41 protein-coding genes and 2 pseudogenes (2 of these 43 only partly in view) are annotated in these 57,671 nt (G+C 39.4%); 25 read left to right on the forward strand and 18 right to left on the reverse strand.

The window, feature by feature from the left end; translation table 11 throughout:
* Window positions 1-740 carry the 5' portion of a hypothetical protein gene (locus tag HCZ11_RS05100; RefSeq protein WP_167657823.1) on the reverse strand. The gene continues 451 nt to the left of window position 1, outside the view, so only the first 740 of its 1,191 coding nucleotides appear in the window; the start codon lies at window positions 738-740; its stop codon lies beyond the left edge, outside the window.
* Between the two features lie 30 nt (window positions 741-770).
* Window positions 771-926 (reverse strand): annotated as a pseudogene (locus HCZ11_RS19590) (S24 family peptidase); the annotation flags it as partial.
* Window positions 927-1,203: 277 nt separating this feature from the next.
* On the opposite strand from HCZ11_RS19590, the gene HCZ11_RS05105 reads away from it, so the two are divergent.
* The 3 genes from HCZ11_RS05105 to HCZ11_RS05115 all read left to right on the forward strand — a co-directional run bounded on the left by HCZ11_RS05105 (window position 1,204) and on the right by HCZ11_RS05115 (window position 2,417).
* Complete coding sequence (locus tag HCZ11_RS05105; protein WP_167657824.1) at window positions 1,204-1,386, forward strand: hypothetical protein; 183 nt, start codon at window positions 1,204-1,206, stop codon at window positions 1,384-1,386.
* 73 nt (window positions 1,387-1,459) lie between these two features.
* Entirely contained in the window at window positions 1,460-2,044 is a 585-nt protein-coding gene (locus tag HCZ11_RS05110) for a hypothetical protein (protein WP_167657825.1), read from the forward strand.
* Entirely contained in the window at window positions 2,037-2,417 is a 381-nt protein-coding gene (locus HCZ11_RS05115; RefSeq protein ID WP_130051313.1) for a hypothetical protein, read from the forward strand. Before HCZ11_RS05110 ends, HCZ11_RS05115 begins: the two co-directional genes overlap by 8 nt.
* A gap of 13 nt (window positions 2,418-2,430) precedes the next feature.
* On the opposite strand, the gene HCZ11_RS05120 is transcribed toward HCZ11_RS05115, so the two are convergent.
* Together HCZ11_RS05120 and HCZ11_RS05125 are read right to left on the reverse strand one after the other, a co-directional pair.
* Window positions 2,431-2,850 carry a hypothetical protein gene (locus tag HCZ11_RS05120; RefSeq protein ID WP_167657826.1) on the reverse strand — a complete coding sequence of 140 codons (420 nt, stop codon included), beginning with the start codon at window positions 2,848-2,850 and terminating at the stop codon, window positions 2,431-2,433.
* Window positions 2,851-2,933: 83 nt separating this feature from the next.
* Window positions 2,934-3,875 carry a sodium-dependent bicarbonate transport family permease gene (locus HCZ11_RS05125; protein WP_167657827.1) on the reverse strand — a complete coding sequence of 314 codons (942 nt, stop codon included), beginning with the start codon at window positions 3,873-3,875 and terminating at the stop codon, window positions 2,934-2,936.
* Window positions 3,876-3,984: 109 nt separating this feature from the next.
* On the opposite strand from HCZ11_RS05125, the gene HCZ11_RS05130 reads away from it, so the two are divergent.
* On the forward strand, window positions 3,985-4,959 hold the full coding sequence (locus tag HCZ11_RS05130; protein WP_167657828.1) for a LysR family transcriptional regulator: 975 nt from the start codon (window positions 3,985-3,987) through the stop codon (window positions 4,957-4,959).
* Here HCZ11_RS05130 and HCZ11_RS05135 read toward each other — a convergent pair.
* From HCZ11_RS05135 to HCZ11_RS05145, 3 genes are all read right to left on the reverse strand, one after another.
* A complete protein-coding gene (locus tag HCZ11_RS05135) occupies window positions 4,956-6,098 on the reverse strand; it encodes a GGDEF domain-containing protein (protein WP_167657829.1) in 1,143 nt (380 codons plus the stop codon). The genes HCZ11_RS05130 and HCZ11_RS05135 overlap by 4 nt on opposite strands.
* A gap of 81 nt (window positions 6,099-6,179) precedes the next feature.
* Complete coding sequence (locus HCZ11_RS05140; protein WP_167657830.1) at window positions 6,180-7,073, reverse strand: TIGR01777 family oxidoreductase; 894 nt, start codon at window positions 7,071-7,073, stop codon at window positions 6,180-6,182.
* 88 nt (window positions 7,074-7,161) lie between these two features.
* Window positions 7,162-8,460, reverse strand: coding sequence for a diguanylate cyclase (locus tag HCZ11_RS05145; protein WP_167657831.1), 1,299 nt, complete (start codon window positions 8,458-8,460; stop codon window positions 7,162-7,164).
* 213 nt (window positions 8,461-8,673) lie between these two features.
* Between HCZ11_RS05145 and HCZ11_RS05150 the strand changes: the two genes are divergently transcribed.
* The 3 genes from HCZ11_RS05150 (at window position 8,674) to HCZ11_RS05160 (ending at window position 14,367) form a co-directional block, all read left to right on the forward strand.
* Window positions 8,674-10,692: an ATP-binding protein gene (locus tag HCZ11_RS05150; protein WP_167657832.1), complete on the forward strand. Its 2,019-nt coding sequence runs from the start codon at window positions 8,674-8,676 to the stop codon at window positions 10,690-10,692.
* Between the two features lie 114 nt (window positions 10,693-10,806).
* Window positions 10,807-12,075 carry a PotD/PotF family extracellular solute-binding protein gene (locus tag HCZ11_RS05155; RefSeq protein WP_167657833.1) on the forward strand — a complete coding sequence of 423 codons (1,269 nt, stop codon included), beginning with the start codon at window positions 10,807-10,809 and terminating at the stop codon, window positions 12,073-12,075.
* 9 nt (window positions 12,076-12,084) lie between these two features.
* On the forward strand, window positions 12,085-14,367 hold the full coding sequence (locus HCZ11_RS05160) for an ATP-binding protein (protein ID WP_167657834.1): 2,283 nt from the start codon (window positions 12,085-12,087) through the stop codon (window positions 14,365-14,367).
* Between the two features lie 119 nt (window positions 14,368-14,486).
* Here HCZ11_RS05160 and HCZ11_RS05165 read toward each other — a convergent pair whose 3' ends face one another.
* Entirely contained in the window at window positions 14,487-16,709 is a 2,223-nt protein-coding gene (locus HCZ11_RS05165) for an NADP-dependent isocitrate dehydrogenase (protein WP_167657835.1), read from the reverse strand.
* A 439-nt stretch (window positions 16,710-17,148) separates the two neighbouring features.
* Complete coding sequence (cspD, locus tag HCZ11_RS05170) at window positions 17,149-17,364, reverse strand: cold shock domain-containing protein CspD (protein ID WP_036968098.1); 216 nt, start codon at window positions 17,362-17,364, stop codon at window positions 17,149-17,151.
* A gap of 209 nt (window positions 17,365-17,573) precedes the next feature.
* Here cspD and clpS point away from each other — a divergent pair, with 209 nt between their 5' ends.
* Window positions 17,574-17,882, forward strand: coding sequence for an ATP-dependent Clp protease adapter ClpS (gene clpS / locus HCZ11_RS05175; protein WP_175580379.1), 309 nt, complete (start codon window positions 17,574-17,576; stop codon window positions 17,880-17,882).
* Between the two features lie 69 nt (window positions 17,883-17,951).
* The gene (gene clpA, locus HCZ11_RS05180) at window positions 17,952-20,216 is read left to right on the forward strand and encodes an ATP-dependent Clp protease ATP-binding subunit ClpA (RefSeq protein ID WP_130051325.1); all 2,265 of its coding nucleotides are present in this window, start codon (window positions 17,952-17,954) and stop codon (window positions 20,214-20,216) included.
* Between the two features lie 176 nt (window positions 20,217-20,392).
* On the opposite strand, the gene infA is transcribed toward clpA, so the two are convergent.
* The 4 genes from infA to trxB all read right to left on the reverse strand — a co-directional run bounded on the left by infA (window position 20,393) and on the right by trxB (window position 23,172).
* On the reverse strand, window positions 20,393-20,611 hold the full coding sequence (infA, locus tag HCZ11_RS05185; RefSeq protein WP_002962494.1) for a translation initiation factor IF-1: 219 nt from the start codon (window positions 20,609-20,611) through the stop codon (window positions 20,393-20,395).
* Between the two features lie 90 nt (window positions 20,612-20,701).
* Complete coding sequence (locus tag HCZ11_RS05190; RefSeq protein ID WP_167657836.1) at window positions 20,702-21,406, reverse strand: arginyltransferase; 705 nt, start codon at window positions 21,404-21,406, stop codon at window positions 20,702-20,704.
* A complete protein-coding gene (gene aat, locus HCZ11_RS05195; RefSeq protein ID WP_167657837.1) occupies window positions 21,399-22,115 on the reverse strand; it encodes a leucyl/phenylalanyl-tRNA--protein transferase in 717 nt (238 codons plus the stop codon). Before aat ends, HCZ11_RS05190 begins: the two co-directional genes overlap by 8 nt.
* Before the next feature lie 106 nt (window positions 22,116-22,221).
* On the reverse strand, window positions 22,222-23,172 hold the full coding sequence (trxB, locus tag HCZ11_RS05200) for a thioredoxin-disulfide reductase (protein WP_054551466.1): 951 nt from the start codon (window positions 23,170-23,172) through the stop codon (window positions 22,222-22,224).
* Between the two features lie 288 nt (window positions 23,173-23,460).
* On the opposite strand from trxB, the gene pssA reads away from it, so the two are divergent.
* Entirely contained in the window at window positions 23,461-24,786 is a 1,326-nt protein-coding gene (pssA, locus tag HCZ11_RS05205; RefSeq protein WP_167657838.1) for a CDP-diacylglycerol--serine O-phosphatidyltransferase, read from the forward strand.
* A gap of 205 nt (window positions 24,787-24,991) precedes the next feature.
* Here pssA and HCZ11_RS05210 read toward each other — a convergent pair whose 3' ends face one another.
* A complete protein-coding gene (locus HCZ11_RS05210; protein WP_167657869.1) occupies window positions 24,992-25,735 on the reverse strand; it encodes a YciK family oxidoreductase in 744 nt (247 codons plus the stop codon).
* Window positions 25,736-25,963: 228 nt separating this feature from the next.
* Here HCZ11_RS05210 and HCZ11_RS05215 point away from each other — a divergent pair, with 228 nt between their 5' ends.
* Both HCZ11_RS05215 and sohB read left to right on the forward strand, forming a co-directional pair.
* Window positions 25,964-28,396, forward strand: coding sequence for a VolA/Pla-1 family phospholipase (locus tag HCZ11_RS05215; protein ID WP_167657839.1), 2,433 nt, complete (start codon window positions 25,964-25,966; stop codon window positions 28,394-28,396).
* 115 nt (window positions 28,397-28,511) lie between these two features.
* Entirely contained in the window at window positions 28,512-29,528 is a 1,017-nt protein-coding gene (gene sohB, locus HCZ11_RS05220) for a protease SohB (RefSeq protein WP_130051330.1), read from the forward strand.
* 77 nt (window positions 29,529-29,605) lie between these two features.
* On the opposite strand, the gene HCZ11_RS05225 is transcribed toward sohB, so the two are convergent.
* Window positions 29,606-30,937 carry a dicarboxylate/amino acid:cation symporter gene (locus tag HCZ11_RS05225; RefSeq protein WP_167657840.1) on the reverse strand — a complete coding sequence of 444 codons (1,332 nt, stop codon included), beginning with the start codon at window positions 30,935-30,937 and terminating at the stop codon, window positions 29,606-29,608.
* A 192-nt stretch (window positions 30,938-31,129) separates the two neighbouring features.
* Between HCZ11_RS05225 and HCZ11_RS05230 the strand changes: the two genes are divergently transcribed.
* The 4 genes from HCZ11_RS05230 (at window position 31,130) to HCZ11_RS05245 (ending at window position 38,328) form a co-directional block, all read left to right on the forward strand.
* Entirely contained in the window at window positions 31,130-34,564 is a 3,435-nt protein-coding gene (locus HCZ11_RS05230; RefSeq protein ID WP_167657841.1) for a hypothetical protein, read from the forward strand.
* A gap of 308 nt (window positions 34,565-34,872) precedes the next feature.
* Complete coding sequence (gene topA, locus HCZ11_RS05235) at window positions 34,873-37,530, forward strand: type I DNA topoisomerase (RefSeq protein WP_130051333.1); 2,658 nt, start codon at window positions 34,873-34,875, stop codon at window positions 37,528-37,530.
* A gap of 147 nt (window positions 37,531-37,677) precedes the next feature.
* Window positions 37,678-38,133, forward strand: coding sequence for a carboxymuconolactone decarboxylase family protein (locus tag HCZ11_RS05240; protein ID WP_130051334.1), 456 nt, complete (start codon window positions 37,678-37,680; stop codon window positions 38,131-38,133).
* A 9-nt stretch (window positions 38,134-38,142) separates the two neighbouring features.
* The gene (locus HCZ11_RS05245) at window positions 38,143-38,328 is read left to right on the forward strand and encodes a YrhK family protein (protein ID WP_130051335.1); all 186 of its coding nucleotides are present in this window, start codon (window positions 38,143-38,145) and stop codon (window positions 38,326-38,328) included.
* 66 nt (window positions 38,329-38,394) lie between these two features.
* Here HCZ11_RS05245 and HCZ11_RS05250 read toward each other — a convergent pair whose 3' ends face one another.
* Window positions 38,395-38,637 carry a hypothetical protein gene (locus HCZ11_RS05250; RefSeq protein WP_054551458.1) on the reverse strand — a complete coding sequence of 81 codons (243 nt, stop codon included), beginning with the start codon at window positions 38,635-38,637 and terminating at the stop codon, window positions 38,395-38,397.
* A gap of 240 nt (window positions 38,638-38,877) precedes the next feature.
* Between HCZ11_RS05250 and HCZ11_RS05255 the strand changes: the two genes are divergently transcribed.
* A complete protein-coding gene (locus HCZ11_RS05255) occupies window positions 38,878-39,426 on the forward strand; it encodes a TIGR00645 family protein (RefSeq protein ID WP_130051336.1) in 549 nt (182 codons plus the stop codon).
* A 59-nt stretch (window positions 39,427-39,485) separates the two neighbouring features.
* Here HCZ11_RS05255 and HCZ11_RS05260 read toward each other — a convergent pair whose 3' ends face one another.
* Entirely contained in the window at window positions 39,486-41,111 is a 1,626-nt protein-coding gene (locus HCZ11_RS05260; protein ID WP_167657842.1) for an alpha-glucosidase family protein, read from the reverse strand.
* A gap of 683 nt (window positions 41,112-41,794) precedes the next feature.
* Here HCZ11_RS05260 and HCZ11_RS05265 point away from each other — a divergent pair.
* The 8 genes and pseudogenes from HCZ11_RS05265 to HCZ11_RS05300 all read left to right on the forward strand — a co-directional run bounded on the left by HCZ11_RS05265 (window position 41,795) and on the right by HCZ11_RS05300 (window position 55,483).
* Entirely contained in the window at window positions 41,795-44,584 is a 2,790-nt protein-coding gene (locus HCZ11_RS05265; protein ID WP_130051338.1) for a TonB-dependent receptor, read from the forward strand.
* Between the two features lie 105 nt (window positions 44,585-44,689).
* Complete coding sequence (locus tag HCZ11_RS05270; RefSeq protein WP_167657843.1) at window positions 44,690-46,186, forward strand: tryptophan halogenase family protein; 1,497 nt, start codon at window positions 44,690-44,692, stop codon at window positions 46,184-46,186.
* A 2-nt stretch (window positions 46,187-46,188) separates the two neighbouring features.
* On the forward strand, window positions 46,189-48,039 hold the full coding sequence (locus HCZ11_RS05275; protein ID WP_167657844.1) for a glycoside hydrolase family 13 protein: 1,851 nt from the start codon (window positions 46,189-46,191) through the stop codon (window positions 48,037-48,039).
* A 91-nt stretch (window positions 48,040-48,130) separates the two neighbouring features.
* The gene (locus HCZ11_RS05280) at window positions 48,131-50,008 is read left to right on the forward strand and encodes an alpha-amylase family glycosyl hydrolase (protein ID WP_167657845.1); all 1,878 of its coding nucleotides are present in this window, start codon (window positions 48,131-48,133) and stop codon (window positions 50,006-50,008) included.
* Complete coding sequence (locus tag HCZ11_RS05285; RefSeq protein ID WP_167657846.1) at window positions 50,001-51,485, forward strand: MFS transporter; 1,485 nt, start codon at window positions 50,001-50,003, stop codon at window positions 51,483-51,485. Before HCZ11_RS05280 ends, HCZ11_RS05285 begins: the two co-directional genes overlap by 8 nt.
* Before the next feature lie 12 nt (window positions 51,486-51,497).
* The gene (locus HCZ11_RS05290) at window positions 51,498-53,897 is read left to right on the forward strand and encodes a glucan 1,4-alpha-glucosidase (RefSeq protein WP_167657847.1); all 2,400 of its coding nucleotides are present in this window, start codon (window positions 51,498-51,500) and stop codon (window positions 53,895-53,897) included.
* Window positions 53,898-53,992: 95 nt separating this feature from the next.
* A pseudogene (locus tag HCZ11_RS19595) lies at window positions 53,993-54,355 on the forward strand (DUF1287 domain-containing protein); the annotation flags it as partial.
* Between the two features lie 207 nt (window positions 54,356-54,562).
* Window positions 54,563-55,483 carry a hypothetical protein gene (locus HCZ11_RS05300; RefSeq protein ID WP_167657848.1) on the forward strand — a complete coding sequence of 307 codons (921 nt, stop codon included), beginning with the start codon at window positions 54,563-54,565 and terminating at the stop codon, window positions 55,481-55,483.
* Between the two features lie 70 nt (window positions 55,484-55,553).
* Here the strand turns inward: HCZ11_RS05300 and HCZ11_RS05305 are convergent, their stop codons facing one another.
* On the reverse strand, window positions 55,554-57,671 hold the 3' portion of the coding sequence (locus HCZ11_RS05305) for an OsmC domain/YcaO domain-containing protein (RefSeq protein ID WP_167657849.1). The gene runs 69 nt beyond the window's last position; only the last 2,118 of its 2,187 coding nucleotides appear in the window; the start codon falls outside the window, past its right edge; its stop codon occupies window positions 55,554-55,556.

The raw sequence follows: 57,671 nt of genomic DNA on the forward strand, positions 1-57,671 counted from the left end.
TTATAAAGACCTACAAAGTTAAATGCAGTTTCCTGATTTTTTAAAGTCCTTTCAAGCTCTTTAACTTTTTCAACTTTCTCATCAATATTAGCTTCATGTTCAAGTTTTAATTTATTCAATCTTTCTTCAATATCGGCAGATTGTACATCTAATTCCTTTATTTTATTTGTTGAATCTTCGAATGACTTTATTGCTTGAACTTCCTTGCTGAAGTAAAGGTTTTTCATCAATTCAACTGGAATCATGTATTTAGTTTCAATGATTTCAGCCTTAAATTTTGAATCTAATAATTCAGCGCTTGCATAATCATCTATATTCTTTTTTACGAGAATGATTTTTTCATTGTTAGCTAATTGATCGCTATTTAAGTCAGATGGAGAAAAGAACTGTCGTTCAATTAAAAAGCTCAAACAGATGAGGTATAGCTTCTTTATGTCTGAAATTTGAAATCCATTGTTGAGACCTAATTCATTTGATAAATACTTAAAGTCTCTCAAGTAAGTAATAAAATCATCACCATACTTTTTTATACTTATCTCACAATACGAATCCCATGGTCCTGGTGATGCATAAATATCCTGTATTATTATTAAAATATCTCTAAATAGGTTGTTGCAAACTTTTATATTTTCAGAAGACTCTTCATTTGTAATCCTTCTTTTAAATGCCATATCTGATAAGTTATGGTTCAACAAAAAGGCATTCATTAAATCATAATTTATGCTGTCTTGGAAAAACATGTATTAGTCCTTTAATTTTATATTTCTAAGTTACAGAGACTTACCTGTAAAAATCACTTTTCCTACCAATGTACAATTACCATTGATGGGGATGAGTTGTTCTGGCCAGTTGGGGTTGGCGGCTTTGAGGAACTTTTGGTTGCCTTCGATGAACAGTTGTTTGAAAGTGGCTTGGTTGCTGTTGTTCTGGATATGCCATGCATTAAACCTCGCTAAGCGTCGGGCCGCTTTGACTTTTTTTTTGAATTAACAGAATTATGGCATAGAGGCTTGTTAGATTATAGGGCTAAAGGTGTCGAGGCTGTTCAGTGTATGTTTTAAATACATGGTTAGTATAAAAAATGGCCTAAAAGCCTAATTTTATGCTTATATAGAGCCTAGTCGTTAGTTTTTACCTTATTTGTATTTTAGTGGCTCGGTATTTGCTAACGAAAACTATCTTTAACAATGAAGGAACAAAAAAATGACTTTATCAGCTTTATTACTATCTACTTTAGCATTCGACGCAGCACCAGCTTCAACTGACTCAGTTGAGCAAATTAAAAATTCAGGTGGAATCATAATTCTTAACCCTAAGAAAAAAGAAGAAAATTTGAACAACTCAGGTGGAATCATCATTCTAAATCCTAAAAAGAAAGAAAACTAATATATAAAACCAGCCTAGAGCTGGTTTTTTTTCATCTAACATTCTAATATGAAAGAAAAAAGAGTTTTCGCCTGTGGAGTTTCTGCAAGAGCTTTATAATAAGTGGCTCGTTATTAAGCCATATACGGATACATTTTCTTTCCAAGCAGTAATCGCAACTAGTTACTTGATAGCTTTAGTTAATTCATTACGAAAAGCTCTAAAGGAAAAAGAATTTTTTAGTAACTTCATCACTATTGCAAATGTTTGCGCTAACTATTTGTTCACAGCTTTAATGATGGAATATGCTTTAGAGTATGTGAAAAATCATAATTCAGCAGCAAGCGCACAAAATGTCTATTTGGGATTTGTAATTGCAAATTTAGTCATGCTTTTTATGATGTATAAACTTCATACAATTTTTAGTTATAAATTTAATGATTTATTTTTCAAGATTTCAAAGCTTTTCTTTATTCTTACACTGTCTCACTTTATTATTTGGGTGAAATTTGTTGTTCTGGATTTGCAGCAAGAATTTGCCCAGATACATTATGTTTACAGCTTTATTGTGTTGTATATCAGCCTTGTACTATCATTTATAATGCTTTTTCCTGATGTATTACGGACCAAGTTTGGGTGTATAGTAACATTTAGTTTACCGAGGGATCGTAATGCTTGAACTAATTTATATAGCCATTGCTGTTTTAGCCATCTTGCTGATTGCAAGTACATGGTTGATTGCGCGCAAGAATATCTTTGAAGATCAAATCAGGTCAAAGTCTGTTGAGGTGGTTTGGTGCACGTTGCAAGCCGAGCACGAAACAGATATTAGCAAAGCAATTAAACTATTTAATAAAGCTGAAGAATTAAAAAATGAGGTTGCGGCTTTAATTGAAAATTCACCAACAGCAGCTCATTTTAAATTGGTAGAGCCAATGGGTTTTGATAGTGAAAGCCTAAAGGAGTTATCGCTTGGAGAGTTACAGCGATACTATGATGAGAAAAACAATATTTCCGACATTTACGACAAAATGTATAAAGGTAAGAATTAATTAAAAAGCCAGGTTATTTAACCTGGCTTTGTATTTTTAGCTCTTTTTCTATTTGTTCAAGCTGAATTTCTGCAAGTTGACTAAGTGCTTCTTGAGTTTGATTATCACCCTTAATTAACCCCGCTATAGATAGCTTTTTTATGCTCTTGATAATACCGCTACTAACTGCTTCTAATAGTGGTCCATCGAGCGCGAGCGTTTTATGTTCGTAACCATTAAGTAATGAATCAAAGCTAACTTGCGTAGCTTTAGCCACTTTATCAATCAATTGATAAGGCACTGAAGCAAGTTCGATACTTTGCACACAAAAACCAGGCGTTAACGATAAATGTTGCTCTAACTCAGCATTGTTTTGCACCTCATAAAGCTTACATAAGCGCATAAAAATATCACTTACATGCTGTTGCTCGGCGCTGAGCGTTTGATTGAACATAGCATGTCCTTGCACTGCTTTTTTATTTATATTAAACGACTTTTAAAAAAATCTCATGCATAAAGTGATTGTGAGTTAAATTTTTAACTCATGAATAATGCTATTTGATGATACAAACCAATTCCAAGTAATACATTGAAAGGAAAGGTGATCCCTAAGGAACATAACATGGCTAAACCTATGTCTGCATCTGGAATAGCTGCTTTAATAGCCGCAGGAGCTGCAATATAAGAAGCGCTTGCAACAAGGCTTGCCAATATCACTACAGAGCCTAATTCCAGTTGTAGAGCTGTACCAACACAGACGCCAATGGCTCCTAATAGGTTAGGTGTTATAAGTGCGAATAATGCTAAACGCCAGTGATGCCATGGAATAGGGCGCAGTGTTTGCGCAGCCATTAAACCCATTTCCAGTAGGAATAATGCCAGAACAACTTTAAAACTGTTTGTTAAAAGGCTTGTTACTTGGCTACCTTGCTGTGTACCGTACATCATGCCGATAATTACACCACCAACAAGGAGTATCACGCTTTTGTTCGTCAGTGTTTCATGCCAAAGCGCTTTGAGCGAGAGGTTTTGCCCAGAGCCATTCCCAAGGCGACGGTATAGTAATAAGCCAACGATGATCGCTGGTAATTCAAGCATTACTAAATAAAGAGTGACTTCCGCACCAACATTTAACGAGTTAGATTCGGCATAAGCTAAAGCGACCGCAAATGTACCTGCACTTACTGAACCATAATGTGCTGCGATACTTGCACTATTAGCAACAGATAAATTAAGCAGTTTGTTTAAAACAGGGTAAAGCATTAGTGGGATCAAACCACCAAGTAGTAAAACGGCACCCATTTCAGGTAAAAGTTGCCAATGCAAATTGCCATGCAGCACCATACCACCTTTTAAACCAATGGTGAGCATTAACAATAGGCTAAGGGTTTCATAGGTCGCTTGCGGAATCTTTAGGTCAGAGCGAAGTAATCCAGCTGTGAGTCCTAAAACAAAAAACATTACAACAATATCAGGCACTTTGTTCTCCTCTTGGTTAAAAGCGACGCTATTCTAATTAAAAATTCACATAGTAAATAATTAAATAAATGATAATATCCTATAGGTAATTATCTATAGGTGTTTATTAATGGACTTGAGACATATTTCTTTTCGTTTACTTGAAGTGTTTATGTGCGTAGTAAAAACACGCTCAATTAGTGAGACAGCAAGGCAATTACATTTAACTCAACCGACTGTATCGCAACAAATTAAGCGCCTACAAGAAACCGTTAATGAACCTTTAGTGATGGTTAACCAGCAGCGTCTTCATGTTACTGAAGCTGGCTTCGCGTTATTTCAAACTTGTCAGCAGGTGTTTGGCCATTTTGATGATTATCAAGATTACTTAGCTGAGCTCAGAGGTGGTGAGCGCGGTCGCTGTAAAATTGCAATTGTGAATACTGCACAATATATTTTGCCGAAATTATTAGGTCCTTATAGTAACTTACACCCTCATGTTGAGCTGCCGCTTGAAATTGGTAATCGTGCTGAGGTGCTTGCTCGATTTGAAAGAGGCGAAGATGATATCTATGTATTTAGTCATCCCCCCTCATTAGAGCACGCCAAGGCTGGCCGGTTTTTACAAAATCCATTGGTATTTATTGCGCCAACTAATCACCCGCTTGTAAGTAAAAACTACGTTACATTGCACGATTTAATATCAGAACGATTTTTACTTCGAGAGCAGGGCTCTGCCACGCGAATGCTGTTTGAAAGCGAGCTACAAAGTCGGGGGGTTGTATTAAGTAATACAGTGCAAATGGCAAGTAATGAAGCTATTCGTGTTGCTGTCGGCTCTGGCATGGGTCTGGGAGTCGTGTCTCGTCATGTCTTACCACCACACGATAGCAGCTTTTGTATGCTAAATGTGCAAGATGTGAACTTAGCGAGTCATTGGTATTTTGTGGTGCGAACCGATCGCCATTTGTCGCATGCTGCGCGAAATTTTTTAAAATTTGCCGAGTTAAATTTAGAGCAATGCTTAGACAAAGAGTGGGTAAATAATGAGCTGAGTCAGCTAAATGCGAGCATTAATGTTCAGCTAGAAAAAAGGCACCATTAAAATGCCATTGTCACAACTTGGTTTCGGCCATTTAATTTAGCTTTGTATAAACCTTTATCGGCCTTTGCAAGTAGTTCATTTACATTATTAGTACCCGACTTGTGGGTGATTATACCAATGCTAATAGACAGATTAATTTCTTGGTTGTTATGGTGAAAGCTATCGTTGTGGATGGCTAAGCGAATTCTTTCAGATAGAATTTCACCCTTAACTTGACTGGTATTGGGTAGTATTACTGCAAACTCTTCACCACCTATTCTTGCAACTAAGTCGTGTTCACGAAGCTGGCTTTTAATCTTGTTCGCAACCCATTTGAGTGCTTCATCACCTGTTTCGTGACCATGTAGGTCATTTACTCTTTTAAAGAAGTCGATATCAATCATCAAAGCACAGAGTTCTGTAAGGCTGCTATTTGCTTTTTCTAAATAATTGTTACTAATAGTTATAAATGACCGGCGGTTTAATAAATCAGTTAATGGATCGCGATTAGCAAGGTCACTCAATGTTTGCTCAGATTCTAGAAACATTATTAGTGGCCAAATCATGGCTGTTAGGGTAGTGATAATGATATGACTTATCAGAATAACAGCTATTATTTGGTTTAAGTCTATGTTTAATAAACCTAGATAATCAGAAAGTAGCAGCAAAAACTGTATAGCCATGATTAAAGAATGAATTACAAAGCATACCTTGAGTAATGCTAAATGCATAATGCGCTTCACATGTAGCTCTTTAAGCGCGTAAGCAGCATAACCAAAGCATACGGCAATGATGGCCGTTGTGAGCAACTGACTTATTGGCAGATTATAAAGAGGAAGTAATATGGCAGAAGATGAAACTAGCACGAATGCACATGCACTTTGGTATTTTTTGTCAGACTGGCAATAAGCATGAATTCCTAATATTGCTGATAATGGTGCTGCAATAATTAGTAAATCGGCCAGATAGTGCGTAATTAAAGGAAAGTCAATAATAGCTCGTAGAGAGGCTGTAATTTGTGCGCATACAAAAATTAGACACGAGCTTCCCCAGTATAAATAGCTTGATTGTTGCCTTAGAAAGTATAAAGACAGTAAGAAAGCCCCAATAATCACATTCAATAAAATTGAAATGCTGATTATGGTGGGTAATTGCATCATGATTTTCCCTGAATAATCACTCGACTAATATCAGGTTAATTATTATGTATTAGTTACTCCTAATCAACCTAGACATAGTAATTATATTTTTAGACTTTCTAATGCTGGCTTTAATGTCGGGTAGTGGAATCGATAATTATGGCTTAGTAGCTTATTAGGGAGCACAAATTGACCGTAAAGGAGTAGGTCAGACATTTCACCCATCATCATTTTTAACACCCAACTAGGCATACGCAACATAGCCGGACGCGAAATGACATTAGCTAATGTCTGGCTAAATTCATTATTATCAACAGGGTTAGGTGCAGTCGCGTTTATTGGCCCATGGATATTTTGATGTGAGAGAACAAAAAGGATTAGTTGGATCATGTCATCAATATGAATCCATGACATTCCTTGCCTTCCATGGCCTAATGGCCCACCTAAGCCAAACTTAAAGGCAGGAAGCATTTTACCAAGTGCGCCACCTTGCTTAGCTAACACGATACCAGTACGAAGTAAGCACACCCGGGTTTTATCAGAATGTGCTTTCGTAGCTGCATGCTCCCAGTCTCGACAAAGAACGTGACTAAATTCAGGGTAAATATCATTGAAGCTCTCATCAATCGGCTGATTATCTTGTCGTCCATAAAAACCAATAGCACTGCCTGAGATAAATGTATGGGGTGGAGATTCACATCGGCTAATTGCTTTAGAGATCTGTAAAGTAAGATTAATTCGACTATTAAGTAAAGTTTGCTTTTGAGACTCGCTCCAACGTTTATTAACGATAGGTTCACCAGCTAAGTTGATGATGGCATCAATTTCTTCAAAATTAACTTCATCTAGTGACTTCACAGTATGCACTTGATGAGTCAGGATTACGGCTGCTTGAATTGGGTTGCGAGTAAGTACAGTGACTTTATGATGGTTTAATAAGAAAGGGCACAAATGTCTACCAATAAGGCCTGTTCCACCGGTTAAAAAAATATGCATTGTGCTACCTTAATGAAAGTGCTGTGTATTTTTTATACATTCTGATGGGTGTTTTTGCAAATTTATACGGATAAAGCAGTAATTTAGATTACTCTTTTTTTTCACCTTCTTGATAAATGTGATAACTCTTTTTAGGGCGTCTTTTAGATTTGTACATCGCCAGGTCAGCGAGTTCGAGTAGTTGCTTATACTCTGTACTGTGATCTGGGGCTAAGGCTACTCCAATACTAATTGAAATATTTATTGTGTGTTGTTCCAGCATAAAAGGATGATTGAAGCACTCCAATAGATGATCAATCATTGCATCAATAAATCTGCTTTTGGCTATATTATGCGTAACAATAACAAATTCATCTCCTCCATAGCGATATACATCATCATCGGCTCTAACAGATGAAGTAATGCGTTTTGCGGTTTCTATTAGTATTTGATCCCCGATTAAATGACCATATTCATCATTAAGTTGTTTAAACTTATCTATATCAATGAATATAACCGCAAGCTTATTTTTTTCGGAGCAAAGGTGGATAGCATGCTTTAATGCTGGTTTTAATTCTGTACGGTTTAAAACTCCTGTTAGGTGATCGTGACTTGCCTGAAAGTTTAATTTTCTCGTTCGTTCATAAACAATGTCACTCATGCGTACAAAGCGTTTTATCAAGTAGCCTATTTCATCGTGGATATCAATTGTTAAAGCTTTCGGCTTTTCGCCTTTTTCAACCTGTTTGGTAATGTGTATTAATAGTTTGAGGGGTTTTAAAAGCTTAGAATTTATATAAAAGGCGCAAAACAATAATAAGATAATGGCTAGTGGAATTTGCATAGTGACGAAACGCGTAATAAAAATTTTGGATTCTTGGTATTCAGCATCTTGTTGTTCTAGTTTTGCTCGTGCCGTATCTTGAAATAGTTCAATCTGCGTGCGGATTTGATCCATAAACTGCTTACCTTTATTAGTTAACACAACGACTTTTGCTCTCTCAAGCGCAGAGGGTGTGCCCTGCAAAACAAGTTCAACGGTTAATGCCAACTCAGCTAGCTTTTTACTTATTAGTTCATCAATTAATGCAAGTGTATTCTTTTGCTCTGGGTTGTTTATGGTTAGCTTATTGATGTTTAGAAAATGTTCTTTTACTTGATCAAGAGCAGAGTAATAGGGCGTTAAATAACTGATGTCTTGTGTTAATAAATAGCCTCGTTGACCTGTTTCAGCGTTTATGAGTTGCTTGTAAAGCTTTTCTGACTCATCAAGTACATCATGAGTGCGGATCACTGTTTCAAGCTTAGCCTGACCCTCTTTATCTAATAAATAGATGATAAAGGTATTAGCTACTATCACTAATAAAACAGTTGACAGTAAAAGGGTGAATTTGGCTCTAAGTGACATTGAAATGGTAAGTGCCTACAATTACTAACTTTAATAATAAAGTATTGACTAAGCATAGAGTTTTGCCAGTTTATCAATAAAAATAGTCATTTTAATGATATTTTATAACGTATTTGGCAAGTTTAGGCTGTTTACCTCTTTTTAAGTGAACACTCAATAAATTATTGATATGCTGTTTTGACAATATGTAGTTTTAAGTAACAAGGAGTGACTGTGAACTTTCTGCGCCAATTTCACGATATAGTATCCAACCAAGAAATTGATTTTTCAAACAAAGTAACCAAGCTGTTAAAGTTTGGTTTAGACGTTTTTAATCTTGAGTTTGCTATTGTGAGTCGGGTAGATGGTCAGGTTTATACGGTCATTCATGCTCTTACTCCTGATAATGCGATTGCTGTTGGTACGCAATTTGATGTCTCGGGAACTTATTGTGCTCATACCCTTGAAGCCAATAAGGCGCTCTCATTTCATCACGCTTCAAAAAGCCCTATTGCAGAGCACCCTTGTTATGTCAATTTTCAACTCGAATCATACATTGGCGCCCCTATTTTTGTTGGCAAAAAAGTATTTGGTACCGTTAATTTCTCAGCACCTAATGTATCAAAACCGTTCAATGAAGAATCACATGATTATGTTGAGCTATTTGCTCAGTGGCTAGGCAATGAACTGGCACGTAATGCATCGTCTGAACGGTTATTAAAAAAGAACTATATGTTAGCGCAAGTTGAAGAAGTTGCTCGTATTGGTTCTTGGGAGTTCGACCTGCTAGAAAATAAGCTGTACTGGAGTAAACAAACTAAAGCCATCCATGAGGTTCCTGCTGATTATGCACCTAACCTCGAAACTGCTATTAAGTTTTATAAAGAAGGCGAAAGTCGTAATGCAATACAACAAGTTGTTAAAGAAGCGGTTGAGCTAGGAAAGGATTGGAATCTTGAAATTGAATTGGTTACGGCTAAAGGTAATATTGTTTGGGTGTCAACCTATGGTGAAGCAGAATTTGAGAACAACCAGTGCGTTCGATTAATCGGGACATTTCAGGATATTACTAAAGAAGTATTGCTGCGCGAAGAGCTCAAAAAGCAAAAAGCTGATGCACTGCGAACACTTGAAGAGCGCAGCATCTTGCTGGCCAAAATTAGTCATGAATTGCGCACGCCGCTCAATGGTATTGTAGGCATGCTTACGACACTTCTATATGAAAAGTCAGAGCAAAAACGTGAAGAAAAACTCAAAGTTGCACTGCGAAGTGCTGATATTTTGTTAAACATCATTAACGAAGTACTCGACTTTTCTAAGATAAATCATGGTGAACTCAAATTAGAGCCTAGTCACTTTTTATTAAAAACAATTTTTGTTGATTTAGCGTCGTTATATTTACCTTTATATCAAGAAAAGAATCTTAATTTTGAGGTCGATATTGATATTAGAGATGAATGTTGGACTTATTGCGATAATACTCGTATCACTCAAATTTTGTCTAACTTACTTAGCAATGCATTAAAGTTTACTGAGCAAGGTACTATTAAACTAAACGTATCGGCTAAACCGCAAAATGGCGATGTGATCTTAAATATGCGAGTCAGCGATACAGGCATTGGTATGACTGAAACCTTTATGAAATCACTGTTTTCGCCTTTTACCCAAGAGCAAGATAAAGATCGTAATAAAGGCGGAACAGGCCTAGGTCTTGCTATTGTAAAAGAGCTCATTGACTACATGGGTGGCACGATAAAGGTCAGCAGCGAATATCTAAAAGGTAGTTGCTTTGATATTCAATTACCTCTAAAGCTTGGGCAGCCACAATCACATGATACGCTACATGCCAGTGATATCGACTTTTCAACCTTGCCTTTATCGATATTAGTTGTTGATGACAACCAAATTAATCGCTTCGTGTTGAAAGCTCATTTAGAGAAGTTGGGCTTGACTGCTGATTATGCTTGCGATGGAATTGATGCGGTAAATAAGTGCAAACAAAATAACTACAACTTGATTTTTATGGATTGTGTTATGCCTGAAATGGACGGTATTGAAGCAACACGGGTTTTGAGAAATGAAAAAATATGCCCGACAGATAAAACTTTTATCATTGCTTTGACTGCAAATACCTCTGCGGATGATAAAGCTGCCTGTAAAGAAGCAGGAATGGATTTATTTGTTTCTAAGCCAGTTAAAAACACGGCCATTGAACAAGCAATTGCGAGTGCAAAAGAACATTTTTTAATCTAGCTAACTGTGGTTGGCTTATGATTCAACCGCATTGAGTATTTTCTTATACTTACTTTAGGTAATTTCCAAATTTAACCTATACTTTTAACGGGTTTAACATATTGGGAATGCTAAATGGACCACTCTGATAACCGCCGAGATTTTCTTAAAACGTTAGGGGTTGGTGCTGTTGCATCAACACTTGCTTTCAAAGTCCCCTATGTATTCGCTAAAAGCACTCCTACTATTAGAGTGATGGGCACCCATGTTACGTTACAAGAAGAACTTAGGCAAAAAGCCATGCTTGAGCTGGGTATTAATATTGAGTTTACGCCAATGGGCAGTGCAGCTGTGTTGCAAAAAGCGGCTGCAGATCCAAGTAGTTTTGATTTATACGAGCAATGGTCAGATTCAATTAACATTTTATGGCAAGCTGGCGCTATTCAACCTATAGAAACTGAGCGGTTAAGGTATTGGCATGAAATTAACCCTCTTTCTAAAACAGGAAAAATTGCTCCTGACGCTAAATTAGGTGCTGGTGATTCACCTAATAAACTGCTTTATGTACAAGCAGATGGCACGCTTTCAACTACACCAACTAATGCAATTAGTTTCATGCCTTATGTGCATAACGTTGATTCCTTTGGTTACAACACACAGTTCATAGAAAAGGGTACCCCATACGATACAGAGTCATGGTCTTGGTTACTCGACGAAAAGAATAAAGGCAAAGTAGCGCTAGTAAATGCACCAACTATTGGTATTTTTGATGCGGCATTGGCTGCCCAAGCGCAAGGCCTGATGACGTTTAAAGATATGGGAAATATGAGCATTAGTGAGATTGATCAGTTGTTCGCTATCTTGCAACATAAGAAACGAGAAGGTCACTTTGCTGGGTTTTGGACTTCGGTGCCGCAATCTGTCGACTTCATGAAAATGAAACGAGTCACTATTCAAAGCATGTTTTCGCCAGGTGTTAGTGCATGTAAAGGCCAAGGTATTCCAGTTGTTTATGCTTCCCCCAAAGAAGGCTATCGTGCATGGCATGGGGTAATGTGTTTATCTGCCAATACCCAAGGGTATGTTAAAGATGCTGCCTATGAGTACATGAATTGGTGGCTGTCGGGCTATCCGGGAGCGTTTATCGCAAGGCAAGGGTATTACATTTCTAACCCTGAGCGCAGCAAGCCACTGATGTCAAAGCCTGAATGGCAATATTGGTACGAAGGACAAGAAGCATCCACTGATTTACGAGGAACAGACGGAAAAATTTCGGTTCAAGCTGGTCAGGTACGTGATGGAGGTAGCTACATTAAGCGCTTTTCGAACATAGCAGTATGGAATACGGTTATGCCTAATTATGATTACAGTTTAGATAAATGGTATGAATTACTAAATTCATAAGGAAATACTTTGCTGACATTTATTTCTCGGTCATTAGCGGCCAAGGTGTTATTAGCGTTGACGCTAGTTTTACTTGCAATGGGAGCGAGTTACATTGTTCTGAGTAAACGGCTACAAAGCATTGAAGCTTCTATTAACGATATAAGCCGTATTAGTAACTATGCAGTTGGGATTTTGCGCATCAACAAGGATATTGTTGAAATGCAGCGAGATATCTCGGTTTATGGGGTTTCAGGAAGCAAAACAGTATTCAGTAAAATAATAGAAAACTTTAAAAGTATAAAAGTACGCTTAGAGAGTGTCGATTTAAAAAGTGACGAACTTGAAAACCAAGTTTACCTAGACTCGATGACACAGCTTATAACCAGGTATGGCGATAATTTGAGTGTGCTTGCTAAACGTTATGAGATAAAAAAAGAGCTTACTGACGACAAACTTCCTAATATTTATTTCCAAGCCATTAATTATCTAAACACCCTTAAATTAAACACTGCTTCAAGCGAAGAAAAGTTAGCTATCTCAGAGCAGCTGAACGTTTGGCATGAGTTACATCGAGATGCCTCATTGTTTCTTGCGAAAAAAGATTACTCAAAAAGAGCGGCGGTTAATAAAGCGCTTACTATCTTATCAAATAATAGACTATCAAATACTAAATACATTAAAAGTAGTGAACTGGCTACAGCGTATCAAGAAGTATTTTCCAAGGGAGTACAAGCTAATAGAAATTACTTGAGTTTAGTAAATGTTGTTATGGCTGGAGATGCAATTGAATTCAGTACGCTCGCAGATAAGTTGCGCGAGCAATCATTGACTCGATTACAAAAAATAAAAAGAGAAGCGCAAGATATAGTAATAAAGGCAGATCAAACACTTCGTTTTCTTTCTATAGGTATACTGATTTATATCATCGGGCTAGCTGCATTTTTCCACCTACAAATAACTCACTCAATAAAGCGTTTAACGATTAGCTTTCAACACTTTTTAGGAGGTGACTTATCTGCTCCTATTTATGATTTAAATCGTAAAGACGAAATTGGTGTGCTTGCAACTGCCGCTGATAGATTCCGTATATTGAGCCAAGACCTTACAGAGGCAAAAACAACAGCAGAGCATACAACGAAAGTAAAATCAGAATTCCTTGCGAACATGAGTCATGAAATTCGCACTCCTATGAATGGTATTCTCGGGATGGCACGTCAATTGAGGCGCACGACGTTAACACCTGAGCAAGTGAAGATGCTAAATATCATTCAATCCTCAGGGTCTGGTTTATTAGTGATCATCAATGATATTTTAGATATTAGTAAGATTGAAGCTTCTAAGATTGAGCTAGAATCGATACCAGTGCATTTAAACTCTATGCTAGATGAGCTTATGCACTTATTTAAAGAGCAAGCTCAAAATAAACATATCAACTTCAATATCTCTATTGCCGAAGCACAGCAAGATTGTATTTTCTTTGCCGATGAAACCCGTTTAAAACAAGTGCTAATAAATCTATTAGGGAATGCGATTAAATTTACCGAAAAAGGAAGTGTTTCGCTTGATATAAGAATTAATCGAGGTCAGAGCGACAATCTAAAGATCAAATTCTCTGTGGTTGATACGGGAATTGGCATCGCGAAAGAAAATCTCAGCAAGCTTTTTGAAGCGTTTTCGCAAGCTGATACGTCAATTACACGGCGTTTCGGTGGCACAGGGCTTGGATTGGCTATATCAAGTAAATTACTAAATTTGATGGATGCTCCTTTGCATGTAGAAAGTGATTTAGGGCAGGGCTCTCACTTTTATTTTGAGTTAAAAACAACACAGGTTTTTGAGCAGTCTGAGTTTGAAGCCGCAAATATACAAGAAACCGAAGAGGAACAGGCAGACTTTTCATCACTTAATGTACTTGTAGTCGAAGACAATGATATTAACCAGGTCGTTATCGAAGCCATGTTGAATGAGTTCGGGATAAGAACTATAAAAATAGCAGGGGATGGTGAGCAGGCCGTAGCGCTATGTAAGGAAAATAGTCAGCAAAACAACTTTGATATTATTTTTATGGATATGCAGATGCCTGTACTTGATGGCCCTCAAGCTACCGTATTGATTAGAAAAATCCCCGCTTATGAAGATACGCCCATTATTGCATTAACAGCCAATGTGCTTGAGGCGGATAAGCAGCGATGTTTTGCAGCGGGAATGAGTGATTTTATTGCTAAACCAATAGACTACCAATGTGTGAAAACAGTTTTATTCAAGTGGTGTTTTAATGAGAATGACCGCTCTGAAAAGCAATCAAATTAGTGAAAACCTAACAGGTTCGTTAGTCACGAGAGCAAAAAAAAGAGTTATCTCTTTCGCGAATAAGCGCTTTGAGATAACTCTCTTGTAGCTAGTTAACTAGATAAATAAGATTTAAATAATTAAACAAGCTTAGCTAGAATGTCATTGAATGTTGAACTTGGACGCATTGCTTTAAATGCTAGCTCATCATTAGGTTGGTAATAACCACCTACACTCATAGCTGGACCTTGTGCATCGTTTAATTCATTAACGATTTGGTCTTTTTGAGACTCAAGATCAGCAGCAATTTGTGTGAACTGTGCTTTTAATTCCGCATCATCATTTTGTGCAGCAAGTTCTTGTGCCCAGAATAATGAAAGGAAGAAGTGCGAACCACGGTTATCAATCTCTTTCACTTTACGTGAAGGTGATTTGTTTTCAGCTAAGAACGTGCCTGTTGCTTTATCAAGTGTGTCAGCAAGCACTTGTGCTTTCTTGTTATCTGTATTAACCGCTAAATGCTCTAAAGAAGCAGCAAGGGCTAAGAACTCACCTAAAGAATCCCAACGTAAGTGATTTTCTTTTTCGAATTGTTGAACGTGCTTAGGCGCTGAACCACCTGCACCAGTTTCGAATAAACCGCCACCATTCATAAGTGGTACGATTGAAAGCATTTTAGCACTTGTACCAAGTTCAAGAATTGGGAATAAGTCAGTTAGGTAGTCTCGTAAAACGTTACCAGTTACTGAAATAGTATCTTTACCTTCTTTGATACGATCTAAAGAGAATTTAGTCGCTTCAACCGGCGCTAAGATATGGATCTCAAGACCATCAGTATCATGTTGAGGTAGATACGTGTTTACTTTTTTGATTAACTCAGCATCGTGTGCACGATTTTCGTCTAACCAGAAAACTGCCGGTGTGTTAGTTGCGCGAGCGCGGTTAACAGCAAGCTTAACCCAATCTTGGATTGGTGCGTCTTTTACCTGACACATACGCCAGATATCGCCTTGCTCAACAGCATGCTCTAGTAACGTTGTTCCAGCAGTATCAACAACACGGATAGTACCTGCAGCAGCTACTTCAAACGTTTTGTCATGTGAACCGTATTCTTCAGCTTTTTGTGCCATAAGACCAACGTTAGGTACGCTACCCATTGTTGTTGGATCGAATGCACCGTTTTCCTTACAGAAATCGATAGTTGCTTGGTAAACACCAGCGTAACAACGATCTGGAATTACAAAGCTTGTGTCTTGTAATTTACCTTCGCTATTCCACATTTGACCGCTAGAGCGAATTGCAGCAGGCATTGATGCATCGATGATCACATCACTTGGCACGTGAAGGTTAGTAATACCACGATCAGAATCAACCATAGCGATAGCTGGGTTGTTTTCATAAACCGCTTGGATATCTGCTTCAATTTCAGCTTTTTTAGCTGCATCTAGGCTTTCGATTTTTGAGAATACATCGCCGAAGCCGTTGTTTACGTCAACATCTAGCTCTTTGAAAAGATCAGCGTGTTTTGTGAATACGTCTTTGAAGAAAACTTTTACAGCGTGACCGAAGATGATTGGGTCAGACACTTTCATCATAGTTGCTTTCATGTGTAATGAGAACAACACGCCTTTGTCTTTTGCTGTTTGAATTTCTTTAGCAAGGAAAGCTTGAAGCTTAGCTGCGCTCATGCATGAAGCATCAATTACTTCACCCGCTAGTAATGGTGTACTTGCTTTAAGCACTGTGATGTCACCATTTTGTGCAACATGCTCGATACGTACGTCAGTAGCTTCTGCAACAGTGATTGATTTCTCAGAACCGAAGAAGTCACCTTCTTCCATGCTTGCAACGTAAGATTGAGAATCTTTGCTCCATGCACCCATTGAATGTGGGTTGTTACGAGCATACTCTTTAACTGAACTAGGTGCACGACGGTCAGAGTTACCTTCACGAAGTACAGGGTTTACAGCAGAGCCTTTGATTTTGTCGTAAGTTGCTTTAACTTTCTTTTCTTCATCAGTTTTTGGCTCTGATGGGTAGTCTGGTAACGCGTAACCTTTTTCTTGTAACTCTTTGATTACTGCACGTAGCTGAGGGATAGAAGCACTGATATTAGGTAGTTTGATAATGTTAGCTTCAGGTGTTTTTGCCATTTCACCTAATTCAGCAAGTGCATCATCAATACGTTGATCTTCAGTTAAGTACTCAGGGAAGTTTGCAATTACACGACCCGCTAATGAAATATCGCGAGTTTCAACTTCAACACCAGCAGCGTTAGTGTACGCTTGGATGATTGGTAACAATGAATACGTCGCAAGAGCTGGCGCTTCATCTGTTTTAGTATAGATAATTTTTGATGTCATCATCATTCCTAGATAGTTGGCGTAATGTTTGGTAATGACTGCTAACAGTAACCCTTAATTAGCCATATTCAACAATGCAATAGATAGCTTTGAAATACCAAGCTTAAAATTAAGTGCCTTGATAAAACAACAGCAAGCAGTCTGTTAGCTGTTGCAACTCAATACAAAGTATTAAAATAACCACAGCTGACAGACTGTAAAATTCTTATAGCTTAAATAAGCAAATTATGAAATTAGCCAAAAGCCTTACGTCAAAATGACGAAAAAGCTAAATTTAAGCAACAAGAGTGTAACAAGCTTGGCTCTAAAGGGCTAATAACAATTAAACAATTGGGGTTAAGAAATGTAATTTCAAGAGAAGTGTAAGGATATATTTAGAGCAGAAGAGTAAGCGAGGAACTTAACAAGGTCTCTCGCTTGATACTCGAATAGGTTTTACCTAGGAGATTTCATCGTTAGGCGCAATATTCGTTGCGTGTAACCCTTTTGGACCTTGTTGCAATTCGAATGTTACATCTTGACCAGCTTTAAGTGTTTTATAACCGTCCATTACAATCGTTGAGTAATGAGCGAATATATCAGTCTCGCTGCCGTCTTCTACGATGAAGCCAAAACCTTTGGCATTATTGAACCATTTGACTTTTCCACAAGCCATACTTCTACATCCTTCTATAAGTTGACTAATTTAGTTATTCTAAACCGTGTAATTTGCTAGACTGACTAATGATTAATCAATCTATATTTGACTGTAGTTTATTTAGCCAGTCAGTCAAGTGTTTTAGACTATTTTTTAACAATTTATTTATTTTTTTATTCAAGTTTGCTTGAGTTCTAAAGACAAGACTATATTTAATTATGAGTGGCATGAAAGATTCTGGTGTTATTGAAACAGTTCGCGATAGTGAAAAGCAAAAATTGCAACCACCGCGAAAATATAAAGTCATTTTAAATAATGACGATTACACGCCTATGGACTTTGTGATAGAAGTACTAATGACGTTTTTTAATATGGATAGCGATAGAGCAACAGATGTGATGCTTCAAGTTCATCATAATGGTAAAGCGATATGCGGTGTGTACAGCGCTGATGTAGCTCATACCAAAGTTGAACAAGTCAATCGTTACGCACGAGACAACGAGCATCCACTGCTTTGTAGTTGTGAGCAGGAATAAATACCAAGGTGGGTGATCAATTAGCCCGTCACAACGGTATATAAATATTATCTCAGTAAGGGGTTGCCAATGCTAAACAAAGACTTAGAACTAACCTTGAATGCGGCGTTTCGCGAAGCGAGAACACGTCGTCATGAATTTATGACCGTCGAGCATCTTTTACTTGCACTGCTCGATAACCCTTCTGCTGGAGAAGCGTTAAACGCCTGTGGCGTTGATATGAGCGCATTAAAAGTTGAGTTATCAGATTTTATTGATGAAACAACACCGGTGATTCCTGATCTTGAAGAAGACAGAGAAACACAACCGACGTTAGGTTTTCAGCGTGTATTACAACGCGCTGTATTTCACGTGCAATCATCAGGGAAAAACGAAGTAACAGGTGTTAACGTGCTGGTTGCAATTTTTTCCGAGCAGGAAAGCCAAGCAGTTTATTTACTCAAAAAATCAGACATTAATCGTTTAGATATTGTTAACTTTATTTCACATGGTATTTCTAAAGCAGATGATGATATCGGTGGTGAAGACCATGATGATATTCATGATGAAGTACAAGAAGTACAAGGTGAAGAACCGACTAAGCTTGAAAACTTTACCACTAACCTGAATCAGCAAGCTATTGATGGCAATATTGATCCTTTAGTGGGTCGTGACAACGAAGTTGAACGTACGGTGCAAGTTTTATGTCGCCGTAAGAAAAATAATCCACTATTGGTTGGTGAAGCTGGGGTGGGTAAAACAGCGATTGCTGAAGGCCTTGCTTATCGTATTGTGAACAAGGAAGTACCTGAAGTGATTGCTGATGCAGTAGTTTACTCACTGGACATGGGGGCATTATTAGCGGGGACCAAATATCGTGGTGATTTTGAAAAACGCTTTAAATCACTATTAAAAGAGTTACAAGCTAAACCAGGTTCAATTTTATTCATTGATGAAATTCATACCATTATTGGTGCCGGTGCGGCATCGGGTGGCGTAATGGATGCATCAAACTTAATCAAGCCACTACTTTCAAGTGGTAAGCTACGCTGCATGGGGTCGACAACTTACAACGAGTTTAAGAACATCTTTGAAAAAGACCGTGCTTTAGTTCGTCGATTCCAAAAAATTGATGTGCTTGAACCAAGTGTTGCTGATACCACTAAAATTCTTAACGGCTTAAAAGAGCGTTATGAAGAACATCACGGTATTCGTTATACACAAAAAGCTTTAAAAGCCGCAGCAGAACTGAGTGCTAAATACATTAATGAACGTCACCTACCTGATAAGGCAATTGATGTCATCGATGAAGCAGGAGCTAATCAGCGTCTACAGCCTGTATCGAAGCGTAAGAAAACCATTGGTGTGGCTGATATTGAACTAATTGTGTCAAAAATGGCTCGTATTCCACAACAAAGCGTTTCTTCAAGTGATAAAGAAACACTGAAAAACCTTGACCGCAACCTGAAGATGCTGGTGTTTGGTCAAGATCAGTCAATCGATGCGCTCACTTCGGCAATACGTTTATCGCGTTCTGGTCTTGCAAACGAAGATAAACCGGTTGGTTCATTCTTGTTCGCTGGCCCAACAGGGGTTGGTAAAACAGAAGTTACTAAACAGCTTGCTAAGTGTATGGGTGTTGAGTTTATTCGCTTTGATATGTCTGAATATGTTGAAAGGCATGCGGTAAGTCGACTAATCGGCGCACCTCCAGGTTATGTTGGTTTTGAACAAGGTGGTTTACTTACTGAAGCTGTGATCAAAAACCCACATGCAGTTGTACTATTGGATGAGATAGAAAAAGCGCACTCAGATATTTATAATATTCTGTTGCAAGTAATGGATCATGGAACACTGACAGACAATAATGGCCGTAAAGCCGATTTCAGAAATGTGGTTGTAGTGATGACAACCAATGCAGGTGTTCAGGAAACAGTCCGTAAGTCGATTGGTTTCACTGAGCAAGATCACTCTCACGATGCAATGACTGAAATCAATAAAGTGTTTTCACCTGAATTTAGAAACCGTTTAGATAACATTATTTGGTTTAATCACCTTGAAAAAGAAGTTATTTTGCAAGTGGTTGATAAGTTTATTGTCGAATTGCAAGCACAACTTGATAAGAAATCAGTTAATCTTGAGCTAACTTCAAAAGCAAGAGAGTGGTTGGCTGACAAAGGCTATGATAAAGCTATGGGCGCGCGTCCAATGGCCCGTGTTATTCAAGATGAGCTTAAAAAGCCTCTAGCAAATGCAATTTTGTTTGGTGAGCTAGCTGATGGTGGTTCGGTTAAGGTATCGGTCAAAGATAAAAAAATTCATTTTGATTTTGAGACCAACCTAGAAACTGCTTAGCCTAATAAGTTAAGTACAAACAAAAAGCCCAGCTAATGCTGGGCTTTTTGTTTATTAAATGGAATTAAAACTAAGTTAGTTTTAACACCATTTAACAAACGCTTTTAGCTCTTTGTAATAAACACACCTGCTCATTCAAAGCAGCAAAAAGCTAAATCTCTCGTTAACGCACTAACTTAGCGAGCACGGAATACGATGCGACCTTTCGATAAATCGTAAGGAGTCATTTCTACGGTTACTTTGTCGCCAGTTAAGATGCGGATGTAGTTTTTTCGCATTTTACCAGAGATATGAGCCACAACAACGTGACCATTTTCTAGCTCAACTCGGAACATTGTATTTGGTAAAGTATCAAGGACCGTACCTTGCATTTCGATTACGTCTTCTTTCGCCATGTTTAGCGTAACACCTCTTTAATAGTTAAACGCTGCAGATTTTGCCGAAAATACTGCAATAAGTAAAGCTACAGGGCTCATTTTTGTAAATTAAATCGCCAACCACTGATCGCCAATGTGCTTTTGTGCAGGCAAAAATTGGGTTTTATATTTCATTTTATTGCATTCGTCGACTTGGTAACCCAAATAGACGAATTGTTTTGCTTGTTGTTTTGCAAATTTAATTTGCTCCATGATCATGATGCTACCAATACTGTACTGCTCATAATCAGGATCAAAAAATGTATAAATCGCAGAGACTGAGTTGCTCATACAGTCGGTTACAGCAACGGCAACTAACTTATCATCATCCCGTAACTCTATAAAAATTACAGGTAGCCATTGGCAAAACAAAAAGCTTTCGTACTGATTTTGATCAGGTGGAAACATAGAACCATCTTGGTGTCTTTGCGTGATATACTTGCAATATAACGGGTAGTACTCAGCCCGTTCGTAATCACTGTAGCTTACAGTAAATATATTTTTTGCTTTGTTTAGTTTACGTTTTTGAGATTTAGATGGAGTAAATTGCTGGGCTAATACGCGTACTGAGTTGCAAGCCTTACAAACAGGGCAATGAGGACGGTATATTTGGTCACCACTGCGCCTAAATCCCAATGCTAATAATTGCTCAAATTTATCAGGGCAATAACAACTTGGGTCAAGAATAACAAGTAGTTGCTCCTGACGGTCTGGTAAATAGCTGCAATCAAATTGCTGGCTTAAACCAAGCCTAGCGGGTAAGTGCTCAGTCATAAATATTAATCAACTCTTGTGGTTGCCACATATGTCTTTTAGGCACAAAACTGTGCGCTAATTTAAGTCTAGTTAAAAATTCCCTGCGTGGGATAACTTTTGCACCTAAAGTGATTAAATAAGGGTTTTCTAATTGGCAATCAATAAAATGAGCTTGGTGTTTCTTAAGCCAATTAACTAATGCCCACATTGCCAGTTTCGAACCATTACTGACTTCATGAAACATTGATTCACCACAAAATATACCGTTTTGCATGATGCCATACAGGCCAGCAACTAATTTATCTTCATGCCAAATTTCAAGGCTATGAGCGATACCTTGATGGTGTGCTTCGATATAGGCATGCATCATTTGCTCAGTGATCCAAGTTCCTTCTGCATCGATACGCTGTTCACGACAAGCATTGATAACGTGCGCAAATGCGTGATTAACAGTGACACGCACAGGAAAACGCTTTAAATACTTTTTTAAACTGCGGCTAACATGAAATTCATCGAGCTCAAGAATACCGCGCATACTAGGCGACCACCACATAATGGGTTCATAATCACTAAACCAAGGGAAAACACCTGTATTGTAGGCTCTTTGGATACGCTCGACTGATAGGTCACCCCCAATCGCCAACAGGCCATCAGGCTCATCAAGGGCTAATTCTGGATCTGGAAAATCAACTGTCTCGGGCGAGAGTTGGTAAAGTTGCTTGATCATATCAGCGTTATCGTTGTTATTTGTTCTAATTTTAACAAAAATTTAGTTATAAAAAAGGGGCTGTTTTTGCAACAGCCCCAGTAATTAGTGTTTTAGATCAACTAATTTATAGGTTATCTAAGAAACGTTCAGCATCAAGCGCAGCCATACAGCCAGTACCTGCTGATGTGATTGCTTGACGGTAAATGTGATCTGACACGTCACCTGCAGCAAATACACCTGGTACGCTTGTTTGCGTTGCGTTGCCGTTTAAGCCCGACTGAACTACTAAATAGCCGTCTTTCATTTCTAGCTGACCTTCAAACATGTCAGTATTTGGCTTATGGCCAATTGCAATGAATACACCCGCAAGATCTAGATTTTCTGTTTCTTCAGAATCAGTTGCTTTAATACGAATGCCAGTTACGCCCATTTCATCACCAAGCACTTCATCTAAAGTGCGGTTGTAATGTAAAACAACGTTACCGTTTTCTGCTTTTTCTTTTAAACGATCAGCTAAGATCTTTTCACTGCGGAAGCTATCACGACGGTGAATAACGTGAACCTCATCAGCAATGTTTGATAAATAAAGCGCTTCTTCAACAGCTGTGTTACCACCACCTACAACCGCTACTTTTTGACCGCGGTAGAAGAAACCATCACAGGTTGCACAAGCAGAAACACCACGACCTTGGAAGTTAGTTTCTGATTCTAAACCTAAGTATTTAGCAGATGCGCCTGTCGCGATAATTAATGCATCACAAGTATATGTGCCAGAGTCACCAGTTAAAGTGAAAGGGCGTTTTGATACATCAACTTTGTTGATATGATCAAAGACAATCTCAGTTTCGAAACGTTCAGCATGCTCTTTCATACGATCCATTAATGCAGGACCCGTTAAGCCGTGTGCATCGCCTGGCCAGTTTTCAACTTCAGTCGTCGTAGTCAACTGACCACCTTGTTGAATACCAGTGATAAGGACAGGGTTTAGGTTAGCTCGTGCTGCGTATACCGCTGCTGTGTAGCCCGCAGGGCCAGAACCTAAGATTAATAGTTTACAGTGTTTTGCGTCACTCATGTTTTTTCCTAAAAACGTTTCAATACGATGTCTATGCGCCCGATTCTAAGAAAAACAAGGCGGATGTAAACAAAAGCCCTGATTATTTTTTTAGTCAAATCGCTAAGCTGTCAAATAATCCTTACTTATTATAATTTAAATAGCTCTTTTTGCTCACAAAATGGTCTAATTGCCAATTGTTATGCCTTCAAAGTACGGTAATTCATGACCAAGCAATAATTTTTTGATATGTTTTAGCTAATTTTGATATTAGCTCGTGCTATGAGCTAACTAAACGAACAGGCAATTATGGTATTTTGGCAGGAAAAGCCCGCTTTTGGGCTGACTACACAAGACGTACAAGTCTTAACCAATGCAAAAGAGTATCGCACTGAACTATTGCGTTTAATTGGTTCAGCAAAAAACAGGATTTATATTACCGCATTGTATCTTCAAGACGATGAAGCGGGGCGCGAAATATTAACTGCGTTACATCAGGCATCACTTACTAATCCTGATTTAGAAGTAAAAGTGTTGGTTGATTTCCATCGTGCCCAACGTGGTTTGATTGGAGCAGCTAAATCTGATGGCAATGCCAGCATGTATTGTGATTTTCAAGAGCAGTATCAGTCAAATGTGGAAGTATATGGTGTACCTGTAAAGGCAAAAGAGCTTTTCGGGGTTCTGCATTTAAAAGGCTTTGTAATTGACGATACATTATTATACAGCGGTGCAAGCTTAAATAATGTGTACCTTCAGCAAGATGAGCGTTATCGTTTAGATCGCTATTTTTTAGTTCATCAAGCTGGATTATGCAATTCGGTCATCGAATTTATTGAAACTCATCTTTTAAGTTCTGTTGCGGTACCACGCATTGATATGCGCCCACTCGTAAAATTTAACGATATTAAAGTCGCGCAGAAGCAATTGATGCGCGACCTTAAATCGGCAAGTTACGCAAGCGCCGCAGAAGCAAGTGCTGGTGAGCTTGGTGTCCGATTGTTCTTAGGTTTAGGGCGCCGTAGCAATAAGCTGAATCGTTTAATCAAATCGTTATTTGATACCACAGAACAAGAGCTTGTTCTCTATACCCCTTACTTTAACTTTCCTGCACCTTTAATGCGGTCATTACGACGTTTATTAAAACAAGGCAAGCAAGTGACTATTGTCGTAGGTGATAAAACCGCGAATGATTTTTATCTGCCACCAAGTGAGCCGTTTAGTAAAATTGGTGCATTACCATATTTATACGAAACGATTTTATATAAGTTTTTAAAGTCTCAGAAACGACATATCAGTAACGGCAATTTGAATGTCTATCTTTGGAAGCATGAAAGTAACTCTTTCCACTTAAAAGGAATTTGTTCTGATAAACGTTTACACTTGCTTAGTGGGCATAATTTAAACCCACGTGCATGGGGCTTAGATATTGAAAATGGTATTTTAATCGACGACCCTAAACAGCATATCCTTAAGCAAATAGAGAATGAAAAACAAGCTATTTTGAAACATTGCCGCCGCTTAACAGGTCCGCAAGATTTAGAAACGATGGATGATTACCCAGCACCGGTTAAAAAACTATTAGGTCAGGCAAAACGTGTAAAAGTTGATTTTATTATCAAGCGTTTTATTTAGGGCGTGTTGACCTTTGTAGATTAAAATTTGTTCTCTCTAGGGGCGATTTAATCGCCTTTAGGAAGACCCCGGACGGCAGAGCGCGTTTGACATTGATACTGCGTTATCGCCTATTTTTGTGGAACGATCACACTATATGAGTTCTGTCTTGCCTAAATATAAAAAAAGCAGCGAAATGCTGCTTTTTTTATATTTAGTTATTAGCTTACTTTTGTTGGGCATCTAAAGATTTACCGTTAACCTCTTTTGAGTCATCGCTCATCAAGTATAGGTAAGTTGGCATTAAATCTTCAGGTGTTGCTAATTTATCTCTATCTTCACCAGGGTAAGCAGAAGCACGCATTGATGTACGGGTAGCACCTGGATTAATACAGTTAACACGAATATTGGTTTTACCTACTTCACAAGCCCAAGTTTGCATCATACCTTCAACAGCAAATTTTGATATAGCATAAGCACCCCAATGTTCACGGCCTTGGCGGCCTACACCTGACGAAGTAAAAATAACAGATGCACTTGGTGATTTGCGAAGCAGTGGGAACATAAATTTAGTGATCATAGCTTGCGCAGTTACGTTAACCTTCATAATATTTTCGAAGGTTGAAACGCAGAAGTGCTCAAGCGGACCTAATGATCCTAAAATACCTGCGTTATTTAATAAGCCATCTAACTTACCGAACTGCATTTCAATGGTTGCCGCTAAGTCTCGGTAGTTTTGTTTAGTCGCACCTTTTAAATCCATCGGTACGATAGCAGGTTGTGGATATCCTGCATTTACGATCTCATCATATACACATTCTAGTTTATTTGTTGTTTTCCCGAGTAAAATAACAGTGGCACCATGCTTAGCATAAGTTAATGCGGCAACACGGCCAATGCCATCACCGGCACCTGTTATTAAAATTACTTTGTCTTTTAGCGCATTCTCTGCGGCTTTGTAAGTATGCATAAACGTACCATTGATTAGATTTTTCGCCATTTTACCATAGCAAAAAGCCAAGTTATCGAATTTATTGCAAATTAAGGTGGCGAAAATCGAAACTTTACGTTAACTTTAACTGGTCTAATGTCTTATTAATATTCCAATTACATTAAATTAACTTAGAATAATGGTAGTAGAATAACTACTTTTTACCTTGAACACACAATAACAATAAGATTTGCGCGGAGCGAAATTATGAAAAAACTGCTACTTTCACTAGCCATTGCGTCAGCCATTACTGGCTGTGGTGGAGGGGAAACATTAGAAGATGTAAAAAATGATAATCCACCTGTTCTCCCAACCGCGACAGTAAAATTTGACCCAGCAAATAGTGTGATCTCAGTACCAAATGATTTATTAATGAGTGGTACTCTTGATGGCACTTTAAACATGCCAGGTGAATTAGATGACAACAATGTTAGTGTTGAACGTGCAGCGTATGCTGATCCACAACTTGCACTTGGCGCACTTGATGGTTGGTCAACACAAACTCCGTTTAAAATCGATTTAACTTTTCCTGCGGGTATCTCACTTGATACGGCATCTGCTGCTTCTCCTGGTGCAGTACGTATATTTGAAGTAATTATGGGCGCAAGCCAAACAGATGAAGCTTGTTCGCAAGTGCCTGCGGGTATTGCCTGTAAATTGGTGTCTGAATTAACCTTTGGTGTTGATTTTATTACTCAAGGTTCTGGCGATGCTGTGGCTGTGGTCCCACTTAAACCGTTCAAAGCTGGTAGTACCTATATTAACGTTTTAACAACGTCATTAATGGACTCTGTAGGACGTTCAATTGAGCCTTCTTCAACTTACGCGTTAGTGAGCGAAGAGACAGCACTTATCACTGATTCACAGAAGTCACTTCAAGCGGTTATCAATAGCTATGAAGATGCAGTGACATCAGGTGGTGCAATCACAAAAGATGAAATTATCTATTCAGCAGCGATGACAATGCAGTCAGCAGGTCAAGTCCTTGGTACAGTTAAGCAACTCCTAGCAGCGAGTCTTTCACAACCAGCCTTGCCGACACCTATGGTTCAAATTCCTGAGCAACCGGTTATTACAGTCGAGCAAGTATTTGCATCGCAAGGTATTACAGGTGTTTCACCCGTTTTTGGTGGGGTGCAATATCAAAAAGGTAGCGTGATGTTACCTATGTATTTAGCAACTCCTACAGGTAAAACGGTTGATGATTTATCTGCGACTTATTGGCAAGGGCTTTGTGACAGTGGTGTTGCTGTTTTAGGCTATGCAGCTGCAGCGGGTGATTCATTCCCAACCGATCCTATTAGCGAAACTGATGGCCTTTGTATGGCGTTAAGTGGAGGCAAGTTACGTGATTTAGGCTTAGATCAAACAAAACACTTAACTAAGTACAACACAATTCCAAAAACACAAAGCATTGCTAATGTGCCAGTACAAATTACTAAACCAATTTTACCTGTTATTAATGCAGTGCGAGCTCAGCTTGGCTTAGACGCATTGAGCATGCCTGAGACAGGCTGGCCTGTTGTTATTCTTCAGCACGGCATTACTTCTAAAAAAGAAGATATGCTAGCAATTACAGCGCAATTAACAATGCAAGGTTTTGCAACGGCTGCAATCGATCACCCAATGCATGGTGAGCGTGGCGTAGATGTAGACGGTGACGGTACTGACGACTTTAATGCCTCTACAGGTTCTGTACTAAGTTACATGAATTTACAGTCTTTATTGGTAGCTCGTGATAGTTTACGTCAGTCTGTAGCTGATTTGCTTGGTTTGCGTTTAGGCTTGAACTTTACTGGTGCTGCTGATTTAAATGCGCAAGATGTATCATTCTTAGGACATTCATTAGGCTCTGTTGTTGCACCAGCTTTTGTTGCTGTGACTAATGCACCTTTAGCAGCTCAAGTTGACCCAATGTTCAACGTTAAAAGTGTAGCTCTTGCCAGTGGTGGCGGTGGTATTGCAAACTTCTTGATTGAATCAAATACATTTGGTCCTTTTGTACAAGGTTCTGTATTACTTGCGGCTGGTACTGCAGAGTCAGCAGAGTTTGGCGCTTATACTCAAAATGAAGCATTATCTAACTGTGGTTCACTTGCTTCAAATCAAACAGCTTATGTTACATGTGCTTATAAAGAGTACATAGGTTCGTTAACAGTAGCTGGTGAAACCGAAAAATTAGCTAACATTCAAAGTGTGGTAACTCAGTTTGCATTTGCAGCTCAAACAGCGCTTGATAGTGGCGACCCTTCTAACTATGCAGCATCAGTTGCAGCTCTTGGCACACCAGTTTACATGAGTGTAGTTGTCGGTGATGGTGCGAACAATAATGCTGATATGGTTATTCCACCAATGGTAGCGAGTAATCCAATTGCAGGTAGTTTACCTCTTGCTAATCTAATGGGTTTAACAACAGTTGCACAAACACAAGGCCCAACAGCGGACGCAATGAGCTATGTTGTTAAATTTACCAAAGGTCACCACAGCTCAGTCTTAACACCTGTTGCTACACCTGACTCAGGCGCAACGGCCGAAGAAAGTGCTGCAGCAACGGCTGAAATGCAATTGCAAATCGCGACTTTCTTAGCAAGCCGTGGTCAGTATCTTCAGGTTACAAACTCAGATGTTGTCACTGAATAAACGAAACCTTGTTAATTAAGTAATAACCAATTAAGTAAAAAGCCACTTCATGTGGCTTTTTTTTGCTTTAAAGCGTGGTAAATTGTGGCGAATCATTAATAAATGGAGAGTTTGATTGGAATTTTTATACGAATATGGGTTATTTTTTGCCAAGACCCTCACATTTGTCATCGCAATTGCAGTGATTGTTGCCATTATTATGGGCGCTGCAGTGAAACCCAAAGCTAAAAAAGGTGAGATAACAATTGATGACTTAAGTGAACAACTTGACGATTTAAAGCAAAGTTTTATTGAAAACACCCTTTCAAAGAAAGAGCTTAAAGCACACCACAAGCAGCAAAAACTCGAGGCAAAAAAACAGCAAGGCGACGAGCCAAAAGCGCGCTTATATGTCATAGATTTTAACGGCAGTGTTGATGCTCATGAAGTAGAAAGCCTAAGAGAAGAAATTACGGCTATTTTAACTATTGCTGATAAAGAAAAAGATCGCGTGCTTATTCGTCTAGAAAGTGGTGGTGGTGTGGTTCACGGTTATGGTCTAGCAGCATCACAGTTACAGCGCTTACGTAATGCCGAAATTCATTTAACTGTTGCCATAGATAAAGTGGCAGCCAGTGGAGGGTATATGATGGCGTGTGTTGCCAATGAGATTGTCGCAGCACCATTTGCAATTGTAGGCTCAATCGGTGTTATTGCGCAAATTCCTAACTTTAATAAAATCTTGAAAAAGAATGATGTGGATTTTGAGCAAATCACAGCGGGTGAGTACAAACGTACTTTAACTATCTTTGGTGAAAATACCGATAAAGGTCGTGAAAAATTCAAAGAAGAAATTGAACAAACTCACGGTTTATTTAAAACCTTTGTTAGTAAGCAGCGTCCATCTCTTGATATTGATACTGTTGCTACAGGTGAGCACTGGTTTGCAACCCAAGCGTTTGATAAAGGCTTAGTTGACAAGATTGATACCAGTGATGATATTTTATTGAGCCAAGCTAAAGAGCGCCAAATCTTTAAAGTGAAATACCGTATTAAGAAAAATTTAAGTGACAAATTAGCTATTGGTTTAAGTTCGGGTGTAAGTAAAGCGGGTGTGAGTTTAATGTCTCGCTTAAAAGGCTTAAACCCTTAGGTTGTGCTAAATATAAAATTAAAATAAAAAACCCGCTGTTCAAGCGGGTTTTTTACTTATAAATAGCCAGTAAATAATTACTTAATCGATTTATGATAGTCTTCTAAATCTTTAGCGGCATTTGGGTCGTTAAATACGTCTTCATCAAATTCCCCTTCAGATTTCGCAACTACACAAGTCACCATACAGTCACCAGTAACGTTGACAGCAGTACGTGTCATATCAAGTAAACGGTCTACACCAATAATGATAGCAATACCTTCTACAGGCAAGCCTACTTGGTTTAACACCATCGCTAACATAATAAGACCAACACCAGGCACACCAGCAGTACCTACAGATGCAAGTGTTGCGGTTAAAATAACCATTAAGTAATCTGAAATTGTTAAATCAACAGCAAATACTTGTGCAATGAATACGGTAGCAACACCTTGCATAATTGCTGTGCCGTCCATGTTAATGGTTGCACCTAAAGGCACGGTAAATGAGGCAACTGAATTATGTGCGCCTAATTTTTTGCTAGCAGTTTCTAGGGTAATAGGCATGGTTGCACTTGAGCTTGATGTGCTAAATGCAAATAGGCAGGCATTTTTCATTTTCTTTAAAAACGTAATAGGGTTAAGACCTGTAAACATTTTTAACAACACACTGTAGTTAACAATACCGTGGAAGAGTAGGGCAAAAACAACTACACCAAAGTACAATGCAAGGCTCTTTATTAGTTTTAAATCTATAGTAGTAAATAGTTTTGCCATTAAAAAGAAAACACCATAGGGTGCAATATTCATAAGCAAAGTAACTAGTTTTAGAATAACGGTATTTAAGTCTTCAAATACATTTGCTACTCGTTGACCTGCTTTACCACTAAGCGCCATCGCTACGCCAAATAATAATGCAAAAACAATAACCTGTAGCATATTACCGCTTGCCATTGCATCAATAGGGTTTGTCGGGAACATACTAATGATAACTTGTGCGAGAGTTGGCGCTTCTTTTGCACTGTAATTAGCATCTGAAGGTAGATTGATACCTTCTCCTGGATTTACCAATAACGCTAAGGTAATAGCAACGGTAATAGCGATTGCAGTAGTCGCTAAATAAAGCAAAATTGATTTACCACCTAAACGTCCTAATTTCTTGGGGTCGCTTAAGCTGCAAGTACCACAGACTAATGATACAAAAACCAGTGGTACCACAAGCATTTTCAAGCTTGCGATAAATATTTGACCACCAACATGGAAAATTCCATCAACGAAAAATGCTTTAATTGGTAAAGAGAATAACCCTAGTGGAATAAGGAAATCGTCTTCACCCGCTAAAATGGCTTGAAAGATAAAACCAACGATTACACCCAGTACCATACCTACCATGATACGAGATGTAAGGCTTAAAGATCGTACTTTTGACATACACCCAGTCTATTTTTTTATAAATTTTGCCATAGACTACCAGCATGAAGATTTTTATACAGAAAAATTCGATAAATAGTTAAAGAATTTCGTTGCCTTTAAAGGAAAAAAATTATGATCTTCGTTTAATTTTTAGGTTAATATTAGGTAAATATATAAATAATTTTAAAATAGCTAACTAGGGAGAGGTCAATGCCTTTATTGCGATGGCTAAGTATTATAGTTTTCAGCTCATTGTTAGTTGCCTGTGGCGGCGGTGGGTCATTAGAGAATGATAGTGGTTCACTTGGTGGTGGGGATGATGGTACAACCGATAACCCAAGTTTTGTCGTTGCTGTTCAAGGTTTCGTAAAGGACACAGATCAAGAATCGAGCTCAGTAACATCTGATACACCATTAACTATATTAGCTTCTCTGACCAGTAATGGTGATGCGGTTTCAAGTGAAGTTATAAGCTTTAGTTTAGATGGTGACATTGGCTTGCTTGATCCTGTTTCTGGAACTGCTCTGACTAATGCTGGTGGTGTCGCGTCAATTACACTAACTGCGGGTGATACTGCGGGTGCAGGGATTATTACTGCTACTTATGTTGTTGGTGATGAAACATTCAGTGATACCTTTGGCTTTACATCAGATGGCTCTGAAACAGATGACTCAAGTGTTAGTGGCAGTATTACTCTTGATGTGTCAATTTTAGACAGCACAGGCTCGCCATTTACAGTTGAAAACCCTGTTAGCAAAGATAATAAAGGGACAGTTACTGCAACCTTATTAGAAGAAGAACAGCCTTTACAGGGGCAGCTAATTTCTTTTACAACAAATTATACAGGCAAAATCACTCCTGTATTAGGCACTGCATTAACTAATGCAAATGGTGAAGCTTCAGTAACGTTAAGTAGTGGTGATTCTAAAGGGGCTGGTCAAGTAGTTGCTACATACACGGATGAAAGCGGTAACACAATCACTAAAATTGCAGGCTTTATTTCAAATGGTGATGATGCCCCTGTTGAAAGTGCCGAAGCGGAACTTGATATCAAGCTGTTACAAGGGTGCGCAACTAACTGGGAGGCTAATCGTAATACAACATCACTTGAAACAACTTACCTAGCTTCAGGGTGTAGCGTCGTAAATCAGTTTTCATCTGACGAACTCATCGACGTTATGGTAAAAGTGACTGATACAAGTTCGGGTGATGGTATCGACGGTATTATCGCTGAGCTTTCGACTGATCTTGGCGCTTTATTACCAGAATCAGGAAAAGCGCTTACTGACAACTTTGGTTTTGCAATTTTAAAACTACAACCTGGCGCAAATAGTGGTGCAGGTGAAGTATCTGTAACTGCTAAATCGGTGACTGCATCGAAAGCATTCGAAATTGCAACTGCTGAGTTAAGTGTAGAAATTTCAAATGGCTTATATAACAAGGTAGATGACGCCGGTAATGTAATTGATGACGAATTTGTGCCACTTGCAGCGGGTGCAACAACGGTTATTACAGTTAGTATTTATGATGCTGACGGTGAGCTGTTTGTAACGCCATTAGATGTTGAGTTTACATCTGGTTGCGTTGAATCTGACCTCGCTGTTATGGATGACACCGCAACGAGTATTAGCGGTATTGCAACTGCAACATATAGAAGTAACGGCTGTAACACAACACAAGGTGATACGGTCACAGCAACAGTCCTTACCGGGGGAACACCAAAAGTTGTTTCAGTGAATGTGCCAGTATCGGCCGCAGCTGTAAGTTCGATTGAGTTTGTTGAAGCTACCGAGAATGTAATTGCACTAAAAGGGACTGGTGGTGTATCTCGCAAAGAAATTAGTCAACTTACATTTAAGTTAACTGACGAAATTGGTAATACGGCAAAACAAAAGCGATTAGATTTTCGTTTGAGCTCGACTAATGGTGGCATTTCACTTTCTGAAGTAACTGATGCGACAGGTTATTCGCATGCAAGTGTCTCTACAGATTCAGAGGGCTTAGCAAGAATTCAAGTTAATTCAGGCTTTGTACCTCAAGCTGTTCGCGTACAAGCGTGCTACATACCAGATGAACTGATTCCTGAAAACCAAAACGATAATGTAACTTGTTGGAAAGAGCTTTATGACGAATGCCTTCTTGATGAATCTGAGCGAGATAACAATGTTTCATGTCCAACAGGTCAGCTTTCTTTAGTTTCATTAGATGAGCAAGTAACAACCGTATCTGATCTTGTTTCAATTAGTTCAGGTTTACCTGATGGTAATAGTTTTACGGCTGCCCCAACAAACTTTAATGTCGAAGCATTAAATTATAACGGTGATCTTGAGGAAATTAACGTTTATCTTGCAGATCATTTTAATAATCCTGTACCTGATGGCACATCTGTATATTTAACAACAGAAGGCGGAGCTATAGGAACAATTGATGGCACAGAGTTTAACCCTCAGCTTGAGTGTAATACAGTTGATGGACAATGTGTTGCCCAGTGGCGTTCACAAAATCCAAAACCATTTACAGAAGCTAAATGGGGTAACAGAATCAACAGCATTAATCCAAAAACTGATGCAATTAACTGTGACCTTTACTTTGGAGCCGCAGCGCCTTGTATGGCAGGTATTTTAAATGCGGCGTTTGATGAGGATGGTGTGCCATTAGGTGGCCGTGCCACAGTTCTTGTAACTGCAAAAGGTCAAGAGTCATTCATCGACATTAATGGTAACGGCCGTTTTGACACCAACGAATATTACAGTGGCTATGACCTGACAGAAGCATTTATCGATCATAATGAAAATGGTTTTTATGATGGTTTAGCAGCAATTTACGACCCAGTTACTGCATCAGTGACAAAGGCTGCTGAAAATTGTCAAGAAGGTGCTACTGATGATCCGTGTAGTCCAGAAAATACGAATGCCGGACACTTCGAAGAAAGCTGGGATATTGACCTTAATGGCATGCATACACTAGCGGATGGAAAATATAATGGTTTAGTATGTAAGTCAGAGGCAACAACGCCAACAGATGGTGATACTTTTGAAAGCCTATGTACTAAAGAATTAGTTGATATTCGAGATTCTTTTGAAATTATTATGTCTGGTAGTACTGCGTACAGTCGATTTGTAGTTACAAAAAATGAGCTGCGTAGCCGATTTGCAGATGCTCTTGCTGAAACAACTGAAGATGATCCTACAGTTTTCACAGATAATGCAATGCAACTAGCGCAAGATATCGAAGAATGTAATAACATTTACCGCCAAGCTGATACACAATCTGGGGCAATTATTCTAAGTTTAGAGCCAACAGATAATACAGATTACTGTGATGTTGGTTCGATTAACATAACTACTGCAGATTCAGGTAATCAATTAGCCGCATTAACTTTTGCAGTTTATTACTCTGATATTTTTAATAATCCAATGCCTGCAGGGACCAGTGTTTCAGTAACTGCAGATAATGGAGAATACAGCGGCACTGATGGCTTTGAGCTTCGAAATTCAGCTGCGACAGCAGCGTTTGGAGAAGTTTTATCAATAAGTCGAGAGTCAGAAGGAAATGATAAAACTGAAGGCTTTTTAACTGTTGAATTTACAACTGGAAAAGGCAACATTTCAACTGCTCGAATTGCAATTACTGATGATGGCTAATAAGTAGTTATTTGTTTAAATTTAAAAAAATGCCAACCAGAAGGTTGGCATTTTTGTTGCTGTTCTATATATTCCCCTTGAAATTACCGCAAAACGCCACATTGACTAAATTAGCAACAAAAATTGTTTAATTATTCAGTCAATGAAGAAAAGTTTCGATTAAAAGCTTGTAACAATTGGTGTTTGTAGATATACCTATAAATATTCGTGCTCCAATGTTAAAAAATCATACTTATTTGTTTAATGTGATGGATATACATTTATAAGGGCAAAAAACTTTTAAAATATTCGGTCAGAAATAGGCAGCTATGGGCAAATCACTTGTAATTGTAGAGTCTCCAGCAAAGGCAAAAACAATTAATAAATACTTAGGTAACGATTTCATCGTAAAGTCCAGTGTTGGGCATGTACGTGATCTACCAACTTCAGGTTCAGGCAAAACGAAAACTGCAGCGACGAAAACGCCTGCTGAAGTTCGAAAAATGTCACCAGAAGAAAAAGCTGCCTACAAAAAGCAACGCGATTATAAAAATCTTGTTGCCCGCATGGGTATTGATCCTGAAAAAGGCTGGGAGCCACATTACGAAGTCTTACCCGGCAAAGAGAAAGTTGTTCAAGAATTAAAAAAACTTGCTGAAAATGCAGATAAAATCTATCTCGCAACCGATTTGGATAGAGAAGGGGAAGCCATTGCATGGCACCTCGAACAGATTATTGGTGGCGAGCCTGAAAAATATAAGCGAGTTGTTTTTAACGAAATTACGAAAAATGCTATTCAACAGGCATTCGAAACACCGGGCGAACTAAACACTGATATGGTGTATGCGCAGCAAGCACGTCGTTTCCTTGACCGTGTTGTAGGTTTTATGGTGTCGCCGCTATTATGGGCAAAAGTTGCTCGTGGCTTATCAGCAGGTCGTGTTCAATCTGTCGCGGTGCGTCTACTCGTTGAACGCGAACGTGAGATTAAAGCATTCATTCCTGAAGAGTTTTGGGATGTCCACGCTGATGTAAAAAATACTGAAGCAGCTTTAAGGTTAGAAGTTACCAAACACGCTGACAAGCCTTTTAAGCCAGTTAATGAAGAGCAGGCGATGTCTGCCGTTAGTCAACTTGAAAAAGCTGACTACAAGGTCATTAGTGTTGAAGAAAAGCCAAGCAAGAGTAAACCGAGTGCACCATTTATTACTTCAACCATGCAACAGGCAGCAAGTACGCGCCTAGGTTATGGTGTTAAGAAGACGATGATGTTGGCTCAACGCTTGTATGAAGCTGGCCATATTACTTACATGCGTACCGACTCAACTAACTTATCGAAAGATGCCGTTGAAATGTGTCGTGATTACGTGACTGAGCAATTTGGTGAAAAGTATTTACCTAAAGCACCTATCAGCTACAGTTCTAAAGGCAATGCACAAGAGGCGCACGAAGCGATTCGTCCTTCAAGTGTCACTGTGTTATCTGGTCATTTAGATGGTGTTGAGGCCGATGCTAAAAAGTTATATGAACTAATTTGGCGTCAGTTTGTTGCTTGCCAAATGGTCCCTGCAGAATACGATTTAACAACTTTAACGGTTGGCGCGGGTGATTATCAATTAAAAGCAAAAGGCCGTGTGCTTCGCTTTGACGGTTGGACAAAAGTTCAGCCAGCTGTTCGTAAGAAAAACGAAGAAGATCAGTCACTGCCTGCAGTTAAAGAAGGTGATGTACTCACGCTTGTAGAGTTAGACCCTAAACAACATTTTACAAAGCCACCAGCACGCTTTAGTGAAGCAAGCTTAGTTAAAGAATTAGAAAAGCGTGGTATCGGTCGTCCTTCTACGTATGCATCTATCATCTCAACAATTCAAGACCGTGGTTATGTGCGTGTTGAGAACCGTCGTTTCTTCGCTGAAAAAATGGGTGAGATTGTTACGGACCGGTTAGTTGAAAACTTCGAAGATCTAATGAACTTTGATTTTACCGCTAAGATGGAAGGTCGTCTGGATGATATCGCAGAAGGTGAACGTGTCTGGACACAAGTACTAGATAAGTTTTATGCGGATTTTTCAACCCAGCTTGAAGTTGCCTCAGGTGATGAAGAGCACGGCGGTATGCGCCAAAATCAAATGGTTGAAACCGATATCGATTGTCCAACCTGTGGTCGCAAGATGGGTATCCGAACTGCATCAACCGGTGTGTTCTTAGGCTGTACGGGTTACAACCTGCCACCAAAAGAGCGTTGCACAACAACTATGAACTTGGTACCAGGCGATGAAGCAATTGCTGCAGATGTTGAAGACGTCGAAACAGAATCACTGATGCAAATGAAGCGTTGTCCAATCTGTGAAACGGCAATGGATTCATACTTAATCGATGAAACACGCAAATTACATGTATGTGGTAACAACCCTGCGTGTAAAGGATATATCGTTGAGCAAGGTACCTTTAAAATTAAAGGTTACGACGGCCCCATTATCGAATGTGATAAATGTGGTTCAGATATGCAGTTAAAATCAGGTCGTTTTGGTAAGTACTTTGGCTGTAGTAATGAAGAGTGTAAAAATACTCGTAAATTACTTAAAAATGGTGAAGCTGCACCGCCGAAGGAAGATCCGGTTCATTTACCAGAGCTAGAGTGTGAAAAATCAGAAGCTTACTTTGTACTGCGTGATGGTGCATCGGGTATTTTCTTAGCTGCAAATACCTTCCCTAAATCACGTGAAACGCGTGCGCCTAAAGTTGAAGAGTTAAAACGCTTCAGAGACCGAATTTCTGAAAAGTTTTACTATCTTGCCGATGCGCCGGCACAAGACCCTGATGGCAATCCTTCAATTGTACGTTACAGCCGTAAAAATAAAGAGCAGTATGTAATGAGTGAAGTAGATGGCAAAGCCACAGGCTGGACTGCTCACTACCAAAATGGAAAATGGGTAGAAGAGAGTAAAAAGAAAGCGCCTAAGAAAAAAGCGGCGACTAAAAAGTAAGTTTACATCTATTTAGATCATAAAAAGGGATTGCTGTTGCAATCCTTTTTTTTGTTCTTTTATGACATTTGCTAATGTCGTTTTTTACCAATCTCTGCTTTTAATCAGTTGCTATCCTGTCTCCATTATTAAGATAGGAGATTTATAATGCAAACTCGTTTATCCCAACAGCAGGTATATTCACTTAACCCAGGACTTGTTGAACATTTAACTGGACTGAGCACACTACCAGAAGATTCAAAAATAACTAGTAGGATTGTAGATCTAGTAAGACTCAGAGTGTCGCAAATAAATGGCTGTGGATTTTGTCAGCATATGCACTCAGCAGAGTTAAGACGCCATGGAGAGCATCAGCAACGATTAGATGTATTGGCTGCTTGGCGTGAAGTTCCAGTGTTCTCAGAGGAAGAAGTTTCAGCATTAGCCTGGGCAGAAGCATTAACAAATATCATTGATAAGCATGTTGAAGACAATGTGTACAACCAAGTGTCTTTAATATTTACTGAAAAAGATGTCGTGGCACTGACGGCAATTGTGTTAGAGATTAATAGTTGGAACCGTATCGTTAAAGCGTTTCACTTTATCCCTGAGTTAACGGAGTAGAGAATAATCATGAAGTTTACACTCGCACCTAGGGTTAATGCGTTGGTAAATATATTATCAGCATGCGCCTTTTTCTTTGGTAGTACCTTATTTTTACCTGCATTTATAGAATATGCCACATTGGGGGTGGTGTTATTCATGATAGGTTCGTTATTATTTTTATTAAGTGCATTCGCTGATTATTACAGCCATTAATAACAAAAAACCGGAGCGCACATCTTTGTGTCATTCCGGTTTTCCATATTCTAAGCTGGCGTAAAATTAGATTTGTACGTCTTTTACTTTTTTATAGCCTTCAGCTTCAAGCTCATCGTTCACACACTTTAATACGTATGGCTTTAATTCTTCGTTGCTGATGTCATCATCTTTTGCCCAGTTTAAACACATTTCGGTGTATTCTTTGATCATTTCAGCTGATGCTTCTGGTGCTTCATTAGCGATTGCATTCGTTGCTGACACGCTTAAAACAGGTGCCAAAATTAGTGCTAGCAATGCTTTTTTCATTTAATTATTCCTAATCAACAAAAGTAATTATTACCGGCTCAATTGCACAGTAATGGTGCGCAATGTGTATCTCACTTTGCTTGAGTGAATTTATAAACTAAATTTCAAAAAAAGATAACGAAATTTTTTTATCGTAAAGATAAGCAAAAAATAACCACTCTTTTTACCTCTAAGGCTAGCAATGGTGAGGCTAATACACGTATTATCGCGCTAATTTTAAAAAGAAAAGTGAATTAAGTTATGTCTGAACAAGTGACTCATTCAAAAATAAAGAAAGTACCAAGCAAGCTAGAACACGTTGTTGAGAGTTTTATTTTTCGCTCGCGTTGGTTATTAGCGCCATTCTTTATTGGCTTATTAGTCGCTGTGGTATTACTGCTGCTAAAGTTCTTTAAATACTTATACAGTATGGCCTTAAATACTTTCACTGCGTCAAACCAAGAGCTTTTGGTGGGCATTTTGACTTTAGTTGACACTGCGCTACTAGCAGGGCTTTTGCTTATTATCATTTTCAGTGGTTACGAAAACTTTGTTTCAAAGTTAAATATAGAAAATCACGAAGATCGACCTGTTTGGATGGGTAAGGTTGGTTTCTCGGGTCTTAAGATGAAATTGATCAGTGCAATTGTTGCTATATCGGCTGTCGAGCTTTTAAAAGTGTTTATCAGCTCAAACAATCATTCCACAGATGAGTTACTCTGGAAGGTGTTAATTCATGTTACTTTTGTGGTGTCGGGGGTGTTATTTGCGCTAACGGATTACATAAATAGTAAAACCATGAACCATTGATAGCAATCTTCCATAAAAAAGCCCTGCAATAGCAGGGCTTGGTTTTTAACAACTGATTCTTAATTCAGGGTTGCGTAAAAGCAACCGAACCCGGGCAGAGTGACTGTATTATTGTTTAATTCAGCTGTGTGATGAGAGATCTCAGTATGCTGTGAAGACACAGAGTCAGAGATTGTCAGTTCACTACTTTGCGCAGCCAAGTTAAATGCACAAAGCATTTTAGTGTCGTTAAGCGTTCGATAAAAAGCAAGCACAGGCTCTTGCGTATCTATAAATTCAATATCGCCTTCTAAGAGAACGTTTTTGTCTTTACGCCATGCCATAAATTCACGGTAGGCATTCAAAATCGAATCTTTATCTTGATCTTGCGTATTTACCGCAACTGATTTGTGCGCATCGCCCACAGGTAACCAAGGTTTTACTGATGAGAAGCCAGCTTGCTCTGCATCCGTTGCATCCCAAGGCATCGGTGTACGACAACCGTCACGGCCTTTAAAGTTTGGCCAGAATGTGATGCCATATGGGTCTTGTAGGTCTTCAAAAGCGACTTCAGCTTCACCTAGGCCAAGCTCTTCACCTTGGTACATACATACGCTGCCACGTAAAGAGGCTAGTAGGGCTGTTAGCATCTTACATTGTTGTGGCTCAATCGTATCGCCTTTACTCCAGCGACTAGCAACGCGTTCTACGTCGTGATTGCTAAAAGCCCAGCACGGCCAGCCTTCAGTCATGCGCTGCTCTAGGGTGCTTACAGTTGTACGAATATACTCAGCGCTATAGTCATTGGTAAGCAGCTCAAAGCTATAACCCATATGGAGTTTGTCACCACCTGATGTGTACTCAGCCATGGTTGCAAGTGAATCTTCAGATGAGATTTCGCCTAATGCAACTGTGCCAGGGTATTTGTTTAATAGGGCACGAATGTCTTGCATAAAACTCAGGTTCTCAGGTTGCGTATTATTGTAGTAGTGATACTGGAACGCATATGGGTTGTCTTCGCTAAAGCCACGGCCTTGACGCTTCTCTGGTGGCTTAGCAGGGTTATCCCGTAATTGAGCATCGTGATAGCAAAAGTTAATGGCATCTAAGCGGAAACCATCAACACCTTTCTTAAGCCAAAACTCAACATTGTCTAATACCGCTTTACGTACTTCAGGATTATGGAAGTTTAAATCTGGCTGCTCAGCAAAGAAGTTATGTAAGTAATATTGACCACGACGCGGTTCCCACTGCCATGCAGGGCCACCAAAAATAGATAACCAGTTATTTGGTTGTGTACCGTCCGGCTTTGCATCAGCCCATACATACCAATCTGCTTTGTCGTTAGTTTTATCTTCACGGCTATCAAGGAACCATTGATGTTGATCTGAGGTATGGCTCAATACCTGATCTATAATGATTTTAATATCACGTTGGTGCGCTTGTGCAATGAGTTCATCAAAATCATCAAGGTTACCAAACAATGGGTCGATATCACGGTAGTCACTGATGTCATAACCAAAGTCTTTCATTGGCGATTTAAAGAAAGGTGAAACCCAAATAGCATCAACACCTAGGCTTTTAATGTAATCAATGCGATCAATGATACCTTTGATATCACCAATGCCATCGCCATTGGTGTCTTGGAAACTGCGCGGGTAAACTTGATAAATAACCGCACCTTTATACCACTGCTTTTGAGCCATGTTTTTCTCCATCGTGACACTCAGTGTATGTAAACTGTTAGGCAACCGTTAATGCAATATGTTGCCGGAATGTCAAAAGCATACGTGAAGGGTGAGATACTGTAAAAACTCTGCATACGTATGCACGCCAAATTCATCTATGTGCTCAGTAAAATTCATTAACTTGATTTAAAAGTAAACAACTCGAATATCAATTAATAAAACTTACCAATTAGATATTCCTTCTCTTATCAACAAATGAAAACTCCAGCTTGGTGCATAAAATAGCTGGATTACACCAGAATGGTGCACCATCACAATTGGTAAGACCAATTATCATTGGTGCAGGTCTGTTCCTAATATAATTGCGTCATGTCGCTATTTAAGCGAGATAAATGGCTTAGTATCCATTTCTGTGACCAAATTAGGTTCTTAAATATAGCAAAAATGTTTCATTACTATTAACTAAGACGTAAAAATCATTAAATACTTTAAATTCAGTGGGTTGAAGGTTGGTTTTGTAAAAATGTTGTTAATTTTTGTGGGGGTGAGCTACGCTGAATACGTATGCATAAATTTGTTAAGAAAATAATCAGAGCGTTAATATTCAATTCGACAACAAAATCAGTCAGCGAATTTCAGCTATTATGTTAATGAATAACTGCAACACGTTGGCATTACAATTTGGGTAATGGGAAAACATCATGTCTATGTTCAAACCAAGTATATTAACTCTGGCTTTAACAGCCGCAGGTTTAAATAGCTTTGTAGCGTATGCTGCAGAAGAAGACCAAAAAGCGAAAAACGATAACGTTGAAGTTATCGAAGTTAAAGGTTTTCGTGGCAGTGTTGTAGAATCTATTAATACTAAACGCTTCACTCCTGAAGTTGTTGAGTCAATCTCTGCAGAAGATATCGGTAAATTACCTGATTCATCAATTGCAGAATCAATCGCACGCCTTCCTGGTTTAACAGCACAACGCCTAGACGGTCGAGCTAGCCGTGTAAGTGTTCGTGGTTTCAGTGAAAACGAAAGTGCAACGACATTCAACGGTCGTGAGCAAGTATCAATCGGTGACAACCGTGGTGTAGAATTTGACCTTTATCCATCAGAAATTATGAGTGGCGTAACGGTATACAAAACACCAAGTGCAGGTATTGAAGCTGAAGGTATTGCTGGTGTAATCGACATGCAAACTGTGAAACCTTTAAGTAAAGGTGAACAAGTTATCATGTTCAACGGTCAATATGAGCAAACAGGTTTTGATAAATTAAATCCAGACGGTGACGACCAAGGTTTCCGCGGTACGTTCTCATACATTGACCAATTTGCTGATGACACAATCGGTGTTGCATTTGCATACAACACGATGAGCTCACCAAACCAAGAAAAACGTTGGAACTCGTGGGGTTATCCTGAGTTTACGGGTGAAGATGGCAATACATACTCAATTTTAGGTGGTGCTAAGCCATTTGTACGTTCATCGACTCTTGAACGTGATACAGCAATGCTTGTAATTGAAGCTGCGCCGACTGATCGCTTAAACATGACATTTGATGCCTTATATGTAGATTTCTCAGATGAAAAAATCCTACGTGGTATAGAAGTTCCATTCGCATGGGGCCAAGGTTCAATCGACCCAAGTTCAGCAGTTGTTGACGCTGACACTGGTTTCATTACTAGTGCAGTAACAGAAGGCCAACGTGTTGTTGTTCGTAATGACTACGAAGAGCGTAATGCTGAGCTCACTCAGTTTGGTTTTAATGCAAAATATGACATTAGCGATGATTGGTCAGTAGAATTTGACGTAAGCCGTTCTGAAGTTGAACGTCAAATTTGGAGTATCGAAAGCTACTCAGGTACAGGTCGTGGTGACGCGAATGGTGTTGCTGATACAATCGGCTATGAGTTTGACGGTGGTAACACTGGCGCACAATTCAGCCACAACCTTGATTACAGTGACTACGACTTAATTCAACTTGGTGGCCCATTATCTTGGGGTGCAAGTGCTGCACTTAATGACAAGTATGGTTTAACAGGTACTGAGTATCAAAATACAGCGCAAGATGGCTTTATTAATGCGCCAGAAATTAATGATGAACTAAGCACATTAAAACTTGCTGCAAGCAAAGTACTTGATAATGCTTACATCAGCCGAGTGTCATTTGGTATGTCATACCGTGACCGTGAAAAGAGTAAGTTGTCGGAAGGTTACTTCATGACATTAAAAGACTTCTCTTTATCGAACCCTGGCATGGTATCAATCCCGGAGCAATACCGCTTAGGTACAGCGAGTCTTGATTTCATCGGCATGGGTAACATGGTTGCTTATGATACCAATGGTTTAGTAAATGATGGTTATTATAACCTTCTTCAAGAAAGCCTTACTGATTCAAAGCACAAAACACAATCTTGGACTGTACAAGAAGAAGTAACAGCATTCTTTGCTCAAGCTGATATCAATGCTGAGCTGGGTTCAATCCCTGTAACAGGTAATATTGGTGTTCGTTATGTGAAAACTGAACAGTCTTCACAGGGTTTTGCTGCAAACACTGTTGATGGTTTAGTTGTTGTATCAGAGACCGATGTAAGCCATGACTACAGCCACTTCTTACCAAGCATCAATTTATCGTTTGCAATTGATGAAGAGCAAACTGTACGCTTCGGCGCAGCGAAAACGATTTCTCGTGCTCGCTTAGACGAAATGAACTCATCAGTTAATGCATCTTATAATCAACAACCAGATGAAAACGGTAACTACTGGAGTGTATCTGGTGGTAACCCAGAGCTTGAGCCTAAAGAAGCAACTGGTTTTGATTTAAGCTACGAAAATTACTTCCATGAAGAAGGTTATTTCGCTGCAGCTGTATTCTACAAAGATATCACTCAGTGGATTTTCGATGGTACTTATGAAATTGATATGAGTGGTGTAGCTGACCCGTCTACTGGTGAAATCCCTGCGACTTCAACTGGTACTGGTTCTGGTAAAGTAAATGGTGGTTCTGGTGACCTTTGGGGTTATGAGCTTTCATTAACACTACCGTTCACAATGTTCAGCGAATCTTTAGACGGTTTTGGCCTAATCGCAAGCCATACAGGTGTTGAGCAAGACTTAACTGACCAAAATGGTAACGACTATGAGCTACCTGGCCTATCTGATCAAATCGATAGCTTAACAGTTTACTTTGAGCGTAATGGTTTCCAAGCGCGTACCAGCATGCGTAAGCGTAGCGACTTTAAAGGTGACGTATACGGTTTAGGTTTTGCTACTACACAAGTTGATATTAAAGGCGAAACAATTTGGGATGCTCAAATTGGTTATGACTTCAGCGAAGGTGGTGTAGAGAGCCTTGATGGTTTATCTGTCACTTTCCAAGTACAGAACATCACTGAAGAGCCGTTTACATCACTACAAGGTGATAACTCACTTCAAGTACGTGATTACCAAGACTACGGTCGTACATTCCTGTTAGGCTTCAGCTATAAGCTGTAATTAGCTAAAACAGCGATAGAAAATTGCCCTTGTGATTTGTTTTACAAGGGCTTTTTTTTATCAGTGAGCTACACTCAATGAATTGAATTTGGCGTTAGGTGTACTATGGAATCAAAAAAAATTACAAAGGTAGTGATTGCCGGTGGTGGTACCGCTGGTTGGATAACCGCTGCGTTACTTAATAAAGTGCTTGGGAAAGTGCTTGATATCACGCTTATTGAATCAGCAGAAATTGGCACTGTTGGTGTAGGCGAAGCGAGCATTCCACCTATCTTGCATCTAAATGGTGCGCTTGGCATTTCTGAAAAAGAATTTATAAAGGCCACTGGCGCAACGATTAAACTAGGTATCGAGTTTGAAAATTGGCGCAGCCAAGGCCATAGCTATATGCATGCCTTTGGTGAGATAGGTAAAGACTTTCCGTTTTGTGAGTTTTATCATTTTTGGCTAAAAGCAAATCAAACACAAAACGCGCCTGATTTTTGGGATTTCTCACTTAATTACCAAGCTGCAAAAGCACATAAATTTTCCCACCTTAGTCATATTCCTAATACCCAATTAGCAGGCTTACATTATGCTTATCACTTTGATGCCACACGATATGGCGAGTTCTTAAAAGAATTAGCGCAATCACGGGGCGTAAAACGTATCGAAGGCAAAATTGAATCGATTAATCAATGCCATCAAAGCGGATATATTTCTTCTTTGCTGATGCAAAATGGCAAGCAAATAGATGGCGACTTATTTATTGATTGCACAGGCCTGCGTGCCTTATTGATAGAACAAACACTCAATACAGGTTTTGAAGATTGGTCACATTGGCTACCTTGTGATAGTGCTGTTGCAGTGCAAAGTGAATCCGCTACGGATGCAATTCCTTATACACGGTCAATTGCGAAAGACTCTGGTTGGCAATGGCAAATTCCATTACAGCATCGTGTAGGAAACGGCCTTGTATATTCGTCTCGTTTCTTATCTGATGAATCAGCTAAACAACAGCTTCTGGACAACTTACCAGCTAAGCCATTGACAGAGCCACGTATTATTAAATTTAAAACAGGGCGTCGTTTAAAGCAGTGGCATAAAAATGTGGTATCGGTTGGCTTATCGAGTGGTTTTTTAGAGCCTTTAGAATCGACCAGTATTCATTTAATTCAAAGTGCAGCCATTCGTTTAATTAAGTTTTTTCCTCATCAAGGTATTAAGCAAAGCTTAGTTGATGAATTTAATAAACAAAGTAAAACAGAATTTGAGCGAATTCGTGACTTTATTATCCTTCATTACAAGCTAACTGAACGTGATGACACTGCATTTTGGCGTTTTTGTAAAGGCATGGATATTCCAAGCAGCCTCAAAAATAAAATTGAGCTATTTAAATCCAGCGGCAAGCTCGTAAGAGAAGACGAAGAGCTATTTGCTGAAGTTGCTTGGCAGCAAGTCATGATAGGGCAAGGTCTTATTGCAGACGATCATCATCCATTAACTGATGCCTTATCTGATGAGCAGTTAAATGAGTTATTTAGTAATTTAAAAACGTTGATTAATAACACCGTAGAGCAGCTACCGAGTCACAGTCAATTTTTAGAAAAAGTACAAAATTAATTATGAAAAAAACACAGACATTTTTAGCGTTAACGACCGCATTTACTATTTTTAACTCGACAGCGAGTTTTGCACTTACCGCTTCACCAGAAAATTGGTGGGTTGGAATGCAAAACGATTCTTTGCAAGTAATGCTTTACGATAACAATATTGCTAACAAAGCGTGGCAAATGATGCCTTACAAGGGCGTTGAGTTTAAAGGGGTGACAACAACAAATAACCCTAACTACGCTTTTTTAGATTTAAACATCAGCGATAATACAAAGCCGGGAAAACTGACTTTTAAAGCTGAAGATGGCACAACGTTTACTTACCCATTAAATGCTCGAGATAAGCAAAGTGCCAACCGCGATGGCTTTACAAACAAAGATACGCTGTATTTAATCAATCCTGATCGCTTTGTAAATGGAGACCCAAGTAACGACAGCGTTGCAGGTATGCAGGAGGCTGCAAATCCGAGCTTCAAAGGAGGTCGTCATGGCGGTGATATTCAAGGTGTTATTAATAGCTTAGATTATCTTGAGGACTTAGGTGTAACGCAACTTTGGTTAACACCTGTGCTTGAAAATGACATGCCAAGTTATTCTTATCATGGTTATGCTATTACTGACTTCTACAAGGTTGATCCGCGTATGGGCAGTAATGCGCTTTATAAAACCTTATCAGCAGAAGCGAAAGAGCATGGTATCGGCTTAGTGATGGACATGGTACTTAACCACTTTGGTTCATCGCATCAGTGGATGACTGACATGCCAACAGTAGATTGGGTTAACTTTGATGGCAAGTTTGAAAACGGTAAAAATGCCACAAGCCACGCCAGACAAACAATTCAAGACCCTCATGCCAGCCAATACGATAAACGTCAATTTAATGATGGGTGGTTTGTTGAGTCGATGCCTGATTTAAATCAGCGCCAGCCGTTACTCTCAACTTATTTGATTCAAAATGCCATTTGGTGGATTGAATACGCCAACTTAAGCGGCATTCGTGTTGATACCTATTCATACTCAGATAAAGCGTTTTTAGCCGATTGGACTAAAGCGATTATGACCGAGTATCCAAACTTTAATATTGTTGGCGAAGAGTGGACAACCAACCCGGCAATTGCATCTTATTGGCAGCGCGGCAAAGTCAATCAAGATGGATATACCTCTGATTTACCAAGTGTGATGGACTTTTCATTACAAGAAGCATTAATCCAAGCACTTAACGAAGAAGAAAGCTGGAATACAGGTTGGATAAAAGTATATCAATCGCTGGCGAATGACTTTTTATATGCTGATACAGATAACATTTTAGTGTTTGCTGATAACCATGACATGAGCCGTGTTTACACTGAGCTTGGTCAAGACCTCGCAAAAACTAAATTAGCCATGACGCTGCTGTTAACAACTCGCGGTATTCCACAAATCTATTACGGTACAGAGCTTTTGCTTGATAACACGCCAAGTAATGACCACGGTGATATTCGCATTGACTTCCCTGGTGGGTTTACGGGTCAAAAAACAAATGCATTCACAGGCAAAGGCCTTTCAACTGATCAGCAAGAGATGTTAAGTACCATTAAAAAACTGCTTAAGCTGCGCCAAGAAAAACCAGCGCTAAGTGAAGGTCGTTTAATGCATTTTTCACCAAAGCAAGGCGTTTACAGCTATGTGAGAGAGCATAATGGCCAAACTGTATTGGTCGTTCTTAACAAAAACCAACAAGCTATTGATTGGGATTTAAGCTACATGCAAGAAGTGCTGAAAGGCAATAATAAAGGACGAGATTTAATCAGCAAAAAACGCGTTGAACTTGCAGCGCCAATCCGCTTAAAAGCTATGCAAGCACGCTTAATCGAGCTTGAATAATTGCAACTAATAGGCTGAATACGTATGCATTTACTGTCCGTATGCAGCCCTTAACATTAGTATTAACTGATATTTACAGAAAAATGAAGTAATGATGACAACATACAAACTAACTGCGTTAGTAGTGGCTTCGGTTTTAGGTTTAACTGCCTGTGGTAACGATGCGCCAGTACAGCAGAACACGCAAAAGCAGCAATCAGAATCGAGCCAAGCAGCTATCTCTAAGCCTGTGGTTTATCAAGTATTCACTCGATTATTTGGTAATACAAATACCACCAATAAACCGTGGGGTACATTAGAAGAAAATGGAGTAGGTAAATTCGCTGATTTTAATGATGCTGCATTACAAGGCATTAAAGAGCTAGGTACAACACATGTTTGGTACACAGGTGTACCGCGTCATGCTTTAGTAACTGACTATACCGAATACGGTTTGTCACAAGATGACCCTGATGTTGTAAAAGGCCGTGCAGGCTCACCTTATGCAGTGAAAGACTATTACGATGTTAATCCTGATTTAGCAATTAACCCTGAGCGCCGCTTAGAAGAGTTCGAAGAGCTAATCAATCGTACTCATGAGCACGGTATGAAAGTTGTTATTGATATTGTGCCAAACCATGTAGCGCGTAACTATGAGTCGGTCGCAAAGCCTGAAGGTGTTAAAGATTTTGGTGCTGAAGATGACACGACGAAAACTTATGCTCGCGATAATAACTTTTACTATGTAACAGGGCAGTCATTTCAAGTTCCTACCAGCGATAGCTACCAAGTGTTAGGTGGTAACCCGCATCCTCTAGCAGATAATCAGTTTGCTGAAACACCAGCAAAATGGACGGGTAATGGGGCACGTGCAGCTAAACCTGACATCAATGATTGGTACGAAACAGTTAAAATTAATTACGGCGTGAAACCAGATGGCAGCTACGATTTCCCGACGCTACCTGCTGATTACGCTGATAAAGATTACCGTGCGCACTACGCATTTTGGCAAGATAAAGAGCTACCAAATAGCTGGTATAAATTCCGCGATATCGCGCTTTATTGGTTAGATAAAGGTGTCGATGGTTTTCGTTATGATATGGCAGAGATGGTGCCTGTTGAGTTCTGGAGCTTTTTAAATTCATCAATCAAGATGCAAAAAAGCGATGCTTTTATTTTGGCTGAGGTTTATAACCCAACGCTTTACCGCCCATATATCCAGCAAGGTAAGATGGATTACCTTTACGACAAAGTCGGTTTTTACGACACAGTTAAAGCTGTGATGCAAGGCAAGCAATCAGCGGATACTATTTTCGATATCCAAAGCCAAGTGGCTGATATTGAAGAGCACATGCTGCACTTTTTAGAAAACCATGATGAGCAACGTATTGCTAGCCCAGATTTCGCGGGCAGCAGTGAAAAAGGTAAGCCGGCTATGGTGGTTTCTACATTAATGTCGCGTTCGCCAACATTACTTTATTTTGGTCAAGCTGTCGGTGAAGATGGCTCTGAAGATGGTGGCTTTGGCGACCCAACCCGCACAAGTATCTTCGATTACATGGGTATACCTGCGCATCAAGCGTGGATGAATAATGGTAAATTCGATGGTGGTGCGCTTTCAAAGCAGCAAGCTGATCTACGCGCTTACTACACTAAGTTAATGTCGTTAAACACGCTTCCTGCCATTGTTGGTGGTGACATGCAAGCGGTTGAATTGACGGGTTCAGAGCAAGTCATTGCCTTTACGCGTAAGCTTGGCCAACAACTGGTGCTTGTAGTAAGTAATTTTTCAGAGAACCCACAAAATGTTGAGCTTAACCTTAACCAAGCGTTGTTACCTAAGCTTAACCACAGTGATTTAACGTTAACTGATAACCTAGAAAATCATGCCGACATTGTGATTTCTGAGGCAACAACGAATGGGCCAATTCAATTACAAATGAATGGTTTAAGCAGTGCAGTATTTACTCTAAAGGCTGATTATGACTAATAACAAACCAACGCTAAGCTTTTGGCAAATATGGAATATGTGTTTTGGATTCTTAGGGATCCAATTTGGCTTTGCATTACAAAACGGTAATGTGAGCCGTATATTTCAAACCTTAGGTGCCAATGTTGATGACATTCCAATCCTTTGGGTTGCAGCGCCGCTTACAGGTCTTATTGTACAACCGATCATCGGTTATTGGAGCGATAAAACTTGGAATAAGTTAGGTCGCCGTCGTCCGTTCTTTTTTTATGGGGCTATTCTAACAACGTTATCGTTATTCATTATGCCTAACTCACCAAGCCTTTGGATTGCAGCGGGTATGCTATGGATCATGGATGCGTCAATTAACGTGACCATGGAGCCATTCCGTGCACTTGTTAGTGATAACCTGCCTAAAAAGCAACGTGCAACTGGTTATGCAATGCAAAGCTTCTTCATTGGTATCGGTGCGGTTGTCGCGTCGGCATTACCTTGGATGATGACTAACTGGTTCGATATTGCCAATACAGCACCAGCTGGACAAATCCCAGATTCTGTAAAATTTTCGTTTTACTTTGGTGCAGTAGTTTTAATTATTGCAGTGTTTTGGACTGTGTTTACCACTAAAGAATATTCCCCAGAAGAGCTAGAAAGTTTTCATGAGCAAGAGCAAAGCAATGACTCGAGCGATGTTCAAAGCGATGTGAATTTTAACAAAGGGGCTGCAATTTTTACGGTTCTTGGCCTTGTCGTTCTTGGAATTGTTACAGGTCTATCTCTTGAAAAAGAGCTTTATTTGCTTGCTGGTGGTTTGATTAGTTTTGGTGTTATTCAATTTATAGCCGGTGCTCTAAAAGCTAAAAATGCAACCAGTGGTGGCTTTTATCAAGTTGTGAATGATGTATTCACTATGCCAGAAACAATGAAACAATTGGCTTGGGTACAATTTTTTAGCTGGTTCTCATTGTTTGCAATGTGGATTTATACCACCTCGGCGGTAACAAGTTTCCACTATGGCAGCAGTGATACAAGCTCACTTGCATACAACAATGGTGCGGATTGGGTTGGTGTGTTATTTGCCGCTTACAATGGCTTTGCTGCCATTGCAGCACTGTGTATTCCGATTGTCGTTAAAAAAGTGGGACTAAAAATGGCCCATGCTATCAACCTAGTGTTAGGTGCATTAGGGCTGGTCAGCTTTATTGTTATTAAAGATCCAAGTTTACTGATCTGGCCAATGATTGGGGTCGGTTTTGCTTGGGCGTCAATTCTCTCTTTACCATACGCAATGTTAAGTACCTCAGTACCAAGTAAGAAAATGGGTGTGTACATGGGTATCTTTAACTTCTTTATTGTTATCCCGCAGCTTTTAGCGGCAAGCGTATTAGGCCTAATTTTACGCCACCTTTTTGATAATCAACCGATTTATGCGTTAGTGCTAGGTGCAGTGTCATTCGTACTAGCAGCGGTCGCCGTACTGCGCGTTAAGCAACAATAATAAGGACACACAATGAAAAAATTTAATCTAATTACAGCAAGCTTTTTAGCATTAGGTTTAACAGCTTGTAGTTCAGAACAATCAGCAAATATAGCGGTAGACCAAGTTTCTGCACCGGGTGCACCGGGTGTTGAGCCTTTTTGGGCATACTCTGGTAAAACAGGTATTGGTACCTCTTATGAGCAATACCAAGACGGTCACTATAGCGACGCAGCTGCTACCGGCAAAGTATCAAAAGTTTGGTTTTCAATTGCTAAAGGCATGATCACAGAAACCATGTTTGGTTTAATTCACCAAGCACAAATCAAAGATATGCAATTTGTTGTCGTTGGTAAAGATTTTACCGTAACAGAGAACGATGATCTGGATGTAAGCATTGATTATTTATATAAAGATGACGCAGGTCGCCCATTATCGCTTGCGTACAAAGTAGTAAGTAAAGACAAGCAAGGTCGTTTCACCTTAGAAAAACATATCTTTACAGATCCTAACGGGCAAACACTGTTTGTTCGTAGTGTATTTAATACAGACCTTGAAGATGTGAAAGCCTACGTTAATGTGAATCCTTATATCGATAACAATGGCTTAGATGATTTTGCAAAAGTGACTGACAAGGGTCTAGTTGCTTGGCAAGATGATAACTTTTTATCTTTACAAGCCGCTCAACCATTCAAACAAGCAAGCGTTGGCTTTACGGGTGTAAGTGATGGCTTAAAAGAGTTGAGAGCATCGCAATCATTACCAACTACTTACCAAAATACCGGTGATAAGTCGGGTAATGTAAGCTTACTTGCAGAGCTGGGCGAAGTATCAAAAAACACCACCTTTGATTTAGCTTTAAGCTTTGGTAAATCTGAAGCTGCAAGCTTAAAAGAAGGTCAAGCAAGTTTAAACCAAGGCTATCAAAAAGTGCTTGCTGCATATAACGGTGAAGGTGCTGCCATTGGTTGGCAAGACTACTTAACAAGCCTTGAACCTTTGAGCACATTAACTAACAGCACTGCTGATAATGGTAAGCTGCTCTATACCAGTGCTATGGTGTTAAAAGCGCAAGAAGATAAAACTCATGCAGGTGCTTTAATTGCGTCACTTTCTAACCCTTGGGGTGAAACGGTTTCGGCTAAAACAGGTTCTACCGGTTATAAAGCGGTTTGGGTTCGTGATTTCTATCAAGTTGCAATGGCATTTATGGCCATGGGTGATGCACGTACTGCTAAAACGGCGTTTGAGTATCTAGAAAAAGTACAAGTAACAGATAACACACCAGACAATGGTGGTGACACTGGCTGGTTCTTACAAAAGACACATGTTGATGGTGAACTTGAGTGGGTAGGTGTACAGCTTGACCAAACAGCAATGCCAATTATGTTAGCTTGGAAACTTCATCAAGCAGGCGTACTTAGCGATCAAGAGCTGACAGATTGGTATGGCAAAATGTTAAAACCAGCTGCTGATTTCTTGGTTGATGGTGGCCTTGCCAAAATTCTTTGGAACGACACGCAAATTACACCTCCAGCAACGCAACAAGAGCGCTGGGAAGAACAAAATGGTTTTTCCCCATCAACAACAGCTGCGGTTGTTGCAGGTCTAGTGACAGCTGCTGATATTGCTAAAAAAGCAGGTGACACTAAAAATGCAGAGCGTTACCTAGCAACGGCTAAAACCTACAACAGTGAAATTGAAAGCACGATGTTTACGACTCAAGGTAACCTTAAGTCTGAAAACAGCGATGGTGAATATTTCATTCGTATCGGTCAAGACAAAGATCCAAACTCATCAACTACACTTAACGCCAATAACGGTCGTGAAGGCTTTGACAAAAAGCAAATCCTTGATGGTGGTTTCTTAGAGCTTGTACGCTATGGTGTACGTGATGCACTTGCTCCGAGCATTGTAAAAACATTACCAGAGTATGATGACGAAACTTTAGTTGATAACCTTCAAGTACGCTATACCTTTAACTTTGCTGATGGTTCGGGCTCATTCCCAGGCTACCGCCGCTATGGTAACGATGGTTACGGTGAAGACCAAATGACAGGTAACAACTACGCTGAAGGTGGTAACAACACCCCTGGTCAACGTGGTCGTGTATGGCCGTTTTTCACAGGTGAGCGTGGTCACTATGAAATCGCTGCGGCAAACGCAACCAATAGCCTAGATGCGATGAAGCAACAAGCGATTAAAGACACCTACGTAAAAGGAATGGAAGCTTTTGCCAATGAAGGCATGATGTTACCTGAACAAGTTTGGGATGGCGTAGGTAACAATAAAGCTGGTTATCAGCTAGGTGAGGGCACAAACTCGGCAACACCGCTTGCTTGGACTCACGCTGAATACATCAAGTTACTTCGTTCAGTGAGCGATAAACAAGTATGGGATCATTACCCAGTTGTTGAAGATGCATTGAAGTAAGTTTTACTAACGCATTGACACAAAAGCCACAGCACTTGCTGTGGCTTTTGTTTTTAAAGTTGCCTGCCTCTAAGTAGCGAACAAATCACTGCGTTGTTAATGATGGAAGCTATAAAAGAATTGCTTATCCAAATGATGATGTACCTGTTACTATTGGCATGTGTCCTGATGTCATAATTCGCAGTTATAGGACACTTGGAATCGATTTACAAGTAAGCGTTAATGAAGGTATGCGTGATAACTTTACTTTATATCCATCAAGAAGAATATGAGGTCTAACAAAGTCGGATTCAAATATTGATCACCTTCGTGTCCCTTACTTACAGCATTTCTTTCAACGCCATGTGCAGAGCCTGACTTTAAGTGAAGACGTTAGTAATTATAAAAGGAGAGATCTTGTAACTTGGATACTATCTGGCAACTTACCCCATGTTGGAATAGTGACAGCTGAACTATAAGGAGTTACAACAAGGCCACTCATAGTAACGATATGGCCTAATCACTAAGATATGTTACTTAATTACAAAATGACAGGACATTAACGTTATAAACCTAAAACCCTAGCATTTGCATTGGGCTTCAATTACTTACCATTTTAATATACATTTAAGTTATCTTTGAACCTGTACTAGGTAAACCTGAATTTAGCATAAAAAGGAATTAATATGAAAACTGCTAGATGGTTCGTTGCCAGCTTTTTACTGCTCTTTACGACGACTGTTTTTGCTTCAAAGGAAGTTGTGATTGAGAAGTCTGATAAATTTACTGCACTGTCAAAAGGCTTTAAGGTAAGTGTTAGAACTGGCCCTACAAAAAACGCTAAAATTTATGACTTTTCGACAAAGAAAATAACCATCGCTGATGAGCATGGTGCACCTTTTCAACGTTACTATTTGCAACTTGTCAAAGCCAATAAAGAGTGGGCTAAAGAAATAGTTATGTTTGACGACAAAACGAATGTAATTGACTTAAATGCACTACTTTTTGGTCAATTGATAGATACTTCGGAATTGAAAAAATTAGACTCTGCGCATGCTTTTTCTTTCTATAATCGCCTTGAACGTATTCTCTCGGAAGAATATGGCACATTTGAACAGGTGTACAGAGATGGTCTTGCTGACTATCTAAGTTATATGTCGATAGAGGCCGGTTTTGATAATTACATAGCGAGAACAGGTATAGCGGGTGATAAACTCATACAAGCACTTAAAAAAGTAAATATGCCGCCTTTGGTTGAACACCAACAATTAATTACTGAGTTTATTAAAGCTGTAAATCAAAAAGACAAAACGTGGTTGTTGGCCCAACAACAACCTAATTCCTCACAAAGAGCCTCAGGGATTTATGCGCGCGGTTTAAACGTACTTTTTGAGTACTTTGACAGAATCGGTAACCCTACAAAGTTTAATATTATACGAGAAACGCAAGGCCGTTCTTTTGACCTTAATTCGAATAAATACTTTATTATTGAATTGCTTGAACATAAAGGCCAACGAGAAAAAGTAGAGATGGAGTTTATGTTTGTAGACACTTATGGTGGCCGCTTTATTGCTGAGTATGATATTACGGGCGTGCATTTTCGCTAAGTTAACATTTAAGTGTCGCGAAAAAGTAAAGCCGCACGTTGTGAAAACGTGCGGCTCGGATATTCCTTGGTTACAGCCCTGCTTTTTTCGCGCGAGCAGCGTGTAGCTTTTTGTAACTTTCGATTAAACGAAGGTGCCTATCTAAACCTTCAAGCTTCATGCTGGTTTCTGTTAAGCCATAAAACATCACATCGCCATTAATTGAGCCAACTACAGCATCCATGGTTTCTTGACCAAACATACGAGTGAAGCTGTGAATGTAATCTTCAATCTCAAGGTCATCGCTTAGTGCTACTTCTAACGTTGCGTGCATTGCCTGGTAGAATAGGCCACGTTCAACAATGGTATTGTCATTATATTGTAAGAAAGCTTCAACCAGCTCCATTGCCGCTTCTAAATCACCGAGTGCTAAATAAATAAGCAGTTTTAGCTCAAGAATCGTTAACTGACCCCACACTGTGTTTTCATCAAACTCAATGCCGATTAAGGTGATGATATCAATGTAGTTATCTAGTTCACTTTGTTCTAGGCGTTCAACTAAATCGGCAAGTTGATTTTCTGATAAACGGTGTAGGTTTAAGATATCTTCGCGGAAGTTCAGTGCTTTATTGGTATTGTCCCAGATTAAGTCTTCTACAGGATAAACTTCTGAGTAATCGGGCACCAAAATGCGGCAAGCAGTACCAAGGTCTGAGAACTCAGCAATGTAAGCTTCTTTACCTAAGCTTTCTAAAATTCCGAATAAGCTCGCTGTTTCTTCCTCATTGCTGCCAGAGAAATCCCATTCAACAAAATCATAATCGTGTTTAGCGCTGAAGAAACGCCATGAGATCACGCCCGTTGAGTCAATAAAGTGCTCTACAAAGTTTTCAGGCTCAGAAACCGCCATGCTATTGAACGTTGGCTTAGGTACATCGTTTAAGCCTTCAAAGCTTCTGCCTTGTAATAACTCAGTTAAACTGCGCTCTAACGCAACTTCAAAGCTTGGGTGCGCACCAAAAGAGGCAAATACCCCTCCTGTTTTAGGGTTCATGAGTGTTACGCACATCACTGGGAACTGACCACCTAGCGAGGCATCTTTTACTACAACAGGGAAACCTTGTTCTTCAAGACCATTAATACCCGCAACAATACCTGGATATTTATTTAATACTTCCTGTGGTACGTCTGGTAAAACAATTTCTTGTTCAATGATTTGACGCTTAACCGCACGCTCGAAAATTTCAGATAAACATTGTACTTTTGCCTCGGCAAAATTGTTACCTGCGCTCATACCATTACTTAAGAATAAGTTTTCGATCAGGTTTGAAGGAAAGTAAACCGTTTCACCGTCTGAATGGCGAACATAAGGAATAGAGCAAATACCACGTTCTTTATTACCAGAGTTGGTATCGATTAGGTGTGAGCCACAAAGTTCACCATCTGGATTATAAATTTCACGGGTGTAATTATCTAAAATACCCTCTGGTAGCGAGTCATCGTCAGTTAGTGCAAACCACTTTTCATTTGGGTAATGAACAAACTCGCTATTGGCAATGTCTTCGCCTAAGAACTGGTCGTTATAGAAGAAGTTACAGTTTAAGCGCTCAATAAACTCACCTAAAGCTGAGCATAACGCGCTTTCTTTGGTCGCACCTTTACCATTGGTAAAACACATTGGCGACGCAGCGTCACGGATATGTAAAGACCACACATTTGGCACAATATTACGCCAAGAAGAGATTTCGATTTTCATCCCTAACTCTTCAAGGATGGTCGTCATATTTGCGATGGTTTCTTCAAGCGGTAAATCTTTACCTAAAATAAACGTGTTGCTGTCATCACCTGGTTTTGCCATCAGCATTGCTTGCGCATCAGCTTCAATGCTTTCAACAGTATCGATTTTAAATTCAGGGCCGGTTTGAATAACACGTTTTACTGTACAGCGTTCAACAGAGCGTAAAATACCCGTGCGGTCTTTCTCAGAAAGGCTTTCTGGTAATTCAACCTGAATTTGGAAAATTTGGTTATAGCGGTCTTCTGGGTCAACGATATTGTTTTGCGCAACACGAATACCATCTGTCGGGATATCGCGTGAATTACAATACACTTTAATAAAGTAAGCCGCACACAATGCAGATGAAGCTAAGAAGTAATCAAATGGACTTGGTGCAGTGCCATCACCCTTATAGCGTATAGGTTGGTCTGC

Origin of the sequence: Pseudoalteromonas sp. HF66, assembly GCF_011806445.1 — a bacterium.
Classification (GTDB): Bacteria; Pseudomonadota; Gammaproteobacteria; order Enterobacterales; family Alteromonadaceae; genus Pseudoalteromonas; species Pseudoalteromonas apostichopi.

Bases quoted from the DNA above. Each gene is read 5' to 3' on its own strand.
- HCZ11_RS05105 (WP_167657824.1), top strand. From the start codon at position 1,204: ATGACTTTATCAGCTTTATTACTATCTACTTTAGCATTCGACGCAGCA.
- HCZ11_RS05115 (WP_130051313.1), top strand. From the start codon at position 2,037: ATGCTTGAACTAATTTATATAGCCATTGCTGTTTTAGCCATCTTGCTG.
- HCZ11_RS05120 (WP_167657826.1), bottom strand. From the start codon at position 2,850: ATGTTCAATCAAACGCTCAGCGCCGAGCAACAGCATGTAAGTGATATT.
- HCZ11_RS05130 (WP_167657828.1), top strand. From the start codon at position 3,985: ATGGACTTGAGACATATTTCTTTTCGTTTACTTGAAGTGTTTATGTGC.
- HCZ11_RS05135 (WP_167657829.1), bottom strand. From the start codon at position 6,098: ATGATGCAATTACCCACCATAATCAGCATTTCAATTTTATTGAATGTG.
- HCZ11_RS05140 (WP_167657830.1), bottom strand. From the start codon at position 7,073: ATGCATATTTTTTTAACCGGTGGAACAGGCCTTATTGGTAGACATTTG.
- HCZ11_RS05145 (WP_167657831.1), bottom strand. From the start codon at position 8,460: ATGTCACTTAGAGCCAAATTCACCCTTTTACTGTCAACTGTTTTATTA.
- HCZ11_RS05155 (WP_167657833.1), top strand. From the start codon at position 10,807: ATGGACCACTCTGATAACCGCCGAGATTTTCTTAAAACGTTAGGGGTT.
- HCZ11_RS05165 (WP_167657835.1), bottom strand. From the start codon at position 16,709: ATGACATCAAAAATTATCTATACTAAAACAGATGAAGCGCCAGCTCTT.
- cspD (WP_036968098.1), bottom strand. From the start codon at position 17,364: ATGGCTTGTGGAAAAGTCAAATGGTTCAATAATGCCAAAGGTTTTGGC.
- clpS (WP_175580379.1), top strand. From the start codon at position 17,574: ATGAAAGATTCTGGTGTTATTGAAACAGTTCGCGATAGTGAAAAGCAA.
- clpA (WP_130051325.1), top strand. From the start codon at position 17,952: ATGCTAAACAAAGACTTAGAACTAACCTTGAATGCGGCGTTTCGCGAA.
- infA (WP_002962494.1), bottom strand. From the start codon at position 20,611: ATGGCGAAAGAAGACGTAATCGAAATGCAAGGTACGGTCCTTGATACT.
- HCZ11_RS05190 (WP_167657836.1), bottom strand. From the start codon at position 21,406: ATGACTGAGCACTTACCCGCTAGGCTTGGTTTAAGCCAGCAATTTGAT.
- aat (WP_167657837.1), bottom strand. From the start codon at position 22,115: ATGATCAAGCAACTTTACCAACTCTCGCCCGAGACAGTTGATTTTCCA.
- trxB (WP_054551466.1), bottom strand. From the start codon at position 23,172: ATGAGTGACGCAAAACACTGTAAACTATTAATCTTAGGTTCTGGCCCT.
- pssA (WP_167657838.1), top strand. From the start codon at position 23,461: ATGGTATTTTGGCAGGAAAAGCCCGCTTTTGGGCTGACTACACAAGAC.
- HCZ11_RS05210 (WP_167657869.1), bottom strand. From the start codon at position 25,735: ATGCATACTTACAAAGCCGCAGAGAATGCGCTAAAAGACAAAGTAATT.
- HCZ11_RS05215 (WP_167657839.1), top strand. From the start codon at position 25,964: ATGAAAAAACTGCTACTTTCACTAGCCATTGCGTCAGCCATTACTGGC.
- HCZ11_RS05225 (WP_167657840.1), bottom strand. From the start codon at position 30,937: ATGTCAAAAGTACGATCTTTAAGCCTTACATCTCGTATCATGGTAGGT.
- HCZ11_RS05230 (WP_167657841.1), top strand. From the start codon at position 31,130: ATGCCTTTATTGCGATGGCTAAGTATTATAGTTTTCAGCTCATTGTTA.
- topA (WP_130051333.1), top strand. From the start codon at position 34,873: ATGGGCAAATCACTTGTAATTGTAGAGTCTCCAGCAAAGGCAAAAACA.
- HCZ11_RS05240 (WP_130051334.1), top strand. From the start codon at position 37,678: ATGCAAACTCGTTTATCCCAACAGCAGGTATATTCACTTAACCCAGGA.
- HCZ11_RS05245 (WP_130051335.1), top strand. From the start codon at position 38,143: ATGAAGTTTACACTCGCACCTAGGGTTAATGCGTTGGTAAATATATTA.
- HCZ11_RS05250 (WP_054551458.1), bottom strand. From the start codon at position 38,637: ATGAAAAAAGCATTGCTAGCACTAATTTTGGCACCTGTTTTAAGCGTG.
- HCZ11_RS05255 (WP_130051336.1), top strand. From the start codon at position 38,878: ATGTCTGAACAAGTGACTCATTCAAAAATAAAGAAAGTACCAAGCAAG.
- HCZ11_RS05260 (WP_167657842.1), bottom strand. From the start codon at position 41,111: ATGGCTCAAAAGCAGTGGTATAAAGGTGCGGTTATTTATCAAGTTTAC.
- HCZ11_RS05265 (WP_130051338.1), top strand. From the start codon at position 41,795: ATGTCTATGTTCAAACCAAGTATATTAACTCTGGCTTTAACAGCCGCA.
- HCZ11_RS05270 (WP_167657843.1), top strand. From the start codon at position 44,690: ATGGAATCAAAAAAAATTACAAAGGTAGTGATTGCCGGTGGTGGTACC.
- HCZ11_RS05275 (WP_167657844.1), top strand. From the start codon at position 46,189: ATGAAAAAAACACAGACATTTTTAGCGTTAACGACCGCATTTACTATT.
- HCZ11_RS05280 (WP_167657845.1), top strand. From the start codon at position 48,131: ATGATGACAACATACAAACTAACTGCGTTAGTAGTGGCTTCGGTTTTA.
- HCZ11_RS05285 (WP_167657846.1), top strand. From the start codon at position 50,001: ATGACTAATAACAAACCAACGCTAAGCTTTTGGCAAATATGGAATATG.
- HCZ11_RS05290 (WP_167657847.1), top strand. From the start codon at position 51,498: ATGAAAAAATTTAATCTAATTACAGCAAGCTTTTTAGCATTAGGTTTA.
- HCZ11_RS05300 (WP_167657848.1), top strand. From the start codon at position 54,563: ATGAAAACTGCTAGATGGTTCGTTGCCAGCTTTTTACTGCTCTTTACG.